This is a genomic window from Pseudomonas sp. FFPRI_1 (genome assembly GCF_055384485.1).
On the sequence record NZ_AP029168.1, the window covers coordinates 4633963 to 4691633 of the forward strand.

At 66.3% G+C, this 57671-nt stretch carries 44 protein-coding genes (1 of these 44 running past the window's edge); 23 read left to right on the plus strand and 21 right to left on the minus strand.

Annotated elements, in window-relative coordinates; genetic code table 11:
* Nucleotides 1-1603: the 5' portion of a (2,3-dihydroxybenzoyl)adenylate synthase gene (locus ACZ5BO_RS20555; protein ID WP_464696324.1), read on the minus strand. The gene continues 65 nt to the left of window position 1, outside the view; the window shows 1603 of its 1668 coding nt (coding positions 1-1603); it begins with the start codon at nt 1601-1603; its stop codon lies beyond the left edge, outside the window.
* 374 nt (nt 1604-1977) lie between these two features.
* Here ACZ5BO_RS20555 and ACZ5BO_RS20560 point away from each other — a divergent pair, with 374 nt between their 5' ends.
* From ACZ5BO_RS20560 to ACZ5BO_RS20590, 7 genes are all read left to right on the plus strand, one after another.
* Nucleotides 1978-2880, plus strand: coding sequence for a helix-turn-helix domain-containing protein (locus ACZ5BO_RS20560; protein ID WP_464696325.1), 903 nt, complete (start codon nt 1978-1980; stop codon nt 2878-2880).
* Nucleotides 2881-3027: 147 nt separating this feature from the next.
* The gene (locus ACZ5BO_RS20565) at nt 3028-5259 is read left to right on the plus strand and encodes a TonB-dependent siderophore receptor (protein ID WP_464696326.1); all 2232 of its coding nucleotides are present in this window, start codon (nt 3028-3030) and stop codon (nt 5257-5259) included.
* Between the two features lie 7 nt (nt 5260-5266).
* Entirely contained in the window at nt 5267-6148 is an 882-nt protein-coding gene (locus ACZ5BO_RS20570; protein ID WP_025129877.1) for a PepSY-associated TM helix domain-containing protein, read from the plus strand.
* Nucleotides 6135-7268, plus strand: a complete 1134-nt coding sequence (locus ACZ5BO_RS20575) for an ABC transporter substrate-binding protein (RefSeq protein ID WP_025129876.1) — start codon at nt 6135-6137, stop codon at nt 7266-7268. Before ACZ5BO_RS20570 ends, ACZ5BO_RS20575 begins: the two co-directional genes overlap by 14 nt.
* Entirely contained in the window at nt 7265-8332 is a 1068-nt protein-coding gene (locus ACZ5BO_RS20580) for a FecCD family ABC transporter permease (RefSeq protein ID WP_025129875.1), read from the plus strand. The genes ACZ5BO_RS20575 and ACZ5BO_RS20580 overlap by 4 nt, the downstream gene beginning before the upstream one ends.
* A 62-nt stretch (nt 8333-8394) precedes the next feature.
* On the plus strand, nt 8395-9174 hold the full coding sequence (locus ACZ5BO_RS20585) for an ABC transporter ATP-binding protein (RefSeq protein WP_025129874.1): 780 nt from the start codon (nt 8395-8397) through the stop codon (nt 9172-9174).
* Between the two features lie 3 nt (nt 9175-9177).
* Nucleotides 9178-10404: an MFS transporter gene (locus ACZ5BO_RS20590; RefSeq protein ID WP_025129873.1), complete on the plus strand. Its 1227-nt coding sequence runs from the start codon at nt 9178-9180 to the stop codon at nt 10402-10404.
* A 57-nt stretch (nt 10405-10461) separates the two neighbouring features.
* Here ACZ5BO_RS20590 and ACZ5BO_RS20595 read toward each other — a convergent pair whose 3' ends face one another.
* The 5 genes from ACZ5BO_RS20595 to ACZ5BO_RS20615 all read right to left on the minus strand — a co-directional run bounded on the left by ACZ5BO_RS20595 (nt 10462) and on the right by ACZ5BO_RS20615 (nt 16437).
* Nucleotides 10462-11646, minus strand: a complete 1185-nt coding sequence (locus tag ACZ5BO_RS20595; protein WP_464696328.1) for a sugar transporter — start codon at nt 11644-11646, stop codon at nt 10462-10464.
* Between the two features lie 131 nt (nt 11647-11777).
* Nucleotides 11778-12377 (minus strand): TetR/AcrR family transcriptional regulator, encoded by a 600-nt coding sequence (locus ACZ5BO_RS20600; RefSeq protein ID WP_025129871.1) that lies wholly within the window; start codon nt 12375-12377, stop codon nt 11778-11780.
* A gap of 144 nt (nt 12378-12521) precedes the next feature.
* Nucleotides 12522-13409 (minus strand): alpha/beta fold hydrolase, encoded by an 888-nt coding sequence (locus tag ACZ5BO_RS20605; RefSeq protein ID WP_025129870.1) that lies wholly within the window; start codon nt 13407-13409, stop codon nt 12522-12524.
* A 22-nt stretch (nt 13410-13431) separates the two neighbouring features.
* Nucleotides 13432-14487, minus strand: a complete 1056-nt coding sequence (locus ACZ5BO_RS20610; RefSeq protein WP_464696329.1) for a sugar phosphate isomerase/epimerase family protein — start codon at nt 14485-14487, stop codon at nt 13432-13434.
* 210 nt (nt 14488-14697) lie between these two features.
* Nucleotides 14698-16437 (minus strand): amidohydrolase, encoded by a 1740-nt coding sequence (locus ACZ5BO_RS20615; RefSeq protein ID WP_464696330.1) that lies wholly within the window; start codon nt 16435-16437, stop codon nt 14698-14700.
* A 105-nt stretch (nt 16438-16542) separates the two neighbouring features.
* Here ACZ5BO_RS20615 and ACZ5BO_RS20620 point away from each other — a divergent pair, with 105 nt between their 5' ends.
* A complete protein-coding gene (locus tag ACZ5BO_RS20620) occupies nt 16543-17457 on the plus strand; it encodes a LysR family transcriptional regulator (protein ID WP_025129867.1) in 915 nt (304 codons plus the stop codon).
* A 12-nt stretch (nt 17458-17469) separates the two neighbouring features.
* On the opposite strand, the gene ACZ5BO_RS20625 is transcribed toward ACZ5BO_RS20620, so the two are convergent.
* Nucleotides 17470-17949 carry an Lrp/AsnC family transcriptional regulator gene (locus ACZ5BO_RS20625; protein ID WP_025129866.1) on the minus strand — a complete coding sequence of 160 codons (480 nt, stop codon included), beginning with the start codon at nt 17947-17949 and terminating at the stop codon, nt 17470-17472.
* Nucleotides 17950-18073: 124 nt separating this feature from the next.
* On the opposite strand from ACZ5BO_RS20625, the gene ACZ5BO_RS20630 reads away from it, so the two are divergent.
* The 7 genes from ACZ5BO_RS20630 to ACZ5BO_RS20660 all read left to right on the plus strand — a co-directional run bounded on the left by ACZ5BO_RS20630 (nt 18074) and on the right by ACZ5BO_RS20660 (nt 29202).
* Nucleotides 18074-19324 (plus strand): methionine gamma-lyase, encoded by a 1251-nt coding sequence (locus ACZ5BO_RS20630; RefSeq protein WP_029978520.1) that lies wholly within the window; start codon nt 18074-18076, stop codon nt 19322-19324.
* A gap of 122 nt (nt 19325-19446) precedes the next feature.
* Nucleotides 19447-20580 (plus strand): branched-chain amino acid ABC transporter substrate-binding protein, encoded by a 1134-nt coding sequence (locus ACZ5BO_RS20635; RefSeq protein ID WP_025129865.1) that lies wholly within the window; start codon nt 19447-19449, stop codon nt 20578-20580.
* Between the two features lie 933 nt (nt 20581-21513).
* Nucleotides 21514-22071 (plus strand): phage tail protein, encoded by a 558-nt coding sequence (locus ACZ5BO_RS20640; RefSeq protein WP_025129864.1) that lies wholly within the window; start codon nt 21514-21516, stop codon nt 22069-22071.
* Nucleotides 22072-22106: 35 nt separating this feature from the next.
* Entirely contained in the window at nt 22107-22673 is a 567-nt protein-coding gene (locus ACZ5BO_RS20645; RefSeq protein ID WP_464696333.1) for a phage tail protein, read from the plus strand.
* Nucleotides 22674-22708: 35 nt separating this feature from the next.
* Nucleotides 22709-23260 carry a phage tail protein gene (locus ACZ5BO_RS20650; protein WP_025129862.1) on the plus strand — a complete coding sequence of 184 codons (552 nt, stop codon included), beginning with the start codon at nt 22709-22711 and terminating at the stop codon, nt 23258-23260.
* Nucleotides 23260-23808: a GNAT family N-acetyltransferase gene (locus tag ACZ5BO_RS20655; protein ID WP_464696334.1), complete on the plus strand. Its 549-nt coding sequence runs from the start codon at nt 23260-23262 to the stop codon at nt 23806-23808. The genes ACZ5BO_RS20650 and ACZ5BO_RS20655 overlap by 1 nt, the downstream gene beginning before the upstream one ends.
* Nucleotides 23809-23982: 174 nt before the next feature.
* The gene (locus ACZ5BO_RS20660) at nt 23983-29202 is read left to right on the plus strand and encodes a putative Ig domain-containing protein (RefSeq protein WP_464696336.1); all 5220 of its coding nucleotides are present in this window, start codon (nt 23983-23985) and stop codon (nt 29200-29202) included.
* Nucleotides 29203-29339: 137 nt separating this feature from the next.
* Here ACZ5BO_RS20660 and ACZ5BO_RS20665 read toward each other — a convergent pair whose 3' ends face one another.
* The 8 genes from ACZ5BO_RS20665 to ACZ5BO_RS20700 form a co-directional block, all read right to left on the minus strand.
* Nucleotides 29340-30752 carry an aspartate aminotransferase family protein gene (locus ACZ5BO_RS20665; protein WP_025129860.1) on the minus strand — a complete coding sequence of 471 codons (1413 nt, stop codon included), beginning with the start codon at nt 30750-30752 and terminating at the stop codon, nt 29340-29342.
* A gap of 2 nt (nt 30753-30754) precedes the next feature.
* Nucleotides 30755-32203: an APC family permease gene (locus ACZ5BO_RS20670; RefSeq protein WP_464696337.1), complete on the minus strand. Its 1449-nt coding sequence runs from the start codon at nt 32201-32203 to the stop codon at nt 30755-30757.
* Nucleotides 32204-32339: 136 nt separating this feature from the next.
* Complete coding sequence (locus ACZ5BO_RS20675) at nt 32340-33830, minus strand: aldehyde dehydrogenase (protein WP_464696338.1); 1491 nt, start codon at nt 33828-33830, stop codon at nt 32340-32342.
* Between the two features lie 372 nt (nt 33831-34202).
* A complete protein-coding gene (gene argE / locus ACZ5BO_RS20680; RefSeq protein ID WP_025129857.1) occupies nt 34203-35366 on the minus strand; it encodes an acetylornithine deacetylase in 1164 nt (387 codons plus the stop codon).
* The gene (locus ACZ5BO_RS20685) at nt 35359-36036 is read right to left on the minus strand and encodes a DUF1028 domain-containing protein (RefSeq protein ID WP_025129856.1); all 678 of its coding nucleotides are present in this window, start codon (nt 36034-36036) and stop codon (nt 35359-35361) included. Before ACZ5BO_RS20685 ends, argE begins: the two co-directional genes overlap by 8 nt.
* A 68-nt stretch (nt 36037-36104) precedes the next feature.
* Complete coding sequence (locus ACZ5BO_RS20690) at nt 36105-36515, minus strand: RidA family protein (RefSeq protein ID WP_025129855.1); 411 nt, start codon at nt 36513-36515, stop codon at nt 36105-36107.
* Entirely contained in the window at nt 36515-37828 is a 1314-nt protein-coding gene (locus ACZ5BO_RS20695) for a flavin-containing monooxygenase (protein WP_464696339.1), read from the minus strand. Before ACZ5BO_RS20695 ends, ACZ5BO_RS20690 begins: the two co-directional genes overlap by 1 nt.
* Nucleotides 37829-38055: 227 nt before the next feature.
* Complete coding sequence (locus ACZ5BO_RS20700; RefSeq protein ID WP_464696341.1) at nt 38056-39969, minus strand: hybrid sensor histidine kinase/response regulator; 1914 nt, start codon at nt 39967-39969, stop codon at nt 38056-38058.
* Nucleotides 39970-40214: 245 nt separating this feature from the next.
* Between ACZ5BO_RS20700 and nspC the strand changes: the two genes are divergently transcribed.
* The 8 genes from nspC to ACZ5BO_RS20740 all read left to right on the plus strand — a co-directional run bounded on the left by nspC (nt 40215) and on the right by ACZ5BO_RS20740 (nt 51836).
* Nucleotides 40215-41312: a carboxynorspermidine decarboxylase gene (gene nspC, locus ACZ5BO_RS20705; protein WP_464696342.1), complete on the plus strand. Its 1098-nt coding sequence runs from the start codon at nt 40215-40217 to the stop codon at nt 41310-41312.
* 30 nt (nt 41313-41342) lie between these two features.
* Entirely contained in the window at nt 41343-42587 is a 1245-nt protein-coding gene (locus tag ACZ5BO_RS20710; protein WP_025129851.1) for a saccharopine dehydrogenase family protein, read from the plus strand.
* 281 nt (nt 42588-42868) lie between these two features.
* Nucleotides 42869-44608, plus strand: coding sequence for a dipeptidase (locus tag ACZ5BO_RS20715; protein WP_464696343.1), 1740 nt, complete (start codon nt 42869-42871; stop codon nt 44606-44608).
* 466 nt (nt 44609-45074) lie between these two features.
* Nucleotides 45075-48263, plus strand: coding sequence for an autotransporter outer membrane beta-barrel domain-containing protein (locus tag ACZ5BO_RS20720; RefSeq protein ID WP_464696344.1), 3189 nt, complete (start codon nt 45075-45077; stop codon nt 48261-48263).
* 265 nt (nt 48264-48528) lie between these two features.
* Complete coding sequence (locus ACZ5BO_RS20725; protein WP_464696345.1) at nt 48529-49293, plus strand: COG4705 family protein; 765 nt, start codon at nt 48529-48531, stop codon at nt 49291-49293.
* A 23-nt stretch (nt 49294-49316) separates the two neighbouring features.
* Complete coding sequence (locus tag ACZ5BO_RS20730) at nt 49317-49751, plus strand: hypothetical protein (protein ID WP_464696346.1); 435 nt, start codon at nt 49317-49319, stop codon at nt 49749-49751.
* Nucleotides 49752-49836: 85 nt separating this feature from the next.
* Nucleotides 49837-50502 carry a response regulator transcription factor gene (locus ACZ5BO_RS20735; protein WP_025129846.1) on the plus strand — a complete coding sequence of 222 codons (666 nt, stop codon included), beginning with the start codon at nt 49837-49839 and terminating at the stop codon, nt 50500-50502.
* Entirely contained in the window at nt 50478-51836 is a 1359-nt protein-coding gene (locus ACZ5BO_RS20740; RefSeq protein ID WP_464696347.1) for an ATP-binding protein, read from the plus strand. Before ACZ5BO_RS20735 ends, ACZ5BO_RS20740 begins: the two co-directional genes overlap by 25 nt.
* 114 nt (nt 51837-51950) lie before the next feature.
* Here ACZ5BO_RS20740 and ACZ5BO_RS20745 read toward each other — a convergent pair whose 3' ends face one another.
* Genes ACZ5BO_RS20745 through ACZ5BO_RS20770 form a run of 6 tightly spaced genes read right to left on the minus strand, consistent with a single transcriptional unit; the run spans nt 51951 to nt 57552 of the window.
* Nucleotides 51951-52925: a fatty acid desaturase family protein gene (locus ACZ5BO_RS20745; protein ID WP_464696348.1), complete on the minus strand. Its 975-nt coding sequence runs from the start codon at nt 52923-52925 to the stop codon at nt 51951-51953.
* Nucleotides 52912-53535, minus strand: coding sequence for a phosphatase PAP2 family protein (locus ACZ5BO_RS20750; RefSeq protein WP_464696349.1), 624 nt, complete (start codon nt 53533-53535; stop codon nt 52912-52914). The genes ACZ5BO_RS20745 and ACZ5BO_RS20750 overlap by 14 nt, the downstream gene beginning before the upstream one ends.
* Nucleotides 53536-53590: 55 nt before the next feature.
* Nucleotides 53591-54682 carry a glycosyltransferase family protein gene (locus ACZ5BO_RS20755; RefSeq protein WP_464696350.1) on the minus strand — a complete coding sequence of 364 codons (1092 nt, stop codon included), beginning with the start codon at nt 54680-54682 and terminating at the stop codon, nt 53591-53593.
* A complete protein-coding gene (locus ACZ5BO_RS20760; RefSeq protein ID WP_464696351.1) occupies nt 54679-55413 on the minus strand; it encodes a hypothetical protein in 735 nt (244 codons plus the stop codon). The genes ACZ5BO_RS20755 and ACZ5BO_RS20760 overlap by 4 nt, the downstream gene beginning before the upstream one ends.
* On the minus strand, nt 55410-56438 hold the full coding sequence (locus ACZ5BO_RS20765) for a hypothetical protein (protein WP_464696352.1): 1029 nt from the start codon (nt 56436-56438) through the stop codon (nt 55410-55412). Before ACZ5BO_RS20765 ends, ACZ5BO_RS20760 begins: the two co-directional genes overlap by 4 nt.
* A gap of 52 nt (nt 56439-56490) precedes the next feature.
* A complete protein-coding gene (locus tag ACZ5BO_RS20770) occupies nt 56491-57552 on the minus strand; it encodes a glycosyltransferase family 2 protein (protein ID WP_025129839.1) in 1062 nt (353 codons plus the stop codon).
* Nucleotides 57553-57671 lie beyond the last annotated feature (119 nt).

Sequence of the window (57671 nt, forward strand, 5' to 3'; positions counted from 1 at the left end):
CTTCACGCAGGTGCTTGCGGCTGACCTTGCCGACCCCGGTCTGGGGAAACGCCGGGATGAACTCGAAGCGGTCCGGCAGCTTGAACGCGGCCAGGCCCTGGGTCCGCAAGTGGCGCAACAGTTCCGGGGCGCGGGGCGCGGTGCCGCGGGCAATGACAAAGGCACAGGTACGCTCGCCCAGGAAGGCATCGGGCATCGCCACCAACGCCACGTCGGCCACCGCCGGGTGGCTGAGCAGCAGGTTCTCCACTTCTTCGGCGGCGATCTTTTCACCCCCGCGATTGATCAGGTCCTTGTCCCGCCCCTCGACCATCAGGTAGCCATCGGCGGTGAGCAGTACCCGGTCGCCGGTGCGGTAGAAACCGTCGGCGGTGAAGGCCTGGGCATTGTGCTCGGGGTAACGGTAGTAACCGCGGATGGTGTAGGGACCACGGGTCAGCAATTGCCCCACCTGCCCCGGCGCCACCGGCCGCTCCTGCTCGTCCACCACGAGGATTTCATCGGCCGGCGACAACGGCCGCCCCTGGGTCTGCAGCACCCGCTCGGGCAGGTCCTGCGGGTCGGTGTAGCAGATCAGCCCTTCGGCCATGCCAAACACCTGCTGCAACCGGCAGCCAAGCACCGGCTCGATGCGCCGCGCCGCCTCGAAGCTGAGCTTGGCGCCGCCCACCTGCAGCAGTTGCAACTGGGGCAGGCCGCGGCCACGGGCCTGGGCCGCCTCCATCCAGACCAGGGCCAGGGGCGGCACCAGGGCGGTATGGGTCACCGCCTCGCGCTCGATCAGATCGAAGCACACCTGCGGGTTTGGCGAGCCGCTCAGCACCACCCGGCCGCCCACCGACAAGGTGCCGATGAAACCCGGGCAGCACATGGGAAAGTTGTGGGCCATCGGCAGCACTGCGAGGTACACGCTGCTGTCGGAGAGGCCGCAGCGCTCGACACTGGCCCGCAGGTTGTAGAGGTATTCCTGGTGCCGCCGCGGGATCAGCTTGGGAATCCCGGTGGAGCCTCCGGAGAGCTGGAAGCAGGCCACGGCATCGGCGCTGGGGGCTGGCAACGGCTGCGCGGCGGGCTCAATGTAAAGGTCCTCCAGGGCAGTGAACTCCTCGGCCTCGCCGGCCACTATCACCCACTCCAGGTGCGGCTGGCCGGCCTGGATCTGGCGGGCCAGGGAGCGGAAATCGAAACCGCCTTCCTGATCGGCGCACAGGTAGGCGCGGGCCTGGGCGAACTCGCAGAAGCGGCCGATCTCCAGGTGCCGATGGGCCGGCAAGGCGAAGATCGGCCGCACCCCGAGGCGGTACAGGGCAAAGCAGGCCTCGACGAAAGCCGCGCGGTTGGGCAGTTGCAGCACCACGTTGTCACCGGCCCGCAGCCCCAGGCGGTAGAGGCCGGCCGCCAGCCGATCGACCCGCTGGTCCAGCTGCCGGTAGCTCAGGCGCAGCTCGCCATCGGTCAGCGCTTCGCGCTCGGCAAAGGCCTGGGCGGCGCCGCGCAACAAGTCACCAAAGGTCTCGTCGCGCCAGTAGCCGGCCTGGCGATAGCGCTCGGCGAACGCCTCGGGCCAAGCGGGGCAATCCTGCTGATCATCGAAAGTGGACATGCTGTCTCCTGAATTTCTTTAAGCAAAAAGCGGCCGCGGGCCTGAACCATCAGGCCCCTGGAAAGTGCTGGGAAACGCCGTTAGCGGCGGCGGGTACGAAGGGTCGCCGAGGGTCCGGCGCGGGTGTTGCGGGCGGGTTCATCCATGGAGGGCTGCCATGCCTGGAAATGAGAGTGATTATTAATAGGCAATTTCCAGGACCCGGCAATCGGCAGGACATTCGTTTGCGCGGCTTTTTCTTTTGATTGCGCGGCGCACCGCCGACAAGCCCCCGAAAGGCGGGCCGCGCAAGCTAAAGGATAATCATTCTTAATTACAGAAATGCAATTTCCTGCTAGCGTATGGCCTCGTTTCAGGTTCACAGGGAGTTCGCCATGCTCAGCCCCAACGCTGCGCCGCAGCCTGTCAATAGAGATTTCACCCTGCAATTTCCCAACCCGCAGAGCGCCGGTACGGCGGCGGTAGTGCCGGAAATCACCTTGTCCACCGGCACCGTGCTGATGGACAGCCAGATGTGGATGCAGGAGCCCCTCTGGCAAGGCCTGAAAATCATCCTGGTGCTCAGCGGTCAGCTCAATTGCCGGGTCGAAGGCCAGCCCGAAGTGGAGATTCGCGGGCCGACCCTGTGCGCCGTGGCCAACCAGGGCGAGCACTGCGGCGACCACCTGTTCGCCAGCGGCGTGCCGGTGCGCTACACCACGGTGCAGCTGGACTTCCCGTCGATCCGCAATGTCGGCCTGGAACCCGAGCGCCTGCTGGACCCGCTTGGCGGCGGGCCAATGCTGTTCTGCCAACCGGCGAGCAAGCCGCTGCTGGCCCTGGCCCAGCAGATTTTCACCTGCCCCCTGCAAGGCCCTACCCGCTCCTTCTACCTGGGGGGCAAGGCCCTGGAGCTCACCGCCCTGGGAGTCGAGGGCATTCTGGCCCAGGCCGAATCCCGGCCGCTGCAGGACAGCCCCTGCAGCTCGGCGGACATCGAGCGCATCCATGCCGCCCGCGAGCTGCTGCTCAGTTCACTGCAGGCCTCGCCGTCGCTGTCCGAGCTGTCGCGCCAGGTGGGCCTCAATCCGCGCAAGCTCACCGCCGGCTTTCGCCAGGTGTTCGGCACCAGCGTCTATGCCTACCTGCAGGAACAGCGCCTGGGCGAAGCCTATCGGCTGCTGGCCAGCGGCGAGACCAATGTCTCCAGCGCGGCCTATCGGGTCGGCTACAGCCCGGCGCACTTCTCCACGGCCTTTCGCAAGCGCTTCGGGGTCTCGCCCAAGTCCTTGCGTTGAGCCTTGCGCCCACTGAACCGGGCGCCCTTCCCCCGCCGTACCGCAAACGAAAGAAATGGTCGCTGGAGCCAAAGTTTTAGCCCGCAGCCCAAGCTCACAAATGAGATACGTTTGCATTCTCATTTAATCCCCATCACGGAGTGAAGCATGGGCACCAGCGTTGCGCACCGAAACACCTCAGGTTGGCCTGTCGATCCCGCTTGCTCGCGCCCGGCGTTGCGCCGCAGTGCGCTGTCCTGCCTGGTCCACGGCCTGGCCCTGGGCCTGTCGTTGACCCAGGTGGGCGCGGTGCTGGCCGCCGAGGCCGAGCGCGACCCGGAGCAACCGCTGGTGCTGGACACCAGCGTGATCAGCACCACGGCCGTCGATTCGCCCACCGGCCAGCAAAGCGGCTACGTGGCCAAGCGCAGCCTCAGCGGCACCAAGACCGACGCCACCTTGAGCGAAATTCCCCAGTCGATTTCCGTGATCACCCGCGACCAGATGGATGCCCAGCAGGTGCAATCGGTGAGCGAGGCGCTGCGCTACACCGCCGGGGTCCAGGCCAATACCACCGCCGCCAGCCAGCGCTTCGACACGATCTCGATCCGCGGTTTCGACGTCACCACCGGCATGCTTCGTGACGGCCTCAAGGGCAACACAGCCCAGGCCTGGCCCAAGGTCGAAGCCTATGGCCTGGAGCGCATCGACGTGCTCAAGGGCCCGGCCTCGGTGCTGTTCGGCCAGAACTCCCCGGGGGGCGTGGTCAACCAGATCAGCAAGCGCCCGCTGGACAAGGCCTTCCATGAAGTAGAGATCCAGGGCGGCAGTTTCGACCGTGCCCAGGGCCAGTTCGACTTCAGCGGCCCCCTGGACGATGAGGGCCAGTTCCTCTACCGCCTGGTGGGCCTGGAGCGCGACAGCGGCACCCAGTTCGATCACATCAAGGACGACAAGCAGTACTTCGCCCCCTCCTTCACCTGGAAGCCCAACGACGACACCAGCCTGACCGTGCTGGCCGACTACACCCAGGACCAGTTCGGTGCGCCACGGGTGTCGCTGCCGGCCCGCGGCACCCTGCTCGGCAACCCCAACGGCAAGGTCAAGCGCAACGTCTTCCTCGATGAACCGGGGCTGGACAACCACCGCACCCAGTACTCCCTGGGCTACCTGCTGGAACACCGCCTCAACGATGTCTGGAGCCTCAATTCCAGCGCCCGCTACGGCCACGTCAACCTGCTGACCAACACCGCCAGCGGCATGTCCCTGGCATCGGACCTGCGCACGCTGAACCGCGCGGCCTATCGCTTTCGCATCGTCGGCGACACCTACTCCCTGGACAACAACGCCCAGGCCCGCTGGAACCTGGGCAGCACGCAGATGGTGTCGCTGCTGGGGGTGGACTACCGGCGCACCCGCGAGGACTACTACCTGCGCGGCGGCACCGCCTCGCCCATCGACATCTACAACCCGGTGCACGGCGGCACGTTCAACCCCAGCAACCCCTTCACCAACACCGTGCAACGCGCCGATCAGGTCGGGGTCTACGCCCAGCAGCAGTTCACCTTCGACGAGCACTGGGTGCTCACCGTCGGCGGACGCCAGGATCGCTCCAGCGCCCGGACCCAGGACCGCATCAACGATAAGGGCAGCAAGCAGGACGACGAGAAGTTCACCTACCGCGCCGGCCTGGTGTACCTGGCGGACAACGGCCTGGCGCCCTACATCAGCTACGCCACCTCGTTCGATCCGGTGCTGGGCACCAACTTCTACGGCACGCCGTACAAGCCCACCAGCGCCAAGCAGTCGGAAGTGGGGATCAAGTACCAGCCGCCGGGCATCGACAGCTACATCACCCTGTCGCTGTTCGACCTGACCCAGGAAAACGTGCAGACCACCGACCCGGCCGAACGCCTGAACAAGATCCAGACCGGCGAGATCAACGTGCGCGGCATCGAGCTCGAAGGCAAGGCCAGCCTGGCCCGGGGCCTGGACCTGCTGGCGACCCTGACCTACAACGACGCCGAGGTGAGCAAGAGCAACAACCCGTTGGAGAAAGGCAACCGCCCCACCGACACCCCGGAAAAAATGGCCTCGCTGTGGGCCGACTACACCCTGCCCGAAGGCCCGTTGAGCGGCCTGGGCTTTGGCGCCGGGGTGCGCTACATCGGCACCACCGAGGCCGATGCCGCCAACACCCAGAGCGTGCCCTCCTACACCTTGCTGGACGCGGCGGTGCACTACGACTTCGACAAGCTGATCCCGGCGGCCAAGGGCCTGCGCCTGGCGGTGAACGCCACCAACCTCACCGACAAGCACTATTACGAGGGCTGCTCGCTGACCAACTGCAGTGCCGGCTATGACCGCAGTGTCATCGCCAGCCTGCGCTACCGCTGGTAGGCCGCCGATGCTGCGCCTGCGCGACATCTGGCTCAGGGTCCACCGCTGGCTGGCCCTGGGCCTGGGGCTGTTCCTCGCGCTGCTGGGCCTGAGCGGTGCGCTGCTGGAACTCAAGGGGCCGATCCTGCGCTGGGAGGTGGGTGCGGCGATGCTGCAACTGGCCCCCGGCGAACACGGCGCGGCCCTGGAGCAAAGTGCCTGGACCGGCGCCGCCACCAGCGCTTACCCGCAGTTGCAGAAAGTCTTCGGCGCGGCGCCGCCACGCCAGGGCTTTCTCGAATCGGACAACGTGATCGTGTTCGGTGCCCTCAAGGACCGCCCCGGCACCGGCATCGCCATGATCGACCCCTACAGCGCCGAACCCCGGGGCTTCTTCGTCTTCGAAGAGCTGTGGCTGGCCAAGCTGGTGGCGCTGCACCGCAGCCTGCTGCTGCCGCCAGCCTGGGGTTCGAACCTGGTGCTGCTGTGTGGCCTGGTGCTGCTGGGCTCCCTGGGCAGCGGCCTGTACCTGTGGTGGCCGGGCCGGCGCAGCTGGTGGAAGGCCGCCAGCCTGCGTCCCGGCAGCCAGGGCAACCGGCGCCTGCGGGAATGGCACAACGTGGCGGCGGCCTGGCTGTGCCTGCCGCTGCTGCTGATCGCCGGCAGCGGTGCCTGGCTCGCGCGCCCCGAGCTGTTCACCTGGCTGACGGCCACGCCGATGGCCGTCAAGCCGCTGTTTTCCGCCGCCCACGGGCATTTGCTGCTGGGCACGCCTGGCGCCTGGCTGGCTTTTCTCTGCGGCATTTCGTTACCCCTGCTGTACCTCACCGGCCTGCTGTTGTGGTGGCGCAAGCGCGCTGCCCGCCGGGCCGTTCAATCGTTCAAGGAAACTAGCCATGACACACCGTGATTTCTTGCGCCGGGCCCGCCACGGGCTGCTGCTCGGCCTGCTGCCCCTGGGCCTGTTGTGGGCGGCCACGGCCAGCGCCGCAACCCTCACCGACCTGGCCGGGCGCCAGGTCCAGGTGCCGGACAAGGTCGAGCACATCCTGCTCGGCGAAGGCCGGATGATCTATTCCCTGTCGCTGCTCGAAGGCAAGAATCCCTTCACCCGCCTGGCCGGCTGGCAGGGGGATTTCCGCGGCCTCGACGTGCAGGGTTACGAGGCCTACCACAAGGTCTTCCCGGAGGCCGACAAGGTGCCGCTGGTGGGCGGCACCTCGGCCGAGACCTTCAGCGTCGAGAAGGCCCTGGCGGTACACCCGGACCTGGCGATCATGGCCCTGAGCGGCGGCCACGGCCCCAGCCCCGACAGCGAGGCGGTCAAGCAACTGGAGGCCGCCGGTGTGGCGGTGATTTTCGTCGACTTCAGCGACCATCCCCTGCGCAACACCGTGCCCAGCATGCGCCTGCTGGGCCAGGCCCTGGGCCGTGAACAGCGGGCCGAGGAATTCATCGCCTTCTACCAGCAGTCCCTGGCCCGGGTCCGCGACACCCTGGCCAAGGCCGGCACGGTCAAGCAGCCGAAGATCTTCATCGACATGCTCGCCGGGCTGCAGGACTGCTGCGGCTCGCCGGGCACCGGCAACTTCGGCGAGATGATCAAGCTGGCCGGCGGCCACAACATCGCCGACGGGCGCATTCCGGGCCCCATCGGCACCCTGAACGTGGAATACATCCTCTCCAGCGACCCGGACCTGTACGTCGCCACCGGGGTCTTCGCTGCCGGCCAGGGTGGTGTGACCCTGGGCTATTCGGCAACCTTGCAACAGGCCCGGGACAGCCTGCGGCAGGCCGCCAATCGCCCGCCGCTGAACGAACTGCGAGCGGTGAAAGAGCACAACGTGCACGGCCTCTGGCACATTTTCTATGACTCGCCCGAGCACCTGATTGCGGTCCAGGCCCTGGCCAAGTGGCTGCATCCCGAGCTGTTCAAGGACCTGGACCCGGACCAGACCCGCAGCGAGCTGTACCGGCGCTTCATGCCGATCCCGGCCACCGGCGTGTTCACCACGAGCCTGGCGCCATGACCCAGGCGGCAACCGAAGTGCACGCCAGCGTTGCCTCCCGCGACTACCACCGGCGCCATGGCCGGCGGGTGCTGCTGTTGTCTGGGCTGGCCCTGGCCCTGCTGCTGTCGCTGGCGGTGGATGTCACCACCGGGCCCTCGGGGATGAGCCTGTCGCGCCTGCTGCAGGTGCTCTGGGACCCGGGCTCGATGCCCCGGGTGGAAGCGGTGATCGTATGGAACGTGCGCCTGCCCTACGCCCTGATGGCGGTGCTGGTGGGCGCCGCCCTGGCCCTGGCCGGGGCCGAGATGCAGACCGTGCTCGACAACCCCCTGGCCAGCCCCTTCACCCTCGGCGTGTCCGCTGCCGCAGCCTTTGGCGCGGCCCTGGCCATCGTCCTCGGCCTGGGCCTACCCGGGGTGCCGGCGCAGTACCTGATCTCGGCCAACGCCTTCCTCTTCGCCCTGGCCTCGGTGGCCCTGCTGTACCTGCTGGCCCGCTGGCGCGGCTTCGGGGTCGAGAGCCTGGTGCTGTTCGGCATTGCCCTGGTGTTCGCCTTCAATGCCCTGGTGGCGCTGCTGCAATTCGTCGCCACCCAGGACAGCCTGCAGCAACTGGTGTTCTGGACCCTGGGCAGCCTGGCCCGGGCCTCCTGGGAAAAACTGGCGATCCTGGCCCTGGCGCTGTTGCTGTGCCTGCCGTTTTCCCTGCGCCAGAGCTGGGCCCTGACCGCCCTGACCCTGGGCGAGGAGCGGGCCCGCAGCTTCGGCATCGATGTCGGCCGCCTGCGCCTGTGGTCGCTGCTGCGCATCAGCCTGCTGTCGGCGCTGGCGGTGTCGTTTGTCGGCACCATCGGCTTCATCGGCCTGATCGCCCCGCACATCGCCCGCCTGCTGGTGGGCGAGGACCACCGGCTGTTCCTGCCGGCCAGCGTGCTCAGCGGCGGGCTGATCCTGTCCATGGCCTCCATCGCCAGCAAGGCACTGATGCCCGGGGTGCTGATTCCGGTGGGCATCGTCACCGCCCTGGTGGGCATTCCGTTCTTCATGGCCATTGTCATGCGCAACCGCCGAGGTGCCCTGTGAGCCGTTCAACATCACCTGTTGCGCTGCAGTCCGCTTCAGGGCTGTCCACTTCAGGCTTGAGCATGCAGTACGGCAGCCGCCAGGTGCTCGAGCGGATCGACCTGCCGCCGTTGCGTGCCGGCAGCCTGACCGCGCTGATCGGCCCCAACGCCGCCGGCAAATCGACCCTGCTGCGGGGCATCGCCGGCCTGCAGCAGACCTCGGGCCAGGTACTGCTGGACGGCGTCGAGCTCAATCGCCTGCCCCAGGTGGAACGGGCGCAGCACATCGTCTACCTGCCCCAGAGCCTGCCGGAACGCACCCGCCTGTGCGCCTTCGAAGCGGTGCTCAGTGCCGCCATGGCCGGGCATCGCGGCGCCGGGTTCGCGCCCGGTCGCCCGAGCCCGGCGGTGCTGGCCCAGGTCGAGCAGGTGCTGCTGGACCTGGACCTCACCGCCCTGGCCGACCGCCCGATCGACGCCCTCTCCGGTGGCCAGCGGCAGCTGGTGGGGCTGGCCCAGGCCCTGGTGCGCCAGCCCAAGGTGCTGCTGCTGGATGAACCCACCAGTGCCCTGGACCTGTACCACCAGTGCCAGGTGGTGGAGGCCATCACCCGGGCCACCCAGGAGCGCCAGTTGATCACCCTGGTGGTGGTTCACGACATCAACCTGGCCCTGGGTTTCAGCCAGCAGGTGGTGGTCCTGCACAACGGCCGCCTGGCCGCCGCGGGGCCGGCCCTGGAGGTGGTCAACCAACAACTGCTGCGCGACGTCTATGGCGTCGACGGCAGCCTGCAACAGGTGCGCGGTCGACCGCTGGTGATGGTCGACGGCCGCCTGCCCTTTCACTCAGCCCTGGGATAAACCATGACCCACGCTCAACAGTTGCCCCTCGATACCCTGGACACGCCCCAGGCCGCGCCGGCCTTCGACCTGCGCCCGCTGCTGGTGGCCAACCTGGCCTGCACCATGGCGATGATGGCGTTCGTTTCGCTGATCGGCCCCATTGCGCGAATTCTCGGCCTGGCCACCTGGCAGGCGGGGATGGCAGTGACCGTCTCCGGGGTGATCTGGATGCTCCTGGCCCGACCCTGGGGCCGGGCCAGCGATCGCCTCGGCCGGCGGCGCATCCTGCTGCTGGGCACCGGCGGCTTCACCCTGGCCTTTCTCGCCCTCAGTGTGTTCATCGACGTAGCGCTGCATGCCCTGCCCTCGGCGCTACTGGCCTTTGCCGGGCTGCTGCTGGGGCGAGGGCTGATCGGGGTGTTCTACGCCGCGATCCCGGTGGGCGGCTATGCCCTGATCGCCGACAACATCGAGCCCGAGCACCGGGCCCGAGCCATGGCGTCCCTGGGGGCGGCCAACGCCTGCGGGCTGGTCCTGGGCCCGGCGATTGCCGCGCTGCTGGCGCGCCACAGCCTGAGCCTGCCGTTCTATGCGCTGGCGGTGCTGCCGCTACTGGGCTTCGCCTTTCTCAAGGCGCGGCTGCCGCGCCAGGAGTTGCACCTCAAGCAGCCGCCCAAGTCGGTGAGCCTGGGTGACCCGCGCCTGCGCCGGCCGCTGGTGGTGGCGTTCATCTCCATGCTGTGCGTGGCCATGGCGCAGATCACCGTGGGCTTCTTCGCCCTCGATCGCCTGGGCATGAGCCCGGCCGACGCAGCGCAGACCGCCGGCGTCTCCCTGACCCTGGTGGGGGTAGCGCTGATTGCCTCGCAACTGCTGGTGCGCAAGCTGGAGTGGCCGCCGCTGCGGATGATCCGCATCGGTGCCCTGGTGGCGGCGCTGGGCTTTGTCGCGAGTATCGTCGCCGCCCACGCCTGGGTGCTGTGGCTGGGCTTTTTTGTCTCGGCCGCCGGCATGGGCTGGATCTTCCCCTCCTTCGCCGCCCTGGCCAGCAATGCGGTGGACGCTGCCGAGCAAGGCGCCACTGCCGGCTCCGTCGGCGCCGCCCAGGGCCTGGGAGTGGTGGTCGGGCCCTTGGCGGGCACCCTGATCTATGCGGTCGAACCGCGCCTGCCCTACCTACTGGCGGCGCTGCTGTTGCTGCTGGTGGCATGCTGGCCAACTAGCCGCAAGCCGACGCAGGCCCAATAGAAAACCGCGGCGCCGGCCCCGTTGCGTGGCCGGCGCCTGGGCATCACGCGCCACGCCTCAGCCGGCCCGGACGGACCGCGCAATACGCCGCATCGACAGGCCAAACAGCAGCAGGGCAAACGTCGCCAGGGCCCCGCCCGCCAGGCCGACATAGGCAAACCCCAGCTGGCCGCCGACCCAACTGCCGAGCAACGCACCGCCACCGATGCCGATGTTGTAGATCCCGGAGAACATCGCCATGGCCACGTCAGTGGCGTCCGGCGCCAGGCTCAGCACCCGGGACTGCAATGCCAGGCCGAAGCCCATGATCGCCATGCCCCAGACCACGCTCAGGGCCACCAGGGACCAGACGTGGCCATTGAGCGGCAACAGCAGGCTCAGGCACAGCGCCAGCAGGGTCACCGCGGTCAGCAGAAAACCCTGGGGGCTGTGGCGGTGCAGCCAGCTGAACAGCAGCGAGCCGATGATCCCGGCGCCGCCGAACACCAGCAGCACCAGGGTCACCACCTCGCCGCCCAGGCCCGCCGCCACCTTGATAAAGGGCTCGATGTAGCTGTAGGCGGTGAACTGCGCGGTGACCACCAGCGCCGTCAGCACATAGATCGCCACCAGCGCCGGGCGCTTGAACAGCAGCGGCAGGCTGCGCAGGGAACCGGAGTTCTGGCTCGGCAGCAGCGGCAAGGTGCGGATCAGCCACAGCACCAGCAGGCCAGCCATGGCCGCGATCACGCCGAAGGTGGTGCGCCAGCCCAGGGCTTCGCCCAGCAGCCGGCCCAGGGGAATGCCCAGGACCATGGCCAGGGAAGTGCCGGTGGCCAGCAGCCCCAGGGCCTGCACTTGCTTGCCCGGGGGCGCCAGGCGCACCGCCAGGGACGCGGTGATGGACCAGAACAGGGCATGGGCCAGGGCCACGCCGATGCGGCTGAGCATCAGCAGGCCGAAGTTGCTGGCCAGGCTGGAGAACACATGGCTGACGATGAACAGCCCGAACAGCACCGTGAGCAGCTTGCGCCGCTCGACGTTGCGGGTCAGCAGCATCACCGGCAGCGAGGTCAGGGACACGATCCAGGCGTAGATGGTGAGCATCAGCCCGACCCGTTCGGTGGGCAGGTCGAAGCTCGCGCCGATGGCACTGAGCAGCCCCACCGGCACGAACTCGGTGGTGTTGAAAACAAAGGCCGCCAGCGCCAGCGCGATGACCGGCTGCCAGTTACCTTGGGGTGTCGCCGCAGAATCACTCATGGGGGGCGTCGTACTCTATCGATGATCGAACAGGTCCAGGACCCGATGAAAAATGCACAACCCGGGCCAGCCTCCCTTGCCCCCGGATTGCCGACCAGGGCCCGTTGCCCGGGCCACGGCCTGGCGCCGGCTCAATGCCCTTGGGCGGCGCCCGGAAAGACTTGCATGGCCAGCGCCACGCCTTGCAGCAGACGCGCCGCGCTGACACCGTCGCGGGCCTGCACCGAGAGCCCGTGGAGCACCGTAGAGTAATAATCCCCCAGGGAAGTTGCATCGCTGTGGCTGGGCAGTTCACCCGCCTGCACCGCCGCTTCCAGGCGTTGGATGATGCTTGCGGTACGCGCCCGGCGATGTTCGGCCAGCCACTCGCGCACGCTGTCGTTGTCGCTTGAGCAGTTCACCGCCGAGGCCACCACCATGCAGCCCTGAGGGCCGTCGGGCCGAGTGTAGAGCGCCACCGCCTGCTGCAGCATGCGTTCGATGGCGACATAGGCGCGGGGCTCCTGCAGGGCCAGGTCGGCGAAGCCGCCCTCCTGGCTTTCATAGAGTTCGATGGCTTCGCGAAACAGTGCCTCCTTGGAACCGAAGGCGGCATAGATGCGCGCCGAGGCGATGCCCAGGGCCGCCACCAGGTCGGCCATGGAGGTGGTTTCGAAACCACGGCGCCAGAACAGTTCGAGCGCCTGGCGCAGTGCCTGGTGACGGTCGAATTCGCGGGGTCTTCCAGCCATGGGGGTCGGGTATCTCGTCGGGACAGGGAAGGTGTTCGGTTGCACCCGAACAGCCGGTTGGCGCAGGGCGCCGGGACGAAATGATATTAGATTTCAGCCGGCCGCGGCCATTTTCCGTGGCCGCGGCCTTGCCTGCGCCGTGCCTCAGTCACGGCCCTCCTGCAGAAACGGCAGCAGCAGCGCGAGAAATTCCTCCGGTGCCTCTTCCATGATGAAGTGCCCGCAGTCCTCGACAATGGCCCCGCGCAGGTCACTGGCATGGCCTTGCAGGGTCAGCAGCGGCGCATCGTTGGTGGCGTGCTCGGCGCCGATGGCCAGCACCGGCATGGTCAGCGGCCGCTGGGCCCGCAGCTGGTTCTGGCGCACGGTCTCGGGGATCGCCCGGTAGTAGGCGAAGCCTGCGCGCAACCCGCCCGGGGCGGCGTAGGCCTCGATGTAGACCTCGGCGGCCACCGCTTCGCGGCGATGGGACCAGTGGTCGAAGATGTAGTTCAGATAGGCCCGCTCGCGCCCGGCGATCAAGGCCTCCGGCAAATCCCGCAGCTGGTTGAACATGAAGTGCCAGAGAAAGATGTTCTGTTCTGGTGCGACAAAGATCGGCGGTGCGTCCGCCAGCCCCGGGATCACCGCTTCGGTCAGCGCCAGGCGCTCCACCGCTTGCGGATGGTCGCTGGCCAGGGCGTAGGCGATCCACATGCCGACGTCGTGGCCGACCACGCTGTAGCGCTCGAAACCCAACTGCCCCATGACCTGGTGCAGCACCCCGGCCACATGGCCGGTGTCGTAGCCGTGCTCCGGGCGGTCGGACTGGCCGCTGCCCGGCGGGTCCACGGCGATCGCCTGGAAGCCCTGGGCGGCCAGGGCCTGGATCACTTCGCGCCAGGCGTACCAGGTTTGCGGCCAGCCGGGAATCAGCAGCACCGGGCGGCCGGTGCCGGCGGTGACACAGTGGATGCGCTGGCCATCGACGCGCACGTAACGGTGAACCAGGTCGAGGCTGTCGGCCTGGGGGGTATCAGTCAAAGCATTCATGGTTTTTTCTCGATGAAGGGTTTCAGGCAATGCCGAGCATGGTGTTGATCTGTTGGCGGTCGATGCCGGCCCCGGCGAAGTCGTCGAAGATCCGCTCGGTGACCTGGATCATGTGGCGGTTGATGAACTCGACGCCTTCCCGCGCGCCGTCTTCCTGGTCCTTGAGGCAGCACTCCCATTCCAGGGTCGCCCAGCCCGGGTAGTCGTACTGCGCCAGCTTGGAAAAGATCCCCTTGAAATCCACCTGGCCATCGCCCAGGGAACGGAAGCGCCCGGCGCGCTCGACCCAGGAGCTGTAGCCACCGTAGATGCCCTGGCGGCCGCTGGGATTGAACTCGGCATCCTTGACGTGAAACATGCGGATGCGCTCGTGGTAGATGTCCAGGTAGCTCAGGTAATCGAGCTGCTGCAGCACGAAGTGGCTGGGGTCGAAGAGGATGTTGCAGCGCGGGTGATGGTCCACCAGTTCATAGAAGCGTTCGAAGCTGGTGCCGTCGTGCAGGTCCTCGCTGGGGTGGATCTCGTAGCACAGGTTGACCCCCTGCTCGTCGCACACATCGAGGATCGGCCGCCAGCGCCGCGCCAGCTCTTCGAAAGCGGCCTCGATCAAGCCTTCCGGACGTTGCGGAAAGGGAAACAGATAGGGCCAGGCCAGGGACCCGGAAAAGGTCCCCAGGTCGTCGAGCCCCAGGCGCCGCGAGGCCTTGGCCGCCAGCTTCATCTGCTCGATGGCCCAGGCTGTTCTGGCTTGCGGTTTGCCCCGCAGCGCCGCCGGGGCGAAGTTGTCGCACATCGCGTCGTAGGCCGGGTGCACCGCCACCAGCTGGCCGAAGATATGGCTGGTCAGCTCACTGATCACCAGGCCCTTTTGCGCCAGCTGGCCCTTGAGCTCATCGCAGTAGTCCTGGCTCTCGGCCGCCGTGGCAACGTCGAACAGCCGCGCATCCCAGGCAGGGATCTGCAGAGCCTTGAAATCCAGGTCGGCAGCCCATTGGGCAATGCTCGGCAGGCTGTTGAAAGGTGCAGTATCGGCACTGAATTGTGCCAGGTGCAGGCTGGGGCCCTTAAGGGTTTTCATCGAACCGTTCCTATTCTTTGTCGGTCGACAAAGAATAGGGAGACGCTGCTGCTACGTCAATCACCGGCGTGCAGAAAATCTTTTCTGGCGCAGCTGCTCGCCTGCAGAATCTGGCTTGCCAGCCCAGGCGTCGGCTGGACATGCCCAGGGCCGACGGGGCAAAAAAAACCCGCGATCAAGATCGCGGGCCTGGCTTGCAACAACACTGCATCACGGCCGGCTATACACCTCGCGCCCGGCAAAATAGGTCTTGAGTACCTGGGTATCGGCCAACTGCTCCTGGGGCACCTGGAACACATCGCGATCGAGGACGATCAGGTCGGCCTGCTTGCCCGGCGCCAGCGAACCGATCTGCTGCTCCAGGCCAATGGCCCGCGCAGCGTTGCGGGTGTAGGCGTAGAACAGGGTTTCGCGGTCGATGCCTTCAGCCTGATTGAGCACGCCCTTGGGGCCCTTGCGGCTGATGGCCTGGGCAATCGCCTTCCACGGCTCGGGGGTGCTCACCGGCCAGTCGCTGGCCCCGGCGATGGTGGCGCCGTTCTTCAGCAGCGAGCGCGCCGGGTACATGAACTGGAACTGCATGGCGCTGATGTAGGGCTGGAGCAAGTCGATGCTCAGCTCATCGGCGGAGGCCCAGTACAACTGCATGGAGGCGATCACGTCGAGGGGCTTGAAGCGCGCGAATTCCTTGGGGTTGACCAGCTGCAGGTGGGTGATCGAATGCGCCACCCCACTGTGCCGCTCACGCCGCGCCTGCTCGATGCCGTTGAGGGCCTCGCGCACCGCACGGTCACCGATGGCATGCACGTGCACCAGCCAGCCGCGGGCGTCGGCGGCGCTGACCAGTTCGCCGAAATGCGCCGGGTCGATCAGCAGCTCGCCGCCCTTCTTCGAGTTCTTGTAGGGGGTCAGCAGGGAGGCGGTCTGCGCCGGAAACTCGGCCACGCCGTCGGCGAAGATCTTGATCCCCGGCAGGCTCAGGTTCTCGATGCCGAGGAACTGCTGGCGCACCTGGTCCAGCACCTCAAGGTCCGCCGGCCGGCTCTTGGGATTGGCCACCATCAGCGCCGCGACCCGCAGTTGCAGTTCGCCTTGTTCCGCCAGCGCCTGGTACACCGGCAGCACGCCGACGGTTTGCGCCGTGGGTTTCATGGCAAACAGCGCCTCACCGGGCACGGCATTGGCCGCAGGGTCCATCAATGCGGTGATGCCCAGGCGGTGATTGAGATCCCGGGCGGCGCGACCAGCGTCCAGAAGCTGCGCGAAGCTCGGCGCTGGCAGTTGCGAGGTCAGTGCCGACAGGCCGGCATCGGCGACAAAGCCGTTGGGGCTGCCGTCGGGGTGATGACCGATAGTGGCCACGGCCTCGCCCTGCAGCGCCTTGACCCGTGCAGCATCGATGCCCGCACGCTTGAGCATGGCGCGGTTGGCCCAGCCGGTGTGGTAGTCCCAACCCACGAAGAGGATCGGCGTATCGGCCCATTCTCCCTGGTTGAACCGCTGCTCCAGTGCGTCCACCTGGCTCCAGTAGGTCGAGGGCAAGCCGCTCACGCTCAGGACGTCGCCATGGCGCGCCTTGCCGTCGTCGCGCCAACCCCGCAGGCGCTGCTCCAGCGAGTCCAGGGGCAACTGCTGGCTGTCCAGGTCCGCCGCCTTGAGCTTGAGGCCGCCGAAGATCGCATGGCTGTGGCTGTCGATGAACCCCGGCATCAGCACCTTGCCTTGCAGGTCGACGACCCGGGTGCCGGGCGCCTTGAGCGCCAGAACCTCGGCATCGCTGCCGACCCGGACGATCCGCCCCTGCTCCACCGCCACCGCCTGCTGCAGGGGCTGGCCTTGCTCGGCGGTGAACACCTTGCCGTTGTGCAGCAGCAGGTCCACTGCCGCCGGACTTTCCATCGATGCAAAAGCCAGCGCCGAGGCCAGCGTGATCGTCAGAACATTTTTCATTGTTAGGTGCATCCCTGGGTCTGAATGCGCAGAGACTAGCCAACCTGCCGGCGCTTAAGAATACTGCTTCGCGCAAGGCATCCTTTCCAAAGAGGCAAGATTCCCATGGACCAGCTCGGCGCCATCACCATGTTCGTGACCACTGCCGACCAGGGCAGCTTTACCCGCGCCGCGGCCTGCCTGGGCAAGACCACCTCGGCCCTGACCAAGGCGGTCAGCCACCTGGAAAACCAACTGGGCACCCGCCTGCTGGAGCGCTCGACCCGACGCCTGGCCCTCACCGAGGCCGGGCACATCTACCTGGCCAGCGCCCGCCAGGTGCTGATCCACCTGCAGCAGGCCCAGGAGGACATCGACCAGTTACAGCAGGCAATGTGCGGTTCCCTGCGCCTGGTGGCGCCGCCCTCCTTCGCCCCGGCCTTTCTCAACGGCGCCTGCTATCGCTTTCTCGAGCTGTACCCGCAGATGCGCCTGGAAGTGGAACTCACCGACGAGTTCGTCGACCTGCAAGGCGGTGGCTACGACCTGGCCGTGCGGGACGGCCCGGTGGCGCTGCCGGACCTGATCGCGCGCCCGCTGATCGCCAATCGCATCCTGCTCTGCGCCAGCCCCCGCTACCTGCAGCGCAAGCCGCTGGCGGTCACCCCCGAGACCTTCAGCGAACACGATTGGCTGATCTTCCGCCACCCGGCGCTGAACCCGCACTTCTGGCACTTCACCCTGGATGGCGAACGCCAGCGAGTGGCCCAGCCGGTGCCACGGCTGGCCAGCGGCAACTATGATTTCCTGTTCGGCGCCCTGCTGGCGGGCCTGGGCCTGCAGCTGTGCCCACAGTGGAGCGCTGCGCCCTACCTGCGGCGTGGCGAGCTGGTGCAACTGCTGCCCGAAGCGCTGCTGGACCCGGAACAGTTCGGCCCGCAGATCCATGTCATCTACCCGGCCCACCGGCGCCAGACACGCAAGCACCAGGCATTCATCGAATGCCTGAAGCAGTACCTGGAGGAGCAGCAGTTGCACTGAGTCGAGCGCGACTCAGGCGCCGGCGTGCAGCACCGGAATCAGCCGCGCCGGCTTCACCGACTTGAAGGAAAAACTCGAATAGATCTCCTTCACCGCCGGCAGGGTCTGCAGCACCTCCCGGGCAAATTCGCCAAAGGACTCCAGGTCCCTGGCCAGCACTTCGAGAAGAAAGTCATAGCGCCCGGAGACATTGTGGCAGGCAATGATTTCCGGGATTTCCAGCAGCCGCTGCTCGAAGGCCCGCGCGGTGTCCCGGGAGTGGGACTCCATCATCACGCTGACAAAAGCAGTGACACCGTAGCCCAGGGCCTTGGGCGAAAGAATGGCCTGGTAGCCAGTGATCACCCCGCTGTCCTCCAGCAGTTTGACCCGGCGCCAGCAAGGGGACGTGGTCAGGGCCACGCTGTCGGCCAGCTCGGCGGTGGTCAGCCGGGCATTGTCTTGCAGGGCGGTGAGCAGGGATTTGTCGATACGATCCAGACCTGCGGGCATATTTTGCCTCTTTATTTTATTTTTATGATGTTTTATTCCAATTTGAACCATTTTTAAGGGTCATATTAGAAATTAATGCGCCGGGTTTGAGCATAGCATTAGAGCAAATCCGGGAGCGTTCACCATGAACAATAAAAACAGTGACCTTGGTTTTTCCACTCGCGCCATCCATCACGGCTATAACCCCCAGGAGCACCAGGGTGCGCTGATCCCACCGATCTACCTGACCTCGACCTTCACCTTCGCTACGGTGCAATACGGTGCCGGCTGCTTTGCCGGCGAAGAGCCCGGCTACTTCTACACCCGCATCGGCAACCCGACCCTGGCCCTGCTGGAAGCGCGCATGGCGGCCCTGGAAAACGGCGAGGCGGCGGTGGCCTTCGGCTCCGGCATGGGGGCGATTGCCGCCACCTTCTGGACCCTGCTGCGCCCCGGCGACGAAGTCATCGTCAGCCGCACCCTGTATGGCTGCACCTTTGCCCTGCTGCACCACGGCCTCGCCGAATTCGGGGTCAAGGTGCGCCACGTCGACCTCGCCGACCTGGGCAACCTGCGAGCAGCCATCGGCCCCGCCACCCGGATGATCTACTGCGAGTCCCCGGCCAATCCCACCATGCAATTGGTGGACATTGCCGCGGTGGCCGAGATCGCCCGCCAGCACCCCAAGATCACGTTCGCAGTGGACAACACCTACTGCACGCCCTACCTGCAGCGCCCGCTGGAACTGGGTGCGGACCTGGTAGTGCATTCTGCCACCAAGTACCTCAGCGGCCACGGCGACATCACCGCCGGCATCGTGGTCACGCGCCAGGCGCTGGCCGAGCGCATCCGCCTGCAAGGCCTGAAGGACCTGACCGGCGCGGTGCTCTCGCCCCAGGACGCCTTCCTGTTGATGCGCGGGATCAAGACCCTGGCCCTGCGCATGGATCGCCATTGCGCCAACGCCCAGGCCATTGCCCAGTTCCTCCAGGATCACCCCGCGGTGGCCTGGGTGGCCTACCCGGGGCTCGCATCCTTTGCCCAGCATGCGCTGGCCAAGCAGCAGATGAAGCTGCCCGGCGGCATGATCGCCTTCGAACTCAAGGACGGCCTGGACAGCGGCCGACGCTTCATGAACGCCCTGGGGCTGTTCAGCCGTGCAGTGAGCCTGGGGGACGCCGAGTCCCTGGCCCAGCACCCGGCGAGCATGACCCATTCCACCTACACCCCGGAGGAACGGGCCGAACACGGGATTGCCGAGGGGCTGGTGCGCCTGTCGGTGGGCCTGGAGGACCTCGCCGACCTGCTGGCCGATATCGCCCAGGCCCTGGACGCCAGCGCCGAACCCGTCGCCACCCGCCCCCTGCTGGAGGCCGTCGGCAAGGCCCGGCCTTGAGCCGCATCAGTACGGCCGCCAGGCAAGCCGTCTACAACCGTCAGTGCCGCTGCCCTGCGCCGGCACTCAGTGCAACACCCGCAACACCCTTAGAACCGTAACCCACAGGAGTGGAACACCCAATGAGTCGTATCAATAACAAAGCCACCCAACTGCTCAGCGCCATGATCCTTGCCGGCCTCGCCTGCCATTCCCTGGCAGCCGACAGCATCCGCATCGGCATTGCCGGGGCCAAGACCGGCCCGGTGGCGCAATACGGTGACATGCAGTTCAGCGGCGCGCGCATGGCCATCGAGCAGATCAACGCCAAGGGTGGCGTCGACGGCAAGCAACTGGTGGCCGTGGAATACGACGATGCCTGCGATCCCAAGCAAGCCGTCGCCGTGGCCAACAAGGTGGTCAACGACGGCGTCAAGTTCGTGGTCGGGCACCTGTGCTCCAGCTCCACCCAGCCGGCCTCGGACATCTACGAAGACGAAGGCATCGTGATGATCACCCCGGCCGCCACCAGCCCCGAGCTGACCGCCCGTGGCTACAAGATGGTGTTCCGCACCATCGGCCTGGACAACGCCCAGGGCCCGGCGGCGGCGCGCTACATCGCCAAGCTCAAGCCGACCAACGTCGCGGTGCTGCACGACAAGCAGCAGTACGGCGAAGGCATCGCCAGCTCGGTCAAGGAGATTCTCGGCAAGGAAGGCATCAAGGTGGCGATGTTCGAAGGCATCAACGTCGGCGAACGCGACTACTCGTCGATCCTGGCCAAGCTCAAGCAGGCCAACGTCGACTTCGTCTACTTCGGCGGCTACCACCCGGAGATGGGCCTGCTGCTGCGCCAGGCCAAGGAAAAGGGCCTGACCGCCCGCTTCATGGGGCCTGAAGGCGTGGGCAACGACTCGATCTCGCAGATCGCCAAGGATGCTTCCGAAGGCATGCTGGTGACCCTGCCCAAATCCTTCGACCAGGACCCGGCCAACAAGGCCCTGGTGGAAGCCTTCGAAGCCAAGAAGGAAAACCCCAGCGGCCCGTTCGTGCTGCCGTCCTACTCGGCGGTGGAAGTGATTGCCGGGGGCATCGCCGCGGCCAAGAGCGAAGACCCGGAGAAAGTCGCCGAGGCGATCCACAAGGGCACCTTCAAGACCCCGACTGGCGACCTGAGCTTCGATGAAAAAGGCGACCTGAAGGACTTCCAGTTCGTGGTCTACGAATGGCACTACGGCAAGCCCAAGAGCGTGGCGGGCGAAAACGCCGGGCTCTGAGCCATCCCCCGGGAGCTGCAGCGCCCCGCTGCAACTCCCTGGCCGTGCCTTGCCGGCACGGCCCCCATCGCACTTTTCGAGCCGACGCCGCAGCGCACAACTTCCCACTTCCAGGCAATACCCTATCGCCTTAGTTGGGAATAACTTATGCCCCGGTAACAACCCGGAAGGCGCTCAGGTAACACCCGTTCGGCGGCTCTAGAAACACCCACGAAGGTCATACTTTAGAAGCACTAAAAGCCACTAGGCGGGCAACTCGTTAGTGTGCTTTGTTTTTTCCCAGGGCAACTTAAGAGCGCCAGGAACTACTTCCTTGTCAGTCCGCCTGTGCCAGCCTGGGCCGTTGCAAAAAAAAACCTAAGAACCTGCTCCAGATCCGCCAATCAACTTTGTATTCACCCCGATACACACGCCCATAGCCTTGGCCAGAGCGCTCGACAGCGCTACCCGGGGTCTGCCGCCGGCAATCCCAAGGGCCCTTCAGCTACGCCAGAAAATCCCGCCGGCAAAGGCCCTGCACCAAATCGGTGCCGACCACCGCGGCCCCTGCAGGGGCGCCACCGGGGCGATTCAGCGGGAAAATCGATCAACAGAAAAATCTGGTCTAGGCTATAGATCTATCCTGTTGAGCAATGAAGAAAAACGCTACCGGGCCTCAAGAAAAAGTTCAGGCACGGCGCTTCACACAGCCTGCCCAAGCGCTTTAGTTAGTCGAGTGTTACCGATAAACATGGACTTTTTGTTACCGCCAAAGAAATGCCAAAGCTGCGCACTAGAGAACCGTCAAGAGGCTTTGGTAGTTGTGAAGCGAATTACAAAAAAAATAGTATTTGCGCACTAAATTAACTTTTGTTTATTGTGCGATCCGCGCCGCTCCCGACCTTGGGAAAACAACTTTCTGGCGCCAACGTTTTTTTTCATGGAGGAAAGAATATGGATCCCTTTGTCGGTGAAATTCGTCTGTTCCCCTGGGGCTGGGCTCCGCAAGGCTGGCTGGTTTGCGAGGGCCAGATTCTACCTTTCCAACAATACGTCGCCCTGGCCTCCCTGCTGGGCACCCGCTTTGGCGGTAATGGCAGCACCACCTTCGGCCTGCCCGACCTGCGCGGACGAGTCGCCCTGGGGATGAACCCAGTGGCCTCCACCAACCCGCTCCTCAACGTGCATGCCATGGGCAGCAGCGCCGGCACCGAGACGGTGACGCTGGGCACCGACGCACTGCCAGCCCATACCCATACCGCCTATGTCGCGGACGCCGCCGGCACCATGGGCCCGGCAGGCGGCATTCCGGCGATCAGCTCGAACTCCACCGGAGCGGTGTTCAAGCCCACCTATGTGACCGCCAACACCACAACCCCACCCACCGACCTCGTTAACCTGAATGGCAGCTCGGTGGTGCCGACTCAGGGCCTGCCCATGGAAAACATGCAGCCTTCGATTGTCGGTTGTTTCTGCATTGCCACCAGCGGCCTCTATCCGCCACGCCCGTAGCCATCCCCTACAGACCCTCAAGCAAGGAAACTGATATGTCTGAAGCATTCCTCGGCGAGATCCGTATGTTCGCAGGTGATTATCCGCCGCGAGGCTGGGCCATCTGTGACGGCAGCTTGCTGCCAGTTCAAAGCTACGAGGCCTTGTTCGTGGTGCTGGGCACTACCTACGGTGGCAACGGTGTCACCACTTTCGGCCTGCCGGACTATCGCGGGCGGGTCCCCGTCGGCCAAGGACAAGGCGTCGGGCTCAGGCTCAGGACCCTGGGGACGACCATGGGCAGCGAAACCGTGACCATGACCACCGCCAACACCCCCGCGCATACCCATGCATTCATGGTCAGCAGGAACCCGGCGACCTCGGCCACCCCCAATCCGCCCGCCGCGCCCAAGAGCCAGACCTTCGGTGCATTCGCCAGCGCCGGCGTGATCAAGGGGCTGTACAGCACCCAGGCGGCCAGCCCGGTCAGCCTGAGCCCGCTGTTTCTCTCCGAAGCCCTGGTACCGGCGCAGAAAGCCCCCCTGCCCCACGACAACATGATGGGATCGCTGGCCATCAACTACATCATCTGCCTGTCGGGCATCTTCCCGACACGGCCTTAGTCTTTCCCCATTACTTCATTCTGGACTGAGCGATCATGGATGCATTCACCGGCGAGATCAGGCTGTTCCCCTACAATTACGCACCACAGAACTGGGCCTATTGCGATGGCTCGGTGCTGCTGACGCAACAGTTCCCCACCCTCTACTCGATCATTGGCAACCTCTATGGCGGCAACCCGGGAAAGGACTTCAAGTTGCCCAACCTCAATGGCCGGGTGGCCATGGGCGCCGGGAGCGGCGTGAACCTGACGTACAGGCCGGTAGGCGATGCCAAAGGTGCCGACGCGGTGAAAATGCTGCCGGCCAACTTCGCCGGACACACCCACGCCATGCAGGCCAGGGACGGCACCGACAACACCGCGGCGGTGGACCAGCCCACCACTGCAACCTACCTGGCGCAGCCGCGCAACGTGCACCTGTACAGCGCCATTGCTCCGACTGCCAGCAACCCGTCGCTGGCCCCCGACACCCTGGTTTCGGCAGGTACCCCCAGCGCAGCGGGCGGCACGCTACGCAACACCATGCAGCCGTTCCTGACCCTGGCCTACTGCATCTGCCTCGATGGCGAGTACCCGTTGAAAAATTGATGACGCACGCCTCCAGCGGTCTTTTATCCCTGCTGCCACTGGGCGGCGAACCCGGTCTGCGCATGCAGACCGGCAACGACCAGGCCCTGCTCGGCGACCTTTACCTGTCGCGGCGCTGGGCCGAAGTCAGTGCCGTGCCCGGCTGGAGCGACGCGCAGCGCCGGGCGTTCCTGCTGTCCCAGGAACAGCTGCAGCGCAGCCATTACCACCAGCATTACCCCGAGGCGGCCTTTCTCATCGTCGACTGCGCCGGGACCGCCATTGGCCGCCTGTGTGTGGACCAGGACGCGTGCGCCATGCGCATCGTCGACATCGCCCTGCTGCCGCAGTGGCAAGGCCGGGGAATCGGCAGCCGCTTGCTGCACGCGGTCCTGCAGCTGGCCGATCGTCAGGGCCTGGCCTGCCACCTGAGCGTCGAACACAGCAGCCCGGCCCGTCGCCTGTATGAGCGCCTGGGCTTTCAGGTCTGTGGCGAGGCCGGCCCCTATACCCCGATGCAGCGGCCGGTGGGCCGGCCGCAGCCGCCCAAGGAAGTCCTGGACGCATGAAACCCAAGCACCTGGGCGGCACGCCAGCGGACCCCTGACGCTGCGCCACCTCTCAGCCCGAGATGACATTCAAGCGCAGGCGCCACGGGCGTCGGCCTTTTGGTTCCATCGGTGCGCAGCCCTGCAACGGAGCAGGACACGCCCGCAACAATAGCCGTATGGCAGGAAGCCCCAATGAGAACACCCCTCACCACCTCCGGTAGCAGGCTGGCAAAAAGACTGGTCGCGCTGTTCCTGCTGTTCTGTGCGATGACCATGGCCAGCCAGGCGATGGCAGCACGCCCGGTCATTGTCTCTCCGGCCACGGGCACCACCCTGGCACCGGTGGCGGTGAACCAATCCATGAGCGTCACCATCACCGCCACCGGCGGCGCGACTCCGCTGGACGGCTGGTACGAATGCGACATCGACGACCCAAGCTATGACGGCACGCAGATCTGCCTGCCGCCGGGGCTGACCCTCAACCCTTCGCCCAACAGCCACACCACGACCCTGTCCGGCTCACCGACCACGGCCGGCAGCTACACCTTCGCCATTTCCCTGAATGACGGCCTGAACCAGGCCGGTGTCGCCACCTACACCCTGGTGGTCGGTGCCAGTGGCCCGCCGACCCTGACCTCGGTGGCGCCCAACAACGGCAGCACCGCCGGCGCCACCTCGGTGGTACTGAGCGGGACCAACCTGACCGGCGCCACTGCCGTCACTTTCGGTGGGGTGGCGGCCACCAGCTACAGCGTCACCAACGCCACCAGCATCACCGCCACCACCCCGGCCCATGCCGCTGGCGCGGTAAACGTGTCGGTCACTACCCCGGGCGGCACCGCCACCCTGACCAATGGCTATACCTATAGCGTGCCGGCTCCGACGGTTGGCCCGGTAAGCACCACGGTAGCGGCGAACAGCAGCAACAACTCCATTACCCTGAGCCTGAGCGGTGGCGCGGCCACCAGCGTGGCCGTCTCCACCGCCGCGGCGCACGGCACTGCTACGGCCAGCGGCACCACCATCACCTACACGCCAACCCCCGGCTACTCCGGCAGCGACACCTTCGCCTATACCGCCACCAACGCCAGCGGCACCTCCAGCCCGGCCACCGTGACCATTACCGTCAGCCCGCCCGTCCTGTCCGTGACCCCGAGTACCCTGAGCAACGGCACCCAGGGCACGGCCTATAGCCAGAACCTCAGTGCCTCGGGTGGCACCGCACCCTACAGCTACGCCATCACCGCCGGCGCCCTGCCGGCCGGCATGACCCTGAACACCGGCAGCGGCCTGATCAGCGGCACGCCCAGTGCCAGTGGCACGGCCAACCTGACCATCACCGCCACCGACGCCAACGGCGCCACCGGCTCGCGCGCCTACAGCCTGCTGATCAATGGCCTGCCCCCGATTGCCGGTGCCGTCAGCGCCACGGTGGTCGCCAACAGCAGCGCCAACCCGATCACCCTGAACCTCAGCGGCGGCGCCGCCAGCAGCGTGGCCGTGGCCAGTGCGGCCGGCAACGGCACCGCCACCGCCAGCGGCACCACCATCACTTACACCCCGAGCGTCGGCTACTCCGGTTCCGACAGCTTCACCTACACCGCGACCAACGCCAGTGGCACCTCCAGCCCGGGCACCGTGAGCATCACCGTCACTGCGCCCACCATCAGCATCACCCCGACGACCCTGAGCAACGGCACCCAGGGCACGCCGTACAGCGCCACCATCAGCGCCTCTGGCGGTACCGCGCCCTATACCTATGCAGTCAGCAGCGGCACCCTGCCCAGCGGCTTGTCCATCAGTTCGGCGGGGGTCATCAGTGGCACCCCGACCGCGTCAGGGCCATTCAACTTCACCCTGCGTGCCACCGACGCCAGCAGCTTCACGGGCTTTCGCGCCTACAGCATCAACATCAGCGGCGTACCGCCGGTGGCCAGCGCCGTCAGCGCCACGGTAGCCGCCAACAGCAGCGCCAACCCGATCACCCTGAACCTCAGCGGCGGCGCCGCCAGCAGCGTGGCCGTGGCCAGCGCGGCCAGCCATGGCAGCGCCACCTCCAGCGGCACCAGCATCAGCTACACCCCCACCGCAGGCTACTCCGGGGTGGACAGCTTCACCTACACCGCGACCAATGCCAGCGGCACATCGAGCCCGGCCACGGTGAGCATCACCGTCAGCGCCCCAAGCATCAGCCTGAGCCCCGGGTCCCTGAGCAACGGCACCCTCGGCGTTGCCTACAGCGTCAGCCTCAGCGCCTCGGGCGGCAACGCGCCCTACAGTTTTGCCATCACCTCCGGGGCCCTGCCGGGCGGCCTGAGCCTGAACACCAGTAGCGGGGTCATCAGCGGCACGCCGAGCGGCAGTGGCACGGCCAACCTGACCGTCACCGCCACCGACGCCAACAGCGCCACCGGATCCCAGGCCTATACCCTGGTGATCGTCGTCCAGGCACCTGTGGCCGGCGCCGTCAGCGCCACGGTGGCGGCCAACAGCAGCGCCAATCCGATCACCCTCAACCTCAGCGGCGGCGGCGCCAGCAGCGTGGCCGTGGCCAGCGCGGCCAGCCATGGCAGCGCCACCGCCAGCGGCACCAGCATCAGCTACACCCCGACCGCCGGTTTCTCCGGCTCCGACAGTTTCACCTACACCGCCACCAACGCCAGCGGCACCTCGGCCCCGGCCACCGTGACCCTGACGGTGAGCCCGCCGACCTTGAACATGACCCCGGCGACCCTGGGCAACGGCACCGTGGGCAGCCCGTTCAATGCCACCTTCAGCGCCAGCGGTGGCACCGCGCCCTACACCTACAGCCTGCTCAGCGGCACCCTGCCCAACGGCGTGACCCTGAACAGCAGCGGAGGGCTCAGCGGTACGCCGAGCAGCGTCGGCAGCTACAACTTCACGGTGCGGGTCACCGACACCTACGGCGCCATCGGCAGCACCGCCTACAGCACTGCCATCGGCATCAATGCGCCGATCGCCAGCGCGGTCAACGCCACGGTCAGCGCCAACAGCAGCGCCAACGCCATCAGCCTCAACCTCAGCGGCGGCAGCGCCAGCAGCGTCGCGGTGGCCAGTGCCGCCAGCCACGGTACCGCCAGCGCCAGTGGCACCAGCATCACTTACACCCCGAACGCCGGCTTCTCCGGTTCCGACAGCTTCACCTACACCGCCAGCAACGCCGGCGGCACCTCGAGCCCGGCCACCGTGACCCTGACCGTGAGCCCGCCAACCCTGGTGATGACTGCCACAGCCCTGGGCAACGGCACCGTGGGCAGCGCCTTCAATGCCAGCCTGAGCACCAGCGGCGGCACTGCGCCCTATAGCTACAGCCTGCTCAGCGGCTCGCTGCCCAGCGGCGTGACCCTGAGCAGCAGCGGGGTGTTCAGCGGCACCCCGAGCAGCGCCGGCACCTACAGCTTCACGGTACGGGTCACCGACGCCAACGGCGCCAACGGCAGCACCGCCTACAGCACCAGCATCGGCATCAATGCGCCGATCGCCAGCGCGGTCAACGCCACGGTCAGCGCCAACAGCAGCGCCAACGCCATCACCCTCAACCTCAGCGGCGGCAGCGCCAGCAGCGTCGCGGTGGCCACTGCCGCCAGCCACGGTACCGCCAGCGCCAGTGGCACCAGCATCCGCTATACCCCGACCGCGGGTTACTCCGGGACGGACAGCTTCACCTACACCGCCAGCAACGCCGGCGGCACCTCGAGCCCGGCCACCGTGACCCTGACCGTGACCGCGCCAACCCTGGTGGTGGCCCCCGGCACCCTGGGCGCCGGCACCGCGGGCAGCCCCTACAGCGCCACCCTCAGCGCCACCGGTGGCACCGCGCCTTACAGCTTCAGCGTCAGCGCTGGCAGCCTGCCGGCCAACCTGAGTCTCGACCCGGCCAGCGGTTTGATCAGCGGCACCCCCAGCAGCAGTGGCACCAGCAACCTGACCATCACCGCCACCGACGCCAATGGCGCCACCGGCACCCACGCCTATTCGATCACCATCGCGGTGGTGCCGATCACCGTGCCGTCCTCCAGCCAGGTGCTCAGCTCCGGGCAGTCGGTCACCGTCGACCTGACCCAGGGCGCCACTGGCGGGCCGTTCACTCAGGCCGACCTGGGCAGCGTGACTCCGGCCTCGGCGGGGCGGGCGATGATGATGGGCCCGTTCTCGATGCGCTTCGTGCCCTCGGCCGCCTTCGCCGGCACCGCGGTGGTCCGCTTCAGCCTGCGCAACGGCAGTGGCTCCAGTGCCGCCGGGACCATGAGCTTTGTCGTTCAGGCTCGCCCCGACCCGAGCAAGGACGCCGAAGTGATCGGCCTGCTCAACGCCCAGAGCCGCGCGGCGGAACGCTTTGCCAGCACCCAGATGGACAACTTCAACCGTCGCATGGAGCAGTTGCACCAGATGAAGTGCGACCGTAATTCGTTCAATGCCAGCCTGAGGAAGGACGGCCGCGACGTGCCTCTGGGAGAAATTGCCAAGGCGGTGCAGAACCAGCTGGGGGATTCGGCGCACCAGACCGAGCAGGAACAACGCGCAGCCGCAGCCGCCGAGCAGGACTCGTGCAAGCAGGATGCCCTGGCCTTCTGGAGCGACGGTTTCGTCAACGTCGGCTCGACCCACGCCCGCGGCGCCCGGAACAACAGCTTCACCACCCTGGGCCTGAGCGCCGGTGTCGACTATCGCCTGTCGCCATCGGCGGTGGCCGGTGTCGGGATCGGCTACGGCAATGACCGCAGCGAGATCGGCAGCAACAAGACCCGCAGCGATGCCGATGCCATTGGCATCGCCACCTACCTGAGCCTGAACCTGGCGCCTCAGGTATTTGTCGATGGCCTGTTGGGCTATAACCGCATCAGCTTCGACTCGCGCCGCTACATCACCGGCAGCAATGACGACTATGCCCGCGGTTCCCGGGATGCCGACCAACTGTTCGCCTCCTTGACCGCCAGCTATGAGTATCGCCAGGGTCCGTTGTCGCTGACGCCCTACAGCCGCCTGAATGCCAGCAGCACGCGCCTGGATGCCTTCCGTGAAAACGGCGGCGGTATCTATGGGCTGTCCTATGACGAGCAGCGCCAGCAAAACTTCACCTCGTACCTGGGCCTGCGCTCGGGCTACGACTTCATGACCCGGGTCGGCGTGGTGACGCCCAAGGTCGGCCTGGCCTGGGGTCATAACTTCAGCACCACCAGCGACTACAAGATGCGCTACACCGACCAGGGCGACGAAGGCCTGCTGTACCGGCTCAAGCCCGACTCCCAGGACAGCGATTTCGCCGACCTCGACCTGGGCCTGGACTTCAACCTCGGACGCGCCTGGCAGTTGGGGGTCTCCTACAAGACGGCCCTGGGCTCCGATGAACGCAGCGATATGTTCCGCATCGGCCTGAACGGCAAGTTCTAGTTCCTGGCCACAGGCTAACCGCCCGCGCCCTGGGCGTTGCAGCAGGAAAGACTTCCCTGCCAGCGCCAAGGCAAAAAAAACACCCCGCAAGGCGCCAAGCTTCGCGGGGTGTTTTTTTTCAGCCAGGGGGCAATGCCCTAGGCCGCAGGCAAGGTGCCCGCCGCCAGCTCCTGCGCGGTGCGTTCCACCGCACGCCGAGTCTTGTCCACCAGCTCATCGATGTCGCCACGGCTGGCCACCAGGGCCGGGGCCATGATCATCCGCCCGAAGGTCGAGCGAATGATCACCCCCTCCTCAAAGCCCAGGGTGCGGCAGCGCCAGGCGATGTCGTTCTCGTTGGCGAAGCGCTTGCGGCTGGCCTTGTCTTCGGCGAACTGCAAGGCGGCCACCAGCCCGGTGCCCTGGATCTCGCCGATCAGCGGGTGGTTGCCGAACACTTCCCGCAGGCACTGCTGCAGGTAGGGGCCGGTATCGTTCTTGACCTGGCTCACCACCCCTTCATCGCGCAGGGCCTTGAGGTTGGCGATGGCCACCGCCGCTGCCACCGGGTGCCCGGAATAGGTCAGGCCGTGGGCGAACACCCCGCCCTGCTCCACCAGCACCTGGGCGATGCGCTTGCTCAGCACCAGCCCGCCCATGGGGATGTAGCCGGAGGTCAGGCCCTTGGCGATGGACAGGGTGTCGGGCTCGAAGCCGAAATGCTGGTGGGCGAACCATTCGCCGGTGCGGCCGAAACCACCGATCACTTCATCGGCGCACAGCAGCACGTCGTACTGGCGGCAGATGCGCTGGATCTCCGGCCAGTAGCTGTCTGGCGGGAAGATCATGCCGCCCGCGCCCTGGAACGGCTCGGCGATGAAACCGGCAACGTTCTCGGCCCCCAGTTCGAGGATTTTCTGCTCCAGCTGGCGAGCGCAACGCAGGCCGAACTCCTCGGGCGTGAAGTCGCCTTCGTGGGCGAACCAGTAGGGTTCGTCGATGTGCGCCACGTCCGGGATCAGCCCGCCCATGTCGTGCATGAACTTCATTCCGCCCAGGGCCGTGGCCGCCAGGGTCGAGCCGTGGTAGCCGTTCCAGCGGCCGATCATCACCTTCTTCTGCGGCTGGCCGAGGATCTGCCAGTAGCGGCGCACGCTGCGGATCAGCACCTCGTTGGCCTCGGACCCGGAGTTGGTGTAGATGGCGTGGCTGTAGTGCCCGGGCAGCAGGCTGAACAGCAACTCGGAGAGCTCCACCACCGCCGGGTGGGTGGTGTGGAAGAACATGTTGTAGTACGGCAGTTGCTCCAGCTGGGCGCTGGCGGCAGCGGCCAGGTCCTTGCGGCCGTAGCCCAGGTTGGTGCACCACAGGCCGGACATGCCGTCCAGGTAGCGCTGGCCGTCGTTGTCCCACAGGTGCAGGCCCTCACCGCGGACGATCACCCGCGGGCCCTCGGCGTTCAGCGCCTTCTGGTCGAGAAAGGCATGGATATGGTGCGCGGCGTCGGCGGCCTGGTAATCCTGGGTGCTGCGGGGCGCGGCCGGCTGCGGCTGTTGAGTGGCGGTGCTCATGGTCATTCTCCTGCACGGTAGGCGGGTTCAAGGGAAGGTTGGGTCGCGGTGGTCGGTTCGCCGGGCAGCAGCGGTTCGGGAACGAACAGCGGCTTGCGCATCACCAGCTTGATCCAGACCACGGCGATCAGCGAAATCACCCCCAGCACCACGCCGGCACTGCCGAAGATCCGCGCGGTCATCTCGGGGGATGGGGAAACGTGGTAGATCGCAAACAGCATGCCGACGATCCCCAGCACCTGGGGCCAGGGGTAGAACGGCGAGCGGAACGGCCGTGGCGCATCGGGGTAGCGCTGGCGCAGGGCGATCACGTCGATGTGCACGACGATATAGGCCAGCAGCCACGCCAGGGCGGCGGCCAACAGCAGCAGGCTGATGGAGTCCGGGTCCTGGCCCAGCAGCAGGATCGGCAGGCCGGTCAGCGCGGCGACGAACAGCACCGCCACCCAGGGCGTGCGGCCCCGGGGGCTGAGGCGCTTGAACTGGGGAAAGGCCTGGCCGTTCTGGGCCATGCCGTAGAGCATCCGCGGCAGCGCCGCCAGGGACGAGTTGACCGTGCTGCAGGTGGCGGTGATCACCGCCCCCACCAGGAACAGCTTGCCGGCCTCACCGAACACCGTGGTGGCGAACAGGAAATGCGGCAGCGGATCGCTGGCCAGTTGCGCCCGCGGGACACAGAGCAAGGCACCCAGGCAATACAGGGTAATCACCAGGAAGATCACGCTCAGGCCGATGATCATCGAACGCGGGATATTGCGCTCCGGGTTGCGGGTTTCCTCCACCAGCGGGCAGACGAACTCGGCACCGACAAACCCCCAGATGGCCATGGCTGCCAGGGCCAGGGCGCCGACTTGCAGGGGGTTCCAGCCCTGGTCCAGGGGCAGTTGCAGGTCGGCCTGGGCACTGCTCACGGCGCCCAGGCCGAGGGTCAGCAGGATCACCACCATCACCACCGCCAGCACCGTCTGCAGCTTGGCGAACACATCGATGCCCAACAGGTTGAGCAAGGTGAACAGGCCGAGCACTCCGTAGGCCACCAGCATCGGCGGCAGCGCGCCGGGGTAGACCTTGCCAATGATCAAATCCAGAAGCAGCAGTTCGGCGGACAGGGCAAACATCGCCACCACCATGTAGCCGGAGAAGGTCGCGAGGATCGCCGGGAAATGCCCGATGGCCACCTCGGTGTAGCTGCTCAGGCTGCCGGCCCGGGGCACCATCAGCGCCAGTTCGGAAAACGACAGGGCATAGGTCAGGGCCAGCAGGTAGGCCAGCAGCAGCGGGATGAAGAAGCCCAGCCCGGCCATCCCCGCCCCTTGCAGCATCAGCACCATTACCCCCTGGGACACCACCAGGCCGACGGCCACCGAGACCAGCGAGCCGAGGCCCAGCACCCGGCGCAACCCGCCATTGCGCACGGGGCTCGCCACCCCGTTGGAGACACTTGCAGTCATGGCACACACTCCATTTTTTATTGTTGTGGGCCTGCCGGTGATCCGGCAGGTGCGGCGCCACCGTGCCGCGGCTTGAACCGCGGCGGGCGGCGCCATGGGTGACCCGTACCGCGGGTCGCAAGGCATCGAGTCCGCGTCAGCGCAGCTGGAACCAGGTGGTCTTCAGCTGGGTGTATTTGTCGAAGGCGTGCAGCGACAGGTCGCGGCCGAATCCCGACTGCCGGCCACCGCCAAAAGGCACGGTGACGTCCAGGGCATCCACGGTGTTCACCGACACGGTGCCGGCCCGCAGTTGGCGGGCAACGCGGTGGGCGCGGTTGAGGTCGTCGCTCCACAGCGAGGCGGCCAGGCCATAGACACTGTCGTTGGCCAGGCCGATAGCCTGCTGCTCATCGTCGAAGGGGGTGACCGCCAGTACCGGGCCGAACACTTCTTCGCGGGCGATGGCCATCTGGCTGTGGACCCCGGTGAGGATGGTCGGCTCGATGAAGTTGTCGCTGCCGTCCAGGTGCCGCTGGCGACCGCCACAGGCCAGTTGCGCGCCCTGCTCCCGGGCGCCGTGGATATGGCCCATGACGCTGGCGGTCTGGCGGGCGTCGACCATGGCCCCGGCACGGCTGGCCGGATCCAGGGGGTTGCCCGGCATCCAGTCCCGGGCCTTGAGCAGCAGGCGCTCGACGAACTCGTCATGAATGCTGCGCTCGACCAGCAGGCGCGAGTTGGCCGAGCACACCTCGCCCTGGTTGAAGAAGATGCCGAAGGCGGCCTTCTCGGCGGCCAGGTCCAGGTCCTGGCAATCGGCGAACACCAGGTTCGGGCTCTTGCCGCCGCACTCCAGCCAGACCTGCTTGAGGTTGGACTGCGCCGAGTACTGCATGAAGTACTTGCCCACCTCGGTGGAGCCGGTGAACACCAGGCAGTCCACGTCCGGGTGCAGGCCCAGGGCGCGACCGGCCTCGGCGCCCAGGCCCGGCACCACGTTGAACACGCCTTCCGGCACCCCGGCCTCCAGGGCCAGCTCGGCCAGGCGCAGTGCGGAGAACGGCGACTGTTCGGCGGGCTTGAGCACCACCGAGTTGCCCACCGCCAGGGCCGGCGCCAGTTTCCAGGCGGCCATGTCCAGGGGGAAGTTCCAGGGCACCACGGCGCCGATCACCCCCAGCGCCTCGCGGCGGATACTGGCGTGGCTGTCAATGCCCGAGGGGGCCACCTGGTCGTAGAGCTTGTCGATGCTTTCGGCATACCAGGCAAAGACATTGGCGGCCCCGGGCACGTCGAGGTTCCAGGCATCCATCACCGGCTTGCCCATGTTCAGGGATTCGAGCAGGGCCAGCTCTTCGCGATGGGCAAGCATCAGCTCGGCCAGGCGCAGCAGCACCCTCTTGCGCTCCACCGGCGCCATGCGCGCCCAGGGCCCCTGTTCGAACGCCTGGCGGGCGGCGGCGACGGCGAGGTCGACCTCGACCTCGCCGCAGGCACTGACCCGCGCCAGCAGCTGGTTGTTCGCCGGGTTGATGGCGTCGAAGGTGGCGCCGCTTTGCGCCGATAGGTGACGGCCGCCAATCAGCGCCTGGTCAGTGAATGTTTGTCGGGCAGCTCGTTGCTGCCAATAACCGAGATCGAACACGCTGCATACCCTCGTCGACCGTTGCAACGGCCTGGTTGTTATCGGAGTCGGGAACGATGGTGCGTCACTGCGCGCCAGAGGAAAAATACTAAAAATATGCTCGAACCCAATGAAAAAGCTCTGCAGTCAGGCGGCCTGGCGCCCCACCCCAACGCCCACTTGAGCGAAGCGTTTGCCCCCGTGGCGGCGGCGCCTGCTGCCACCGCCGTCCGTTCCATAGAAGGTGGTGTCAAGGCCCGTTGCCTTGGCAGATTTTGCGATGGCTATGCCCTCGCGCCGAAGCACGCTGGCTCGCCACAACAGGCTGTTTCACCGCAACCCGCCTCACCAGCCAAGCCCTGGGTGCGCCAGGTTGAATGAACAGCATCAGGCTCAGGCAGGACCCTCCAGCCAATCGGCCAGGCGCATCAGCATGGCGTCGCAGCCGTGCAACTGCTCGATGCTGATGAATTCGTCGGGCTTGTGCCCCTGCTCCATGCTGCCCGGGCCACAGACCACGGTGGCAATGCCGGCTTCATGGAACAGCCCGCCTTCGGTGCCAAAGGCCACGGTGCCGAACTCCCGCGAGCCGCTGAGCAGCGCCAGCAGCTCGGCCGCGTCACTGTCAGGTGCAGTGGCCAGCCCCGGGTAGGCGCTCAACGGCTGCAGGCCGATACCGGTATCGGCCTGGACCGCCTGCATCCCGGGCAGCAACTCGCCCTCGGCGTAGCGCTGCAGTTCATCCACCACGGCCTGGGCGTCATCTCCGGGCAAGGTGCGCACCTCGAAATCGAATTCGCAGTCTTGCGGCACGATGTTCAAGGCCCGGCCGCCTTTGATCAGGCCGGTCTGTACCGTGGAAAACGGCGGATCGAAACGCCGGTCGTGGTGCTCCGGGCGGGCCAGGCGGGTGCCAATGTCGCCGAGTTTGCCGATCAGCCGCGCCGCATATTCGATGGCGTTGACGCCATAGGGCGCATAGGCGGAATGACAGGCTGCGCCGCGCACCTGGCAACGCATGGCCAGCTTGCCCTTGTGGCCGAGCACCGGGCGCAGCTCGGTGGGTTCGCCGATCAGGCACAGCAGCGGCTTGTGCGGCCGCTGCTGCAGTTGCTCAAGCATCGGCCGCACCCCCAGGCAACCCACCTCCTCGTCATAGGAGAACGCCAGGTGCACCGGCAGCCGCAAGGTGCGCCGGGTCAGGTTCGGCACCGCCGCCAGCACCGAGGCGATGAAGCCTTTCATGTCGGCGCTGCCACGCCCGTACAGGCGCCCTTCGCGCTCGGTCAGGACAAAGGGCTCCAGAGTCCAGGCCTGGCCGTCCACCGGCACCACGTCGGTGTGCCCGGACAGCACCACGCCGCCACGATCCGTGGGCCCGATGGTGGCGAACAGGTTGGCCTTGGTCCGTTGCGGGTTGTAGATCAACTCGCTGTCGACTCCGTACCCGGCAAGGTAGTCACGGACAAAGCCGATCAACTCCAGGTTGGAGTCGCGGCTGACCGTGGCAAACCCCACCAGCCGCGCCAGCAACGCGCGGCTCGAAGGCTCATTCATTGCCGGGCACTCCGTAGCTCGGGGCCGCCGTGGGATCCAGGGCCCGGGTCAGGTAGTCCTGCATCTGGGGTCGGTAGGCCTGCCAGAGACGCTCCAGTTGGCCGATCGGATCCTCATCGGCCCAATCCACCCGCAGGTCGACGATGGGCCAGGTCAGGTCGTCCACCACCGACAGCGCCGCCGAGTGCACCGGCCCCGCTTCACCGCCGGCGGCCATCGCTGCGTGCAGGGCGGCCAGCAAGCGCTCGACCAGCATCCCCGGCGTCTGCTCGAAAGCCTGGACCATGGCCTCGATGACCTCGGGAGCGGCCAGCAGATTGCCGGCGGCGACGCACTGTTCGCCGGCCAGCGCATGATGCTGGCCCAGGGCTTCCTGGCCACTGAACAGCGCCGTGCGCCCCTGGCCGTCGATCACCGTGACCTGGCGATACTGGCTCCAGCCATTGCTGCCCAGCGCCTTGTCCAGGGCTGCGCCGGGCTCGAGCCTGTGGCTTTCCAGCAGGTCGAGGATCTGCGGGCCGAGGGCCGGCAGGGTCACGTTCTGGGTGGCCACCGCACCGACCCCGGCCCGCAGCCAGGGGCAGCGGGCGCCGACGGCGATGCTCGAGGAACTGATGGCCACACCCAGCTGGCCGGTTTCGGCGCAGCGGCCAACGATGGAAAAAGTCATGAACTCTCCTTGGCCCCAAGGGCCGCCTGGACGCCCAACCCGGCGTCGTTGAATCGAAGGTTGAAGCCTTACTCGGGAATCACCGCGATCACGTCGATCTCCATCAGCCACTGGGGCTGGCCGAGGGCCGAGACCACCAGCCCAGTGGAAATCGGGAACACCCCCTTGAGCCACTTGCCCACCTCCTGGTACACCGGCTCGCGGTAGCGCGGGTCAGTGAGGTAGGTGGTGGTCTTGACGATGTGGGACAGGTCGCTGCCGGCTTCCTCCAGCAGTTGCTTGACGTTCTTCATGGCCTGCTCGGCCTGGGCCTGAGGATCGCCAAGGCCAACCAGCCGACCGTCGAAATCGGTGCCGACCTGGCCGCGCACGTACACCGTGTTGCCGGCGCGTACGGCCTGGCACAGGTCGTTGTCCAGGGACTGGTTGGGGTAAGTGTCCTTGGTGTTGAACATGCGGATACGGGTATGAGTCGGCATCAGAGGGCTCCCACGGGGCTGAAGGTCTTGGCCTGGTTTTCAGCGGGCGCCGGCTGCTGCGCCGCGTCGCTGTAGGCCTGGTATTTGCGTTGCGTCGCGATGTGATCGGCAATGTGCTTGGCGTCGTGCCAGACGCCCCAGATGAACGACGAGCCGCGGCGCGACAGCCAGGGCAGGCCGATGAAGTAGATCCCGGGTTCGCTGGAAACGCCGCGCTGGTGCCGGGGCTTGCCGTGCTCGGTGAAGGCGTCGACCTGCAGCCAGGTAAAATCCACGGCATAACCGGTGGCCCAGATGATCGAGGTGACCCCCGCCGCCGCGAGGTCGAGTTCGAGGAGCGGCTGCTGGACGCAGTCCGGGTCCGGGAGGCGTCGGCGGGCTTCGGGCTCCAGCGGCAGGTCGAGCCCATTGCGGGCAATGTAGGCGTCCGCCGCATCCAGCAGGGCCAGGTAGTTCTCGTCGCCCCGGGCCAGGTTCTCCACCAGGTCCGCTTGAAAGCTGACCCGCTGGCCATCGAAGGCGCGGGTCAGCCCCACCAGGGTGATGCCCTGATGGGCCAGCGCGCGAAAATCGATGGTCTGGCCGCCACGGGCGCCACTGACCGCGATGGTCACGTGCTCGCGGCCCGGCTTGGCGATCTCGGCGTCCCACTCCCCCAGGACCCCGAGCCACCAGCAGAAATCGCGATTGCGATAGGAGCGCGGCGGCCGGTCATGGGCGCCCACCGACAGGTAGACCTGGCGACCTGCGCGCTGCAGCTCATCAGCGATCTGCACCCCCGACGAGCCCGCCCCCACCACCAGCACCGCGCCTGCGGGCAGTTGCTGCGGGTTGCGATAATCGGCGGAGTGGATCTGCTCCAGGGCGCTGTCCCTGGGGGCGATCGGCGGGATCACCGGCCGCTGGAAGGGGCCGGTGGCCGCCACCACCCGATTGGCCTGGATCACCCCCGCAGACGTCTCGACGGTAAAGCCCGGGCGCCCGCTGTTGCGCAGCACCTTGCGCACTTCAACGCCGGTGCGGATCGGCGCGTTGATTTTCTGCGCATAGGCTTCGAAGTAGTCCGCCACCTGGTCCTTGGCGGCAAAGCCGTCGGGGTCGATGGAAAACTCCAGCCCCGGGAAGCGGTCGTGCCAGGCCGGCCCGTTGGCCACCAGCGAATCCCAGCGGCCAGTGCGCCAGGCCTCGGCCACCCGGCTGCGTTCCAGTACCAGGTGCGGCACCCCGAGGGTGCTCAGGTGTTCGCTCATGGCCACGCCGGCCTGGCCCGCGCCAACCACCAGGGTATCCACGTGTATCTGTTCTACGGTCATGTCTGTGTCCTTCTGCGAGACGGTGAGCGCCAGTGCAATGGCTGGTCGCCCTGTTCAGAGCCCGGGTGCGGGTCGGATGCAGCAGATGGTGCGACAGACGCCGAAGAAGGAAAAATATTAAAAATGTGCTCGCTGGCTAAGAAAAAACGAGGCAGCCCGGGGCCTGCAGGCCAAGCCGGGCCTCACTCTGCCGCGCCAGAGGCGGGGCTGCCCGGGGCCATTGCCGACTACCCCAGGGCCTGGGCCAGGGCCGCGGTCAACTGCACCTGGGTGTAGGGCTTGAACAGCCGTGGCAGGCCTGCCGCCAGGCCACCCAGATGCTGGGCGTAACCGGTCGCCAGGACGATGGGCAGTTCAGGGTGCAGGCTGCGTGCCGCCACCACCAGCTGTTCACCGTCCATCTGTGGCATGGCCACATCGGTGATCATCAGGTCGATCTCCGGATGCTCCCGGAAACAGTCCAGGGCCTGGGCCCCGGAGGTCGCGCAGATCACTCGATGGCCCAGGTCCTCCAGCAGCAAGGTGGTGCTGTTGAGAACCAGGCTGTCGTCGTCCACCAGCAGCACGCACATGGGCCTGAGCAAGGGGCTGAAGCCGGCGCTCGGCGCCGCGGGCTGCACAGGTTCCTCGCAACTGGCCAGGGGCAGCCACAGTTCGGCGGCCGTGCCCTGGCCCTTGCTGCTCTTGAGCACCAGGCGGCCGCCCAGCTGTTCTGCCAGACCGTGGACCATGGACAGCCCCAGCCCGGTGCCCTTGCCCAAACCCTTGGTGGTGAAGAAGGGTTCGGCGGCGCAAACCAGGGTCTGTTCATCCATGCCCTCGCCGCTGTCGATCACCGACAGGCACACATACTGCTGCTGGGGCAGATCGCCGGCGGCGCTGCGCAGCTGCCCGCGGATCAGCAGCCGGCCACCGCCCGGCATCGCATCACGGGCGTTGCTGGCCAGGTTGAGCAGGGCCAGCTCCAGCTGGTTGACGTCGGCCTGCACCCGCGGCAGGTCCTCGGGCACCTCCAGTTGCACCGCCACCTGCGGCCCCACCGAACTGCACAGCAGGCCCTCGAGACCGCGCACCAGCTGGCCCAGGTCCACGGCTTCGGTCTTGAGTTCCTGGCGCCGGGCGAAGGCCAGCATGCGCTGGGTCAGGGTGACCCCGCGCTCGGTGCCCAACAGCGCATTGTCCACCAGCCGCGACAGCCGGGGATCGTCGCCAGCCCGTTTGCGCAGCAGTTCGAGGTTGCCGCGGATCACCGTCAACAGGTTGTTGAAGTCGTGGGCAATGCCGCCGCTGAGCTGACCAATGGCTTGCAGCTTCTGCGATTGGAACAAGGCTTCGCGGGCGATTTCCAGTTGCTGCTGCGCGGCCACCACCTCGCTGATGTCACGGGTGATCTTGGCGAACCCCAGCAGCTCGCCGCTGTCGGCGCGGATCGGGTCCACCACCACATGGGCGAGGAACCGGGTGCCGTCCTTGCGCATGCGCCAGCCCTGCTTCTCGAACCGCCCTTCGCGCTCGGCAATCGCCAGGGTGTTCTGCGGCTCGCCATTGGCCCGGTCCTCGGGGGTATAGAACAGCGAGAAATGCTCGCCGATGATTTCCTCCGGCGCGTAGCCCTTGATCCGTTGCGCCCCCGGATTCCAACTGCTGACCCGACCACCGGCATCGAGCATGTAGATCGCGTAGTCGGTGACACTCTGTACCAACAGGCGGAACTGCTGTTCGCTCTGTTTCAGGGTCTGCTCGGCCATGCGCTGCTCGGTCATGTCGCGGGTGATCTTGGCAAAGCCGATCAGCGTTCCCCGGGCGTCACGGATGGTGTCGATCACCACATGGCACCAGAAGCGCGAGCCGTCCTTGCGCAGCCGCCAGCCCTCGCCCTCGAATCGCCCCTCGCTTTGCGCTATGCGCAGCGCCCGCTCGGGCATCGCCGCCTGGCGATCCTCGGGGGTATAGAAGCAGGAAAAGTGCGCACCGAGGATTTCCGCCTCCTGGTAGCCCTTGAAACGCCGAGCGCCGCTGTTCCAGCTGATCACCCGGCCCTGAGGGTCGAGCATGTAGATCGCGTAGTCGACCACGGCTTCGACCAGCAGGCGAAAACGGTCGTCTTCCAGGGGGTTGCGAGGCTCGGGCTGATCACTCATGGCGCTTTCCGTTATCGATTGTTCTGTTATGGACCCACGACCTTCCGCCAGCCAGTGGCCGCGGCGCGCCCGGACCGCCAAGGCGCCGCTCACAACCCTGTGAAGCACACCTCATCGCATGCATTGGCCAGGGGACGCAAGCACCTGGACCGGTGTCCGACGAAAATACATTTCCGAGCTTTCGATCTGCAGGCACTGAAGGCACAATGCGTACCTTTTTGGCTGCCCCTGCCGGAGCTCTTGAAATGATCAAAACGCCGTACTACCTCATCGACAAACAGAAGCTGCTGGTCAACATGCAGAAGATCGCCTACGTGCGCGAGCAGTCCGGCGCCAAGGCCCTGCTGGCCCTCAAGTGCTTCGCCACCTGGTCGGTGTTCGACCTGATGCAGCAATACATGGACGGCACCACCTCGTCGTCGCTGTACGAGCTCAAGCTCGGCCGGCAGAAGTTCGCAGGCGAGGCCCACGCCTACAGCGTGGCCTGGGCCGACGATGAAATCGAGGACATGCTCGACAACTGCGACAAGATCATCTTCAACTCCATCAGCCAGCTGCAGCGCTTTGCCGACGCCAGCGCCGACAAGGTCCGCGGCCTGCGGGTCAACCCCCAGGTGAGCAGCTCGGACTACCTGCTGGCCGACCCGGCACGGCCGTTCAGCCGCCTCGGCGAATGGGACCCGGCGAAGATCGAGCAGGTCATCGACCAGATATCGGGCTTCATGTTCCACAACAACTGCGAGAACGGCGACTTCGGCCTGTTCGACCAGATGCTGTCCACCATCGAGGAACGCTTCGGCCACCTGCTGCACCAGGTCGAGTGGGTCAGCCTCGGCGGCGGCATCCACTTCACCGGCGAAGACTACGACGTGGACGCCTTCTGCGCGCGCCTCAAGGCCTTCTCCGAGCAGTACGGCGTACAGGTCTACCTGGAGCCGGGCGAAGCGGCGATCACCCAGAGCGCGTCCCTGGAAGTGACCGTGCTCGACACCCTGTACAACGGCAAGCACCTGGCGGTGGTGGACAGCTCCATCGAAGCCCACATGCTCGACCTGCTGATCTATCGCCTGAACGCCAAGCTGTCACCGAGTGCGGGCGAACATACCTACATGGTGTGCGGCAAGTCCTGCCTGGCCGGAGACATCTTCGGCGAATACCAATTCGATCGTCCGCTGGCCATCGGCGATCGACTGTCGTTCATTGATGCGGCGGGTTACACCATGGTCAAGAAAAACTGGTTCAACGGTCTGAAAATGCCGTCCATTGTCGTGAAACAACTCGATGGCAGCATCGAGGTGGTACGCGAGTTTGGTTTCGAAGACTACCTGTCCAGCCTTTCCTGAGCGGACAGGTCACGAGGAGAAGTAAATAAATTGAAGAAGAATGTTCTTATCATTGGTGCAGGAGGTGTCGCCAAGGTGGTGGCCCACAAGTGCGCGCAGCACAACGACGAACTCGGTCGTATTGCTATCGCGTCGCGCAACATCTCCAAATGCCAGGCCATCATCGATAGCGTCAAGGCCAAGGGCAGCCTCAAACAGCCCGCGGACATCAAGGCCTATGCGCTCGACGCACTGGACATCGAAGCGACCAAGGCGCTGATCCGCGAGAGCGAGTCTCAGATCGTCATCAACGTCGGCTCGCCCTTCCTCAACATGTCGGTGCTGCGTGCCTGCATCGATACCGGCGCCGCCTACCTGGACACCGCGATCCACGAAGAGCCGGGCAAGATCTGCGAAACACCGCCCTGGTACGGCAACTACGAGTGGAAGCACCTCGAGGAATGCCAGCAGAAGAATGTCACCGCCATCCTCGGCGTGGGCTTCGATCCGGGCGTGGTCAACGCTTATGCAGCCCTGGCCAAGCAACAGCATTTCGACCGCATTGATTCGATCGACATCCTCGACGTCAATGCCGGCTCCCATGGCAAATATTTCTCCACCAATTTCGACCCGGAAATCAACTTCCGCGAATTCACCGGGCAGGTCTGGAGCTGGCAGAACAGCCAGTGGACCAGCAACAGCATGTTCGAAGTCAAGCGCACCGACGACCTGCCTGTGGTCGGCTCGCAGAACCTGTACCTGACCGGCCATGACGAAGTGCACTCGCTGTCGAAGAACCTCGACGTGCCCAACGTGCGTTTCTGGATGAGCTTCGGCGAGCACTACATCAACGTGTTCACCGTCCTGCGCAACCTGGGCCTGCTCTCCGAGCAGCCAGTGAAGACCGCCGAAGGCCTGGAAGTGGTACCGCTCAAGCTGGTCAAGGCGGTACTACCGGACCCGGCGTCCCTGGCCCCGGGCTACACCGGCAAGACCTGCATCGGTGACCTGGTCAAGGGCACCAAGGACGGCCAGCCGCGCGAAGTCTTCATCTACAACGTGGCCGACCACGAGCAAGCCTACGCCGAGACCGACAGCCAGGGCATTTCCTACACCGCCGGTGTGCCGCCCGTTGCCGCGGCCTTGCTGGTGGCCCGTGGCCAGTGGGATGTGCAGCGCATGGTCAACGTCGAGGAGCTGGCCGCCGAGCCGTTCCTCGAGGCGCTGGACCTCATGGGCCTGCCAACCCGCATCAAGGACGAACACGGCGACCGCCCGTGGAACGTCGCGCCTTGATCTAGCCGCAACAGCGGGGCGCGCCAGCATCGGCGCGCCCCGCTCCAGGCACAGTGCCCGACCCAGGCCGACCCAGGCCGCCTCTTCTGCCCTTTCCCGAACCAAGCACCGGATAGCCCGCCCGGGGCAGTTTTTCGTTTGTGCGCCGCTTTTGCGTTTCTGTGCGACAGATCCCACATTCAGGGCTCCCGTCCCCCTCCCTGGTGGTGTTAGCGTGGGAAAGTTTCTGCACCAGAGAGCAGATACTTCTTATCCAGCCGACAAAGGAATGCCCCCCAACAATGGATTTCTCACTCAAGCACCTGGCCGCGGCCACTCTGCTGCTCGCCGGCCTGTCATCCTTCACCGGCGTCGCTCAGGCCAACCTCACCCCGCAACAGAACGCGGCCATTCTCAAGACCTTCAGCGACACCTCGGTCAAGGATTTCCGCCAGTTCCTCGGCAACCTCGGCAAGAGCGAGCTGGGCAAGAGCGCCAACCTCAGCCCAGCCATCGACGCCTTCCTCGGCAACCAGAAGCTGTCCGCCGAACAGCAGGACGAGATCCACCGCCTGCTGGGCCTCTACGCCCGGATCAAGTACGGCAAGGCGGCCACCCAGACCCTAATCGAGCTGGTGGCCATCCCGACCTTTCGCGTGGACGGCGTGCCTCAGCACGAGAACCCCGAATTCACCAAGATCGCCGACAAGATCAAGGACCTGGCCCAGGCCTTCGACCTGAAGTTTCGCAACGTCGACAACCGCGTCTACGAGATCTCCCTGAACGGCAGTGGCGATGAACTGGTGGGCATTCACGCCCATGCCGACGTGGTGCCGGTGACCCCGGAGAATTGGGTACTTGAGGACGGCACCCGCCTCGACCCGTTCAAGGTCACCCTGATCGGCGACCGCATGTATGGCCGCGGTACCGAGGACGACAAGAACGGCATCGTGGTGACGCTCTACGCGATGAAAGTGATCAAGGAAGAGAAGCTGCCCCTGGCGCGCAACTTCAAGCTGCTGGTGGACACCACCGAGGAAACCAGCGGCGACGCCATTCCCTACTACTTCGAACACAACCCGACCCCCAACTACAACCTGGCCCTGGATGGCGGCTACCCGGTGGTGATCGCCGAAAAAGGCTACGGCACGGTCATGGCCAACTTCCCCCGGCGGGCCGCTGAGGGTAAAGGCGCCACCATCACCGGCCTGACCGGCGGCCTGGCCACCAACCAGATCCCTTCGGCCTCGGTGGCCACGTTTGCCACGGACAAGCCCGCGGAACTGGCGGCCAGCCTGCAGAAGGCCGGCAGCGAGTATGCCAAGCGCCATGGCGGCAATTTCGAGGTCAGCGCCAAGGTCGACGGCAAGGACGTCAAGCTGACCGTCACCGGGGTCTCCGCCCACTCCTCCGAGCCCGAGTCGGGGGTCAACCCGGTGGCGCGGGCCCTGGACCTGATCCACAGCCTCGACGGCCAGGTCGCCCTCAAGCACAACGAGATCACCGACGCGGCCCGCTACGCCGCCGACAACTGGGGCCTGGACTACCTGGGCAAGAAACTGGGGGTGGATTTCGCCGATGCCTTCATGGGGCCCTTGACTGCCTCCCTGACCTACGTCGGCATGGATGACAAGGCCTTCAAGCTGGCGGTCAACCTGCGGGTGCCCAAGGGCAAGTCGCCGGAGAAGCTCAAGGGCGAGATTGCCGACAAGCTCAGTGCCTGGAGCAAGCAGACCCACACCGCCGTGGCCTTCGACTACTCCATCGCCGAACCGATGTACCGCAACCCCGAGGGTGAATGGGTCAAGGCGCTGCTGGCCGTGGCCAGCGAGAACCTGGGCATGGCACACGCCTTCGGCACTTCGGCCGGCGCCACCTCGGTCCATGAGCTGCCCAATGGCGTGCAATTCGGCCTGGCACGTCCCGAGGTCAAGTACACCGGCCACACCGACGGCGAGTTCAAGACCGTCGACCAGTTCCTGCTCGACCTGCAGATCGTCACCGAGATGATGGGCCGGATCGGCCAGTTGCCCAAACTCTGATACGTCCTCCGGCCCTGCCGCCCTGGCGGGGCCGGATCCCTCCCCTTGTTTGATCGTCGCCGCTGGCGGCGCTGCTGCTCCCTGAAGGACCGGCCTACGGGATATCAGGCTTGCTCCCATGCCCTCGATGGGCCTCCCGCAGCGCTCCTGTGCCGAGTGCCTGGCGATCCGCCCTGCCTGCCACGGCCGAACCCGCCCATCCAGCCCCACCTGCCACAGGCACGCTCGTGCCTGGGAGTGCGCAACTGATGATTCCAGGGCACGGACCAACGTTTCGCACGGCGGTTTAAGAAAGCTCTGATTTACCCCGGGGAGTCAAGGTTCAAAAATCTCTCGGGCATTCAAAGCGTCAGTCCTCCGGGTCTTTGCGCTGTGCCATGGGCCTCTGTTCGAACGCTGGCCATCCCATTCCTGCCAGATACTGATTCGTTGCGTTCGGATGAATCAGTGCCAACCGGACGTACTCATGAAAGCCCAAGCGACGCAACTGTCAGCCGCCATGCTGACAGTCCTGCTCTCCTCCATGCCATCGAACGCCCTGGCAAGAGTCTATCCCGGCATCGACCTGTCCTCCCCCGGCGGCGAAGCCAGGGTGCTCGATGCCGGCGACGAAGTGATCAATGGCCAAGTGGGCACCGCAGTGCAGATCAGCGGTAGCCAAAACGCCCTCTCGGCCGACGGCGTCAGGATCGAGTCGGGCATTGCCGGAACGGGCGTCGGCAGCAACGGCATCCGCGTCAGCTCCGGTGGATCACTGGAGCTGTCCAACAGCACCATCAATATGCTCGGTGCCGCCTCGGCCGTCGGCGTGCGGGTACAAAACACCGACAGCACGGCCGTTCTGACCGGGAACCGGATCACCACCGAAGGCTACATGTCTGATGCGGTGCTGGTGGAAGCGGGGGGACACGCCGAAGTCGAGGGGGGCTCCATCACCTCCAGCGGCGCCATGTCTCACGGCCTGAGTGCCGCAGGCGAGGACGCAACGATCATTGGCAAGCACCTGGACATTGCCGTCCAGGGCAACAATTCCGCCGCAGTCCACGCCAGGGATGGCGGCAGCGTTGTCCTCGACCAGGCGACATTGCGCGCCACCGGCAGCGATGCGCAATCGAGCAACAACGGCATTGAGATCACCCGGGGCAGCGTCACCGCGACCCACAGCGAGATCACCACGCTCTGGGGCATAGGCGCCAAAGTGGCCGGCGGCACGCTCTCGCTCAACCAGAGCAGCATCAACGCCCAAGACACCGGCATACATCTGAGCAGTGCCTCGGGGCCGAAGCTCACCCCTTCCACCGCCGTCCTGACCGATGTGAAGGTGCACTCGGAACAAAGCTACGGCCTCAACATCCAGGGCGACGGTGTCCAGGCCGAGCTGGAGCGGGTCCAGATCAGCAGCAATGGCAGCTACGCGTCAGGCATATCGCTGACGAGCAAGGGCGTCGTTACCGTCAAGGACTCAACCATCGAGATGAGCAACGACAGTGGCCTGGGTATCGACAACCGTGCAGGCAGCCTGACCATGGACGGTGGCTCCATCACCACCCGGGGTAGCAGCGGGCACGGCCTCTACGCCTCGCAGCTCTACCCGGGCAGTGGCGGCAGCGCCACGATCAGGGCGAGTGGCGTGGCCATCGAGACCTTCGGCCGTTCGGCCATTGGCGTGGTTTCACGCACGGCAGTGTCCGACATCGAGTTGACGGGTGGGTCGGTCACCACCCACGGCGAAAGGTCCTATGCCCTGCTCGCCAACGGTGGGCGCCTGCAGGTCACCGGCACCAAGGTGCGTACCCTGGGCGACTTCGCCACGGGCCTGATGTTCGGCAACAGCGGCACCCGGGGCGCCCTGGACTGGGTCGACATGCGCACCAGCGGCGCTGGCGCGGATGGCATCGTGGCCTACTCGGCAACGGCTGGGGTCGACCATGAACTCACCCTGAGCAACAGCTACATCGAAACCGAGGATGGCGCCGGCATCGCGGTCAAGGGCAGCGGGCTCACGGCCAATCTGGTCGACACCACGCTGATCGGCAAGTCCCGCAGCGGCAACGGCACCGCGTTGCGCATTGGCGAGTGGGACAATGACAGCACTCCCGGCGCCCCGGCCATCGCCGCCCGCGCCGTACAGCTCAATGCGCAGCGCAGCTACCTGGAGGGCGACGTGGTGGTCGACAGCGGCTCGGCCAGCCTGAGCCTGCAGGATCACTCAACCTTGCTGGGCGCCTTGCAGGTCGGCGCCGACGGGCGGACCCTGGACAGGTTGCACATCGACGACAGCAGTACCTGGCAGGTGCGCGGCGACTCGACCCTCAAGGACCTGCAGACCACGGGCACAATCTCCTTCGACACCCCGGGCAGCGGATTCAAGGTGCTGGACGTCCTCGGCAACCTCACCGGCAGCGGTCTGTTCGAAATGCGTACCGACCTCGGCAGAGGCCAGGGCGACCTGCTGCGGGTCGCCGGAAACATCGAGGGCCAGCACCAGATCCTGGTGGCCAACAGCGGCGCCGAACCCACGATGGCCGACGGCGCCGTGCAACTGGTGCAGTCGGCAGGTGGTGCGGGTCACTTCTCCCTGGCCAACCGGGATCAGGTGGTGGACATCGGCACCTACCGCTACGAGTTGAAGAGCGATGATGCCCTCGGCGGTCGGGCTTCGGACTGGAGCCTGGTGAATACCGGACGCAACCTGGCGGACGATCCGGAGGCAGAAATCTCCCCTGCTCCGGAACACCTGTCGACCGCGGCCAGTGCCGCCGTCAACACCTCCGCGGCCAGCACCGCACAGGCCATCTGGCATGCCGAATCGGGGGTGCTTGCCAAGCGCATGCGCGAGCTGCGTCAGGTTGCGCATGCCGAAGGGCTGTGGAGCCGTGGTTTCGGCGAGCGCCAGCACCTGAACAACGCCGGCGCCCGGGGCTTCGAACAGACCGTCAGCGGCCTGCAGCTCGGAGCGGACAAGGCGCTGGCGGTGCAAGACGGCCGCTTGTACATCGGCGCCCTGGCCGGCTACAGCCAGGCGGACCGCAGCTTCCACAGCGAGGGCAAGGGCAACGCCGACAGCTACTTCCTGGGAGGCTACGTCACCTGGCTCGCCGACAACGGCTGGTACCTCGACAGCCTGCTCAAGGCCAACCGCATCCGCCAGGACTTCAAAGTCCAGGCCACGGACGGTGAGTCGGTGAAGGGCAAGACCACGCAGAGCGCAATCGGCGCCACCCTGGAAATCGGCCGCCAACTGCAACTGGGGGAAGGCTGGTTCATCGAGCCCCAGGCCGGCCTGTCGGTCGCCCACGTCAGCGGCGACCACTATCGGACCAGCAACGACCTCGACGTGTCGGCCGGTGCCGGCAACTCGCGCCAGCTGAATGCCGGCCTGCAACTGGGACGACGCTTCGACCTGGGCAAGGAGGATTTCATCCAGCCGTACGTCAAGCTGGCTCAGGTCCACGAGTTCGACGGCAAGAGCACGGTGCGCAGCAACAACATCCCGATCCGCACGGACTTGTCGGGCGGCCACACCAAGCTGGGCCTGGGGATCAGTGCCGCACTGGGTGAGCACCACCGCCTGTATGCCGATTATGAGCATGCCGGCGGCTCGCAGCTCGACAAGCCCTGGTCGGTCAGCGCGGGCTACAGCTACACCTGGTAGGCACCTGGAACCCCGGGGCGCGATCGGCCATCAAGCCCGCCGCGCCCATGGGCCCAGGCCTGCGCCCCGGGGTCCTGGCATGAATGCCGCCCCATCCGAGCCACTCTGTTTCAAACACCTACGGCGCCGCGTGACAGCGCGGGGCCGTTGTTGAGCGCCTTTGCCGTCGAATCGCGAACCAGCTGCGCGCCCCTCAGTCCCAGCTAAGTTTCCTACCGTAGCTTCTCCCCTGCGCCCTTCAACGCGCTCAGGAGAGCTCACTCAGATGAATGCCACAACAGCCCGCTGGCTGAACAAAGTCCCCGAGGTGACGCTGTCCTTCTGGGTCATCAAGGTCATGTCCACCACGGTGGGAGAAACCGGTGCCGACTTTCTCGCCGTCGATGCCGGGTTCGGCGCCGGCTGGACCAGCATCGGCATGGCCCTGCTGCTGGCTGCCGCGCTGCTCTGCCAACTGCGCAGCAAAGCCTACACCCCCTGGATCTACTGGCTGACGGTGGTGCTGGTGAGCATCGTCGGCACGCAGATCACCGACATCCTCACGGACCAGCTGGGCGTCAGCCTCTACACCAGCACGGCGCTGTTCTCGGCGCTGCTGGCGATCAACTTCCTGGTCTGGTACCGGGTGGAACGCAACCTGTCGATTCGCCAAATCGTCACCCCCAGGCGTGAATGGTTCTACTGGACCACCGTGCTCTGCAGCTTTGCCCTGGGCACGGCCGCCGGCGACCTGGCCACCGAGGCCCTGGGCCTGGGCTTCACCCTCGGCGCGGTGATCTTCGGCGGGCTGATCGCAGCCACCCTGATGGCCTGGCGCCTGGGCTTGAACACGGTACTGGCGTTCTGGATCGCCTACATCCTGACCCGCCCCTTCGGCGCTTCCCTCGGCGACCTGCTGACCCAGGCCAAGACCTACGGCGGGCTCGGCATGGGCGCCACCTGGACCAGCGCCCTGTTCCTCTGCGTCATCGTGCTGCTGGTGGCCGTCGCGCAAATCAGCGTCGGCAATCGCAAAACCCTCACCCAATGAACCTGCCCCTCAAGGAACCTCTCATGCGCTACTTCCAACCGTTCATCCGTCGCCTGGCCATCCTGTGCGCAATCGCCTTGCTCGGCCTTGCCGCCGGCTGCTCGAAACCCGCCGACAAACCCACCGGTGCCGCAACCGGCACCAGCAACAGCCAGCAACAGGCCAGCTCGAAGCTCGGCGACCTGTCCGGGTTCCGCACCATCGCCGCCGAGGTCGCGGCCCTGGTTGAGCGCAATGACCTGCCAGGGGCAAAGATCCGGATCAAGGACCTGGAAACCTCCTGGGACTCCGCCGAGGCCGGGATCAAGCCCCGCGCTGCCGCCGACTGGCATGTCGTGGACAAGGCCATCGACCGGGCACTGGACGCCCTGCGTACCAGCAGCCCGAACCTGGTCGACTGCAAGGCCGCCATGGCCAACCTGCTGCAGGCCTTCGACTCGATGCAGGGCCAGCCATAAGAGCGGCGACAGAGCACGCCTGAAGTGCTTCACTGTCCGGCGCGGCCGTCATGACGGCCGCGCCTGATTTTCTCCGGAGCCGGACATGCGGATACTGCTGGTCGAAGACGACCCAATGATTGGCGACGCGATCCAGCGCGCCCTGAGTGATGCGAGCTATGCCGCCGACTGGGTGAAGGACGGCCCAAGCGGCCTCGCCGCCCTCGACACCCACCCCTATGACCTGGTGTTGCTGGACCTGGGCCTGCCCGGCAAGGACGGCCTGGAGGTGCTGGACATCCTCCGCGCCCGCAACAACCCCGTCCCCCTGCTCATTCTCACGGCCCGCGACAGCCTCGACGCTCGCCTGCGTGGCCTCGATGGCGGCGCCGACGACTACCTGCTCAAACCCTTCGCCATGGCCGAACTGCTGGCGCGCATGCGTGCGGTCCTGCGGCGCAAGGGCGGCAATGCCCTGCCCTTGTTGGGCAATGGCGTGGTCTCCCTGGACCTGGTTTCCAAGCAGGCCAGTACCGCGGATCAGCCGGGCATCCCGCTGTCCAGCCGCGAGTTCGCCCTGTTGCAGGCGTTGCTGATTCGCCCGGGGGCCATCCTCTCGCGCAGCGAGCTGGAAGACCGCCTCTATGGCTGGGGCAACGAAGTGGAAAGCAATGCCATCGAATTCCTGATACACGCCTTGCGGCGCAAACTGGGCAGCCACGTGATCAAGAACGTCAGGGGACTGGGATGGATGGTTTCAAAAAACGCTTGAACGAGTCGGTGCAGCTCAGGCTGTCGGTGGCCCTGTCACTGGTGATCCTGCTGGTGGCAAGCGTTGCCGGGGTGTTCGCCTTCGCCTCCGCGTTCGACGAAGCCCATGAGCTGCAGGACGATACCCTGCGCCAGGTGGCCGCGCTGTTCGACCGCCAGCGGATGACCTTGCACTACCCCACCGGCACCGCACTGGAAGGCGACGACGAAGAGTCCCGGGTGATCATCCAGTACCTGGCCGATGGCAAGAACGCGGCGGGCGGCAGCGACGAAGTCCTGCCGCTGCCGTTCCCCCCCACCCTGGCCGACGGCCTGTCGACCCTTGAGGTGGCAGGCGAGGCGTTTCGCGTTTTGGTCAGGAGCACCGCCCAGGGCGAGCGCATCGCCGTCGCCCAGGAAGTCGGCGCCCGGGACAAGGACGCCCGCGAAAGCGCCTGGCGCAGCCTGCTGCCCTTCGTCATTCTGCTGCCGGTGCTGCTGCTGGTGGTCGGTGACCTGGTGCGCAAGCTGTTTCGCCCGATCGCCAGCCTCGCGGCAGAGATCGACCAGCGTGCCGAGCAGGAGATGCACCCGATCGACGAGGGCCACCTGCCCACTGAGGTACGACCATTCGTGGTGGCCATCAACCGCCTGCTGGCGCGGGTCGCACACTCCATGGAAGCCCAGCGGCGCTTCGTCGCCGATGCGGCCCACGAACTGCGCTCGCCGATGACCGCCCTGTCCCTGCAGGCCGAGCGCCTGGCCGCCGCGGACATGCCGGCACAGGCCCGGGAACGCCTGCTGCCCCTGTCCCAGGGCATCGAACGAGGCCGACAACTGATCGATCAGCTGTTGAGCCTGGCGACCGTACAATTTGCCGCTGAGCGCCCGCAGGCGCGGGTCTCGGTGCATGAAGTCTATCGACGGGTGCTGGAGGACCTGCTGCCGCTGGCAGAACGCAAGCACCTCGATATCGGCGTCGAGAGCGTCGAGGATGTACAGGTGCTGATCAATGAAATGGACCTGTTCACCCTGGTCAAGAACCTGCTGGACAACGCCATCCGCTACACCCCCGAAGGCGGGCGCATCGACCTTTCGGTGGAGCGGGACGGGGACAGTGCACGGCTGCAGGTCAGGGATTCGGGCCCGGGAATCGCCGAGGACGAGCAAGCGCGGGTGTTCGATGCCTTCTATCGCTGCCTGGGGTCCGGTGAGGCCGGCTCGGGACTGGGCCTGTCGATCGTCAAGGCGATTGCCGAGCGCAACGGAGCACGGATTGCCATGGGCTTTGCGGATCCGCAGCAAAACAGCGGCTGGTGTTTTTCCCTGTGGATCAGGACCGGCTTGCCCGCTTAGGCACTGCGCCGCCCTGCCGCCCGCCTTCGCCCCCAACCGCCGAGGGCCGGGCACAGAGGCCATCGGCTCAACAGATTCGCTGCGGCCGGCCCGCTCCACCGCGGGCCCAGGCGCTCAGGTCGCGGCATCGTGGTCGCTCGCAGGCGTCGGATAACTGACATCCCGCAGCACGCCCATGTACCCCCCATAGAGATTGCCCTCCGGCAGCAGTTGCCGGGCCCGCAATTGCCGATGCACCGCATGCAAATGGTAGAACGGCATGCGCACATAAAGGTGATGTTCGATGTGATAGTGGATGGCGTGGGGGCCGAACAGGAAAGTCTGCCAGTTCGCCTGCACGATGCTGCGCGCGTTCTGGCTCTGGTCGGTGCTGACAGGCAACCCGGCGTGTTCCATGATCGCTCGCACCCGCCCCAGCAACGGCAACAGGGTAATGGCCGGCAGCAACCACAACCCCAGGTAGAGCCAGGGGTGCCCGGACCAGGCCAGCAGGCCGAACAGCAAAGCGTTGCTGGCCAGCATTGAACAGACCTCCCAGGCCATATAACCCGGGGACTTATCGACCTTGGGCATGATCGCCCGGTAGTCGCCCCGGGCGAACCTGAAAGCGCTGATGAAATAGCCCACGGCGCAGGCATCGGCCAATAGCCGCCTGACCAGCTGGCCCCTGGGCAGCGGGTAATCCCCCAGGCCAAAGACCACGATCACCGGGTCGTCATGCACCATCGGGTCTCGATGGTGCTTGAGGTGGCCCGCGCGGTAGGTCTGCATCGACAGAAACAGCGGGCCCGCGGCAAACAGTTGCCCCAGCAGATCGTTGAGCCTCTGTTGGCGCAACAGCACGCCATGGGCGCTTTCATGCATGATCACCGCCAGGGCCAGCTGGCTGCGGGCGATGACCAGCGCTGCCAGCAGGTAAGTCAGGGGGTGGGGCCAGAGCGCCGCGCCGACGAACGCCCCAGCGATCAAGCCCCAGTCGGCCAGCAGCGCCAGCAGGCTGATCCAGGGCTTGAGTACAAACAGCTCGGCGGCCGGGGCAAAAGCCTTCAGCGCCAGGTTGTCGCCGGCATGGGATTCAGGCTGGGACACGGGCAGTGCTTCCTTGTCGTTGGGTGGCCAGGGCACACGCCAGGGCCAGCAGCACTCCGCCGGCCACATCGATCAGCGTGTGTTGTTTGAGGGTCAGGGTCGACAGGCAGACAAGCAGGCCGACAATCGCCGTCAGCCATCTGCAAGGGCGTGCCCAGAGCGCACGGCAGGCCAGGCAGGTCACCGCCACATGCAGGCTGGGACATCCATTGGACGGCAGGTCCAACTGCCACATCCGGGCCAGTCGCTGCTGCAGGAATGCACTGTCGAGCGACCCGATATCAGGCCGGGGCAGCAGTTCGGGGAACAGCCAGAAGCACAGGATGGCCACTGCAAAGGCGATCCCGGTCGCGTTCCTGAAGGCCCTGAATGCCTCGGTGCTGGCATAGGCCGCCGCCAACAGCACAAAGGGAAAGAACAGCACGTACAGCCACCACGACTGAGCCACGAACGGGATCATCGAATCCAGCGCTGTGGCCCAGCTGTAGCGCGGTGTAACCAGGCGCTGCAAGCCGATGAACAGGCACAGCCCCAGCAGCAATCCCAGGCACGCCAGCAGCGCCTGTCGATACTGGGTCTCCCGGTTCAGGCGTTGCAGGAAATGGCCCATGACCGCTCACCTAATGAATGCATGCTGGGATGTCGGGCAGTGCACAGCGGCGAACTCACAGGCTGAGCAAGCGGCCGACCCAGGCGTCGATCCGCGCCTGGGCCTGCTCGCGGCCTGTTGCAGCAGGCGCAGCGGCGACCGCTGCCGCCAATTGCTGCGCCGCCCGAGCCACCTGGCCGCGAAAGTCGGCGCCGTCGCCGCGCCAGGTGACGACCCGGTGCAGCACCTGCAACTGCGCGGCGCGGGCCGCATTGGTAGCCTGCTCGGGCTGGTCGCTGAGCACCAGGATGATGGGCCGTTGATAGACCCTGGCAATCGACAGCGCGGCCATGCCCGGCGCCGACACCATCACCTGCGCCTGCGCTGCGCGACTGGCCCAGAGCGGGTCGACCGCCAGCCAGCCCGGGCGTCCGGCGTAGCCCTCGCCCACCCGATGCGCATCCAGCCCGGCATCGGCCAGGCCCGCACTCAAGGCATCGGCCAGAGCGGGCTCGCGAAAATGCGGGTTGAGGTACACCGCCGCGCCGGCCACGGCATCTGCCGGCAGCTCACAGGCCAAGGCCACCGGAGTCGGCAGGCGATACAGGGCCGGGGCCTGGCTGTCGTCGATCTCGTAGGCGAAGTCATGCTCGATGCTGGCCCGCGCCGCCGTGATCTGACGGCCGACGATCCAGCCGAACAACCGCCCGAACTGGCGCGGCCACATGCCCTGGAAATTGTTCAGCAGCGCCACCTTGAGGCTCGCCCCATACACATGCACGACCTTGCGCCGCCAGCCCGGCAACATGCCCATGTAGAGCAGCGCCGGGTGGAAGGAGTCGTTGATCACCCGGTCCACACTGCGCAGCCGACGTCCCAGGCGATGCATGTCCCGCAACATCCGCCCGGGGCGGAACAGGTAGTGCGCGACGTTGCGATTGGTGGCCTGGCGCAGCATGTTCTGCTCGCTGTCGAACTGCACCGCATAGTGCTCCGACAGCAGCCCGGCCTCGATCCCGAAGCGCTGCAAAAAGTCCTGCCCCTGCTGCGAGGTGGTCAGCACCTCGACCTGGGCCCCGGCCGCGCGCAGTCCATGCACCAGCAATTGCGCACGCATCAGGTGGCCACGGGCATCGGCAGTGGCCAGGTAGAGAATTCGAGGGCTCATCGGCGACGGCCGCCCACACCGCCCAGCACCCAGCCGGCGACGTACATCGCCAGTGCGCCGGTCACGCCAAAACTTGCGTCGACCCTGCGGATGTCCTTCAGCAGCCGTGCCAGATGCGCCGCCTCATGGGGCGCCACGATGCGCCGCAAGGTGTTCTCGCACAGTCGCACATGGGCTTTCTCGTCCGCCAGGACCCGGGCCAGCAGCGGGTACATTTCGTGCTCGGTGCCGATCACCGCGCAGTGGCGGCGCAGCACCCGCTCGGCCATCTGCTCGGCACAGAGCCCGGTGGCGTAGGCCGGCACCAGCAAGCCCTGTTCGAAATGCACCGCGTAGCGATGGGCCAGGCGCTGCCAGCGCAAGATCTTGCGTCGGCTGAGCCAGTCCGGCTCCAGCCGGGATTCAGCGTCATCCCCGAGTTCCCCCAGGGCTTGGGCAAACAGCGCCACATGCCGGCGTTCATCGGCCAGGTGACGCTCGACCTGCTGCTCGAGCCAGGGCGGCGACTGCGGCAGCAACTCTTCCAGCAAGGTGCGTTCGGTCGCATCCTCGCCGGCCAGGTACATGCGCAGCAACAGGCGCTCCCCCCGCACGCTGCGATGCAGGCGCCGCAGCGCGGCGCGCTTGATGCGGTCCACCAGGCGTGCCTGCAGCGCTCCCAGGCCCTGGGCCGGGGGTATGCCCAGGCAGCTGAAGCCCTGCTCCGTGACGCGGTGTTCAATCACGGTCATTGTGCGGCCTGTGGGGCAGCGTCACTGACCGCTGCGGCTGCGGCCACTTGCGAGCTGCGGTGCCAGGCCAGGATCAGGCCAATGAAACTGTCACGCATGAAAGCCGAGCCTGCGACGCTGGCCGTGGGAAAGCTCTGTTCTCGGCCGTTGTAACGCAGGTAGCCCTGGCCGTTGACCGCCCCCAGTTCCAGGCTGTCGCGCTTGTTCAGGCCGCGCTGGCGCACCTCCTGCAGCAAAGGGCTGTCCTCAAGCCCGAAGACAAACAGCTGGCGCTGCACCACCCATTGCGGAATCTGGCTGCTCAGGGCCTGCAGATCGAGGTTCCAGGTGCCCTTGGACAGCACCTGGTCGAGTTCGGCATCGCCCGGTTGCGATGAGGTGAAGCTGGCGCGCATCAGCGACTTGGACGCACGACCGACGCCCAGGCCGATGGTGATGTCGTCGGCCGCAGGGTTCTGCGCGTCACTGGGACGCACCACCACAAAGTAGCTGGCCACTCGTGCAGCGATGGACGGCTGCGCCAGGACCTTGCGAGCCTGCTCGGCACTGAACAGCACCCGCTCGCCACTGCCCTCGCGGACGCTGATGCGATACGGGTCGAGAACGATGTCACTGAAACTGCCACGCACCGGCGCGTGCACATAGGTATCGGACTTCCACACCTTGCCCGAGCGCCGCAGCAGCACCAGCAGATTCAGTGGCACGCGCTGGCCATTCTTGGCGACGCCGCTGCCATGCAGCAGCACGTCGCCGATCACCGTCTTGCTGTCATGGCCGGTATCGGCGCCGATCACGATGGAATGGGTTTGCGGGTCGACACTGGCCTGGGCATCCACCACGTCCAGGGCGATGCGGTTGCAGTTGCGATCGTTGCTGGTGGAGGTTGCACAGCCGCTGTCCGAGGCGAAGTGATACACCCCGCGACCGTTGAATTCGGCAGGTGCGGCACTGGCCTGGCCACCCAGGGCCAGCAATGCCAGGCACGCCATGGAGTAACCAAGAGAGGCAAGCGAAGGTATTTTCATCGGAACTTCCTGTAGGCACGCAGCCTGCGTGCAACGGTACGCGCGAGGCGGATCAATCCAGGTGACGGTGATAGGACAGGGCTTCACTGTGCCGGGCGCTGGCGCGACCGACGCTGATTCCCAGGCCACGGACCACGGCGCCGGCGGTGTCGAGCAGCGACATACCGATCACCACCGCCATCGCCCCCAGGCGCCGGCCCCCGCGTACCGGCGGCAAGTCCTGATGGTTGAGGGCGCGCAGGCTGTAGCCCAGGCGACCAGCCATCACGCACAAGGGGCCGATCGGCCCGCTGCGTGCCAGCCATTGCAGCCAGCCCGGCATATAGGCGCGGACCAGATAGGGCGTCAGGTCGACACTGTCGCCGCCCCTGAGCCAGCGCAGCTTGACCACCTCGCCATGGCTGTCGGGCAGGCGATGTTCGGTGTGGGCGCCCGACGCATAGGCAACCGCCACGCCTGCGGCTTGCAGACGCAGCCCCATGACCTGGCAATGGGCGCGGTAGACGCCGTCGAGCGGTTCGTAGCGGTACTGCTCGAAGGTGTCACAGCGAAAGGCCACGTTGTTCGCATAGAAGTTGCGCGTGGCGCCGGGGCACAAGGGGCTGGGGAAATACATGAAGTCGATGGCGGTCAGGGCACTGCCGGTGACGCTTGGCGCATAACTGGTGCGGCCGGCGACAGCGAGCGGCGCATCGGCCTGGGCAAAGGGCTGCAGCAGCTGCTCCAGCCATTGGTCGCAGGGAATGCAATCGGCATCGGCAAAGACCACGTACGCACAGCGTGCCTGGTCGACCGCGTCGAAGCCGACATTCTTGGCATCGTAGTAACCGGTCCGGCCATCGATCTCGATAAAGTCCAAGGGCCGTCCGGCCAGTGCGCACAACGCCTGGCGTGCCGGTAGATCGAGGCCGTCATGGGTGATGATCCACTGGCCAAGCGACTGGGGCGAGACGCTCTGTCGGGCCAATCGGGCAAGCAGCCGTTCGAGGCTGTCCAGGGCTTTGGCCCCATCCTTGCCGCCACGCAGATTGTTGGTCTCCAACACCAGCGCAGTGGCGGCGGCGATATCCTCCAGGCACTGGCCCGCGTCGTCGCGGCAAGGCAACGGCGACATCCGGTTTGTCGTTTCTTGGCTATCCATTTCGCTGTGTCTCTGAATAAAGCGGGGATGCTCAGCCACCTGCAGAACAGGCCTGGCGAACCGCTCGGGGCGCGGCACGGGCGCAATCACAG

Bases quoted from the DNA above. Each gene is read 5' to 3' on its own strand.
- ACZ5BO_RS20650 (WP_025129862.1), top strand. From the start codon at position 22,709: ATGGATGCATTCACCGGCGAGATCAGGCTGTTCCCCTACAATTACGCA.
- ACZ5BO_RS20690 (WP_025129855.1), bottom strand. From the start codon at position 36,515: ATGCCGACTCATACCCGTATCCGCATGTTCAACACCAAGGACACTTAC.
- ACZ5BO_RS20600 (WP_025129871.1), bottom strand. From the start codon at position 12,377: ATGGCTGGAAGACCCCGCGAATTCGACCGTCACCAGGCACTGCGCCAG.
- ACZ5BO_RS20620 (WP_025129867.1), top strand. From the start codon at position 16,543: ATGGACCAGCTCGGCGCCATCACCATGTTCGTGACCACTGCCGACCAG.
- ACZ5BO_RS20580 (WP_025129875.1), top strand. From the start codon at position 7,265: ATGACCCAGGCGGCAACCGAAGTGCACGCCAGCGTTGCCTCCCGCGAC.
- ACZ5BO_RS20635 (WP_025129865.1), top strand. From the start codon at position 19,447: ATGAGTCGTATCAATAACAAAGCCACCCAACTGCTCAGCGCCATGATC.
- argE (WP_025129857.1), bottom strand. From the start codon at position 35,366: ATGAATGAGCCTTCGAGCCGCGCGTTGCTGGCGCGGCTGGTGGGGTTT.
- ACZ5BO_RS20700 (WP_464696341.1), bottom strand. From the start codon at position 39,969: ATGAGTGATCAGCCCGAGCCTCGCAACCCCCTGGAAGACGACCGTTTT.
- ACZ5BO_RS20575 (WP_025129876.1), top strand. From the start codon at position 6,135: ATGACACACCGTGATTTCTTGCGCCGGGCCCGCCACGGGCTGCTGCTC.
- ACZ5BO_RS20640 (WP_025129864.1), top strand. From the start codon at position 21,514: ATGGATCCCTTTGTCGGTGAAATTCGTCTGTTCCCCTGGGGCTGGGCT.
- ACZ5BO_RS20605 (WP_025129870.1), bottom strand. From the start codon at position 13,409: ATGAATGCTTTGACTGATACCCCCCAGGCCGACAGCCTCGACCTGGTT.
- ACZ5BO_RS20725 (WP_464696345.1), top strand. From the start codon at position 48,529: ATGAATGCCACAACAGCCCGCTGGCTGAACAAAGTCCCCGAGGTGACG.
- ACZ5BO_RS20735 (WP_025129846.1), top strand. From the start codon at position 49,837: ATGCGGATACTGCTGGTCGAAGACGACCCAATGATTGGCGACGCGATC.
- ACZ5BO_RS20570 (WP_025129877.1), top strand. From the start codon at position 5,267: ATGCTGCGCCTGCGCGACATCTGGCTCAGGGTCCACCGCTGGCTGGCC.
- ACZ5BO_RS20695 (WP_464696339.1), bottom strand. From the start codon at position 37,828: ATGACCGTAGAACAGATACACGTGGATACCCTGGTGGTTGGCGCGGGC.
- ACZ5BO_RS20645 (WP_464696333.1), top strand. From the start codon at position 22,107: ATGTCTGAAGCATTCCTCGGCGAGATCCGTATGTTCGCAGGTGATTAT.
- ACZ5BO_RS20610 (WP_464696329.1), bottom strand. From the start codon at position 14,487: ATGAAAACCCTTAAGGGCCCCAGCCTGCACCTGGCACAATTCAGTGCC.
- ACZ5BO_RS20665 (WP_025129860.1), bottom strand. From the start codon at position 30,752: ATGAGCACCGCCACTCAACAGCCGCAGCCGGCCGCGCCCCGCAGCACC.
- ACZ5BO_RS20660 (WP_464696336.1), top strand. From the start codon at position 23,983: ATGAGAACACCCCTCACCACCTCCGGTAGCAGGCTGGCAAAAAGACTG.
- ACZ5BO_RS20730 (WP_464696346.1), top strand. From the start codon at position 49,317: ATGCGCTACTTCCAACCGTTCATCCGTCGCCTGGCCATCCTGTGCGCA.
- ACZ5BO_RS20770 (WP_025129839.1), bottom strand. From the start codon at position 57,552: ATGTCGCCGTTGCCTTGCCGCGACGACGCGGGCCAGTGCCTGGAGGAT.
- ACZ5BO_RS20560 (WP_464696325.1), top strand. From the start codon at position 1,978: ATGCTCAGCCCCAACGCTGCGCCGCAGCCTGTCAATAGAGATTTCACC.
- ACZ5BO_RS20625 (WP_025129866.1), bottom strand. From the start codon at position 17,949: ATGCCCGCAGGTCTGGATCGTATCGACAAATCCCTGCTCACCGCCCTG.
- ACZ5BO_RS20715 (WP_464696343.1), top strand. From the start codon at position 42,869: ATGGATTTCTCACTCAAGCACCTGGCCGCGGCCACTCTGCTGCTCGCC.
- ACZ5BO_RS20630 (WP_029978520.1), top strand. From the start codon at position 18,074: ATGAACAATAAAAACAGTGACCTTGGTTTTTCCACTCGCGCCATCCAT.
- ACZ5BO_RS20740 (WP_464696347.1), top strand. From the start codon at position 50,478: ATGGATGGTTTCAAAAAACGCTTGAACGAGTCGGTGCAGCTCAGGCTG.
- ACZ5BO_RS20670 (WP_464696337.1), bottom strand. From the start codon at position 32,203: ATGACTGCAAGTGTCTCCAACGGGGTGGCGAGCCCCGTGCGCAATGGC.
- ACZ5BO_RS20720 (WP_464696344.1), top strand. From the start codon at position 45,075: ATGAAAGCCCAAGCGACGCAACTGTCAGCCGCCATGCTGACAGTCCTG.
- ACZ5BO_RS20585 (WP_025129874.1), top strand. From the start codon at position 8,395: ATGCAGTACGGCAGCCGCCAGGTGCTCGAGCGGATCGACCTGCCGCCG.
- ACZ5BO_RS20760 (WP_464696351.1), bottom strand. From the start codon at position 55,413: ATGACCGTGATTGAACACCGCGTCACGGAGCAGGGCTTCAGCTGCCTG.
- ACZ5BO_RS20615 (WP_464696330.1), bottom strand. From the start codon at position 16,437: ATGAAAAATGTTCTGACGATCACGCTGGCCTCGGCGCTGGCTTTTGCA.
- ACZ5BO_RS20765 (WP_464696352.1), bottom strand. From the start codon at position 56,438: ATGAAAATACCTTCGCTTGCCTCTCTTGGTTACTCCATGGCGTGCCTG.
- ACZ5BO_RS20590 (WP_025129873.1), top strand. From the start codon at position 9,178: ATGACCCACGCTCAACAGTTGCCCCTCGATACCCTGGACACGCCCCAG.
- ACZ5BO_RS20655 (WP_464696334.1), top strand. From the start codon at position 23,260: ATGACGCACGCCTCCAGCGGTCTTTTATCCCTGCTGCCACTGGGCGGC.
- ACZ5BO_RS20750 (WP_464696349.1), bottom strand. From the start codon at position 53,535: ATGGGCCATTTCCTGCAACGCCTGAACCGGGAGACCCAGTATCGACAG.
- ACZ5BO_RS20595 (WP_464696328.1), bottom strand. From the start codon at position 11,646: ATGAGTGATTCTGCGGCGACACCCCAAGGTAACTGGCAGCCGGTCATC.
- nspC (WP_464696342.1), top strand. From the start codon at position 40,215: ATGATCAAAACGCCGTACTACCTCATCGACAAACAGAAGCTGCTGGTC.
- ACZ5BO_RS20755 (WP_464696350.1), bottom strand. From the start codon at position 54,682: ATGAGCCCTCGAATTCTCTACCTGGCCACTGCCGATGCCCGTGGCCAC.
- ACZ5BO_RS20565 (WP_464696326.1), top strand. From the start codon at position 3,028: ATGGGCACCAGCGTTGCGCACCGAAACACCTCAGGTTGGCCTGTCGAT.
- ACZ5BO_RS20685 (WP_025129856.1), bottom strand. From the start codon at position 36,036: ATGACTTTTTCCATCGTTGGCCGCTGCGCCGAAACCGGCCAGCTGGGT.